This is a genomic window from Thermostichus sp. MS-CIW-38 (genome assembly GCF_054058415.1).
The window spans coordinates 1-41,060 of record NZ_JBSSAH010000027.1; the positions used below are offsets into that span (position 1 = coordinate 1).

Below are 41,060 nucleotides of genomic sequence, written 5' to 3' on the forward strand. Positions count from 1 at the left end.
GCCTGAAATTCCGAAACTTAGCTGTCCTCTGGGGCCGCTAGGGATTGGGATAAAGCCCGCACCCTGCGCGTAGCGCGGGTGTCGGGTAGTTTACTGGGGATCTTCCTTGCCAGGATAAAAGTCGGGATCCATCACCTGCTCAAATGTGTAGGGACACTGGGCAGGCAGATCTGCTTCAGACAATGGTGTTTCTCTCACCACCAACAGGATCCCGTCCTGGTGAGCCTCTTGCAGGGCTGCCGAAAGATCGGGCTTGAGGCTGGGACTGTCTCTGAGCAATCGCTGGATCTGGCGGCGTTGTTCGGTAATCGTTGCCCGCCAACTTTTGCCTCGCAGGTGGGGTTGCAATTGCCACTTCAGCAAATGCCCTACCAGGATCCCCAGCCGGTGCAGCAATTCCCGGCGTTCTTGCCTGCCCAAAGCCTCGATTTCCTCCACCAAGTTGGCGATATCCAGTTGATCCCACTGCCCCGATTTCAGCAGTGCGGCTTGCTTTTGCGTCCAGGCATAGAAGTCGTACTCGTAAAGTTGCATGCTTCATTGCCTAACTGGGCACTGGCCAAGGAGATCTTACTGACCCCGAACTACCCCTTTTTACCTTGAGCTCATTGATTTCCCGGACTAGGCCAAGCCCGGGAATGCTTGCGGAAAGCGGGTTTTGCCGGTTGGTTGGGGAAAGCGGGCGATGAGACTCGAACTCACGACATCCAGCTTGGGAAGCTAGCGTTCTACCACTGAACTACGCCCGCGTAAATCAATCTCAAGTTTAGCAAGCTGAAACCCTTGCTGAATCTAACCTATCACGTTCCCGACCCCTTGAGTAGGTGGGGAGTCGGGGGGCATATTTTGCCCGCAATTTGACCAGCAGGGAATGACGTCGAGAGACAAAGCTATCGTGCATGCTGGGGCAGGGCGAGAGTGGGTTAATCATCTTTCACATGGGATCCCTGGTACAACTGAGGCAGTATTCTGTCTGCGGCCTATGTCCAGCATCCTCCTGCTCTCCGGTAGTCCCAGCACTCCTTCTCGCTCAGAAGCCGTTTTACATCACGCTGCCGGGATCCTGTCCGATCTGGGATTGACCACTCAGTTTGTTTCGGTGCGGGATTTGCCCCCAGAGGATCTGGCACTGGCCAAGTTCGATAGCCCTCAACTCAAGGCAATTCAGCAAAAGGTGGCCCAAGCTACCGGGATCGTCATCTTTGCTCCCGTTTACAAAGCCTCCTATCCAGGTGTGTTGAAGGCACTGCTGGATTTGCTGGATCAAGACGCCTTTACCGGTAAAGTGATTCTCCCCATTGCCACCGGGGGAACCCTGGCCCATCTGCTGTCCATCGACTTTGCGATGAAACCTGTGCTGGCGGTGATGGGGGCAACCCACATCCTGAGAGGGGTTTATATCCTGAGTTCTCAAATTCAGTTCGACGCTGCCGGAACACTACAGCTAGAGGCCGACATCGAGGAACGTCTGCGAGCAGGGCTGCAGGCACTTGCGCAGGCGGTGAAATAGAAGAAATCAGAATTTTGCGGAGACTGGCCGAATATGGGATTGGTGCCCTGGGCCCGGAACCGGTTGCGGCAATCTATTCCGAAAAGTGCATAGGTGATTGCCCAGTCAGGCCCGAGAAGCCGCGGAAGAGCCGACGGCAAGGGATCCCTTTTGCGGGTATGGCCGGATTAAATTTCTATAAATCCCCCAAAAAACCTGCAAAACCGTAAGTTATGATACAGACATAGGATAAATCGTTCACCTCTGCAGTTGGCTCACCAGTGGCCTGGAGCTGTGCAGAGACGGAAGTAGGGGTCTTCCCGAAGGAACGCGCCTCAACTGAATCGCGCCACTCTTTCCGTGGCGTAGGGCCCAACGACAACAAACTCAACCCTTCGTTGATGGAGGCGATATATGAAACTCTCTTTCCGTGGCAACACCTTTGACTACGTTCCCGCGCATACTCAGCTCAGCGATGAGGAGTTGCAGGCTCAGTATCGCGGTCAAACCTTCTGTGTGCACCACACCAGCAAGAAAGCGATGCCTCACCCTCATCAGCCCCTGACCTACCGGGGCGTAAGCTACTGAGGTGAATACTGTTTGCCCTTGTAGGTGAGGTGGGGATCCACTGGAGATCTCCATAAGGGCTGGATAAAGACCGGGCGGCCCCGTTTGGGGTCGTTTTTTGAGGCAAAGCAACACCCCCAGAAGGAGCAGCACCCGTTCCACCTGAGAAGCAAGTAGATGGGTCTGGGCCTGCCGAGTTGAGTTTGAACGAGTTGAGTTTGAAATGGGAGCGATGCCGAGACAGGGTGCGCTAAGATGCGGTTCCAAGCGATAATGGCCTTAGCAACTTGCCCTACAGGGATCCGCTGCGATGGAAGCGTTTTTCGAGTTTCTCTGGTCGGCTTCGGCCATCTTGCTGGTGATCTTGGTGCTGCTGCACAGCCCTAAGGGGGATGGGTTGGCGGGCATTGGCGGGCAGGCCCAGCTGTTCTCCAGCTCCAAGAGTGCTGAGCAAAACCTCAACCGCATCACCTGGACGGTAGCGACCCTTTTCCTCTCCATCAGCGTGGTGTTGGGGGCGGGCTGGCTCTCGGCAGCCACAGGGCCATAGGGATCCCTTTCCGTGTTGGCGATTTACCTGCATGGATTCGGCTCTGGGCCGCAGTCGGCCAAGGCAACTTTCTTTCGGCAGCGGCTGCAGCAGGTGGGGATCCCTGTTCAGGTGCCTGATCTGAACCAGGACAATTTTGCCCAGCTCACCCTGACCCGCCAGATCCAGCAGGTTTCCAGCCAGCTTGCCGAGATGAACTACCCCCCTGTCACCCTCATCGGCTCTAGCTTGGGGGGCCTGGTGGCTGCTTGGGTTGCCGAACGACAACCTTGCGTGCAGCGCTTGGTGCTTTTGGCGCCGGCTTTTGGCTTTTTAGGCCATTGGCTGCCGCGGCTGGGGGCAGAGGCGGTGGAGACTTGGCAGCGAACCGGACAGCTCATGGTGTTTCACTACGGAGAAGGCCGCCCTCTCCCTTTGGAGTACGGCTTTGTCGCCGATGCCCAGCGCTACCCGGATGGGGGGTTACGACGGCCTGTGCCCACCCTAATTGTGCACGGGATCCAAGACGACACCATCCCCATTCAAGCCAGTCGAGACTATGTGGCCCGTCGCCCCTGGGCCCAACTGGTGGCGGTGGAGAGCGACCACGCCCTGACCGATGTGTTGGATCCCATTTGGCAGATCACCAGCCGCTTCTGCGGGTGGGGGATGGAGACGGGGCAGTAGGGTTGTTAAGAGGATCCCTGTCCCGTGGTTGCCCATTCGCGAAAGCGTCGCGTAGCGATAATGTCTATGCAATCCAAAGTGCTGTGCCTACAACAGGGGAAGGCTGACGTGACTGCCGGCTTGCTCTTCGATATGGACGGGGTGATTGTGGATTCGGAACCAATCCATGCCCGCGCCGGGGCCATTGCCCTGCAACGCTGCCACCTATCCCTGGATTTGGCCCCCATCTCCCTGCAGTTCAAGGGGCGCACCGACCGCGACATGTTCGAGTACCTTGTCCAACACCAGACGGACACCCCACCTGCAGAACGGCCCCTGCTGGTGCAGCGCTTGATCGAGGAAAAGGCCAAGGCTTTTGGCGAGCTGCTGGCAGAGGTACCCCTGGTGCCGGGGGTGCTGGAGTTTTTGGCGGCCAGCCGCCAGCGCTTTTCTGCCCTGGCCGTCACCACTTCGGCCATCCGCCGGGATCAAGCGCAGATTTTCCAGCGCTTCGACCTGCACCGCTGGTTTGACGCGGTGATTACCGCCGAAGACATTCAGCGGGCCAAGCCCGACCCAGAGCCTTACCTGAAAACGGCTGCCGCTGTGGGGTTGGATCCGGCGTTGTGTTGGGTGATTGAAGATTCTACCCATGGGATCCGCGCCGCTAAGGGGGCTGGCTGTTTTGCGGTGGGCCTCACGACGGCTTTCACCGCCGAGGAACTGCGCCACGCCGGGGCAGATGTGGTGGTGGACAGCTTTGCGGAGTTGGCCGCACTCCTGTTCGCGAGAGCGTCGCGTAGCGATAACCTGCCTGTGTAGGGAGCCCAGCCCATTCGCGAGAGCGTCGCGTAGCGATATGCCAGCACCCACTTTTTTGCGGCAGGCCCTGGATCGCTATCCGTTTGCTTCGCGGCGACGGGTGGTGATGGGCAGACAGGGATCCGTGGCCACCAGCCAACCTTTGGCGGCAATGGCGGGCATGGAGATGTTCTGGGCGGGCGGCAATGCTGTGGATGCAGCCGTGGCAATGGCGGTGGCTTTGACGGTGGTGGAGCCAACCTCCAATGGCATTGGCGGCGATGCCTTTGCTCTGGTGTGGGAGGGGGGGGAGGAGGGTCAGCTGTACGGGTTGAATGCTTCCGGTCGCAGCCCAGCCGCCCTGACGCCGGAGCGGTACCGGGACTATGGGCGGATCCCCCCCTACGATTGGTTAGCGGTGACGGTGCCGGGGGCAGTTTCCGCTTGGCAGACCTTGCACCGGCGCTGGGGAAAGCTGCCGTTCGAGCGTCTGTTTGTGCCTGCCCTTCGTCTGGCGCAAGAGGGATTTCCGGTCTCTCCCCGGGTGGCCCAACTGTGGCAGGCGGCGGAGTCCATCTATTTGCCCCTGCCAGATCCCCGCCACGAGGCCTTCAAGGCCGTTTTCTTTCCCCAAGGGCGTGCCCCACGGGCTGGAGAGCGCTGGAGCAGCCCCCTGCATGCTCAAACCCTAGAAGAGATTGCCCGTAGCGGTGGGGAGAGTTTTTACCGGGGGGAGCTGGCGGAGAAGTTGCTGGCTTTCTCGGAGGCCACGGGCGGCTTCCTGTCCCCCGCTGACTTGGCCCAGCACCGGGCCGATTGGGTGGAACCCATCCATACAGATTACCGCGGCTACACCGTCTGGGAGATCCCCCCCAACGGGCAGGGCATTGCCGCTTTGATGGCGCTCAACCTTTTGGAGGGTTTTGAGCTGGGTCGGATCTCCTACGATGCCGGCGAGCGCTATCACCTGCAGATTGAAGCAATGAAGCTGGCCTTTGCCGATGTGAGCCGACAGGTGGCGGATCCGGAGTATGTGCGGGTCAGTCCTGCCCAGATGCTGGATAAGGCTTATGCACAGCGGCGGCGGCAGTTGATCGGGAGGGAGGCGATCCCCCTGGCCCAGCCAGGGCTGCCGGAGGGGGGAACGGTTTACCTGGCTGCAGCTGATGGTGAGTTGATGGTGTCTTTGATTCAGTCGAATTTCGATGGCTTCGGCAGTGGTCTGCTGGTTCCGGGCACGGGCATTGCTCTCCACAACCGCGGCACGGGTTTCACCCTGGAGCCCGGCCATCCCAACCAGGTGGGCCCCCGCAAGCGCCCCTACCACACGATCATCCCCGCTTTTCTATCCAGAGAAGGGATCCCCCTCGGCCCTTTTGGTGTCATGGGGGGGGCAATGCAGCCCCAAGGCCATGTGCAGGTGGTGGTGAATTTGGTGGATTACGGCCTGAACCCCCAGGCGGCTCTGGATGCGCCCCGCTGGCGAGTGCTGTGGGATCAGGGGATCCCGCAGGTGGCGCTGGAGAGCACGGTGCCGCCCCAGGTGGTGCGCGAACTCTCCGCCCGCGGCCATGCAGTGCAGGTGGTGGAGGCAGAAGAGGATTACGGCCTTTTTGGCCGGGGACAGATCCTCTTGCGGGATGGGGATCACTTCATTGCAGCTTCCGAACCTCGTGCCGATGGCCTAGCCCTGGCGTGGTAGAAGGCTCAACTCATCACCATGCCGCCATCGATGGCGAAAACCTGTCCTGTGATGTAGGCCGCCGCCGGATCTGCCGCCAAAAAACGCACCAGCCCTGCCACTTCTGCCGGGGATCCCAGTCGCCCCAGGGGGATCTGCGCCAAAATCGGGCCAGGATCCAGTTTTTCGGTCATTTGGGTGGTGATGAACCCCGGTGCCACGGCGTTGACGGTGATGTTGCGGCTGGCCAGCTCGCGAGCTGCTGTCTTGGTGAGGCCCACCACCCCTGCTTTGGCGGCGCTGTAGTTGGCCTGGCCGGCATTGCCCACCAAGCCCACCACCGAGGTGATGTTGATGATGCGCCCCTGGCGCTGCTTCACCATGATCTTGGCAGCTGTCTTCAGGCAGAGAAAGACCCCCGTCAGGTTGAGATCCAGCACCGCCTGCCAATCTTCTGGCTTCATGCGCAGCAGCAGGGTGTCGCGGGCCATGCCGGCATTGTTCACCAGCACATCCACCCGACCCCACCGCTCCATCACCTGGGCAAACAGGCTCTCCACCGCCTCTGGGCAAGACACATCGGCGGCCACAGGGATCCCTTCTCCCCCCAGGGCCGCGATCTCCTCCACCAGGGACTCGGCTTCGGCAGCGGAGCGGGCGTAGTTGATCGCCACTTTTGCTCCAATGGCCCCCAGGTGCAGGGCAATCGCCCGGCCAATGCCCCGGCTGGCTCCGGTGACCACAGCCACCCGGTCTTGGAGGGAAGGCAAAGGGAGAAGCTCAGACATAAGCGGCAGGTTCCTCGTGATTCGGACAGCCGCAACAGTATAGGATGCTTTAGAGCCCTCTGGTTGCCACTGGCTTCCCTGCGATCGCTTGCGCTGCGTCCCTCATAACCGCCGTTCGCGCTACTTGGATGGAGTCCTTCGGCATAGGCAGGAGGGATCCCACGGCTCTGTGCAGTCACCCTGCCCGCAAGATGTGTTGACGGACGGATTCCCAGACCAACGGGCGAGCAGAGCCGGACTATGATCAAAGGCTAGGCCGCAGCAGAGCATGCCTCTAACCCCCAAAACCCTGAACTTTGCTGAATTTACTGAGCTTTAGGCGGTTTGGCAAAAGTCATTGAGAGGGATATAGTAGACCAAGTTTCCCCCTGATCCTTGAGTCCACCGCAACGGTTGCCGGGAAGTGAAGGGGGAAAGCGCTCGGGGGGTATTCCTCAGGGCTTTGCGGGATACCGCCTTCCTGCTCAGAGATAGGCAGGATGCGATCGCTTCTTTCCTGAACTATGTTCAGGAGAGTTCAGCGTGAATGCATCAGGAACTGTCCATGCAAGTGGAGTTTCGCGAGTGCGATCCGGGAAATCTGTGGATCTGGTTTGAGTTTGCCGAGCCGCCGGTCGAAGCTGAGCTGGAGTACCTCAACGAGGTGCTGGAGTCATGGTACGTGCTGGGCAAACTGGGGGGATTTAACGCCGAGCGCCTGGTGGCCCAAGAGGCAGAGGCGGATCTGAGCTATCTGGAGTATCCCAACGAATCGGATCCCTTGCCTTCCCTGATGCACAACATGGGATCCCTGGAAGAGAAGGACAACTGGGCCCGCTGCTGGTTTGATCTGGGCACCGCCGATGCGATGGCGCTGGATGTGTTGATCAACGCCCTGCGCACCCTCAGCCTGGAATACATCGGCCTCAGCCGCGTGATTATCGGCGGGCAAAATGAGGATTGGCCAACGGCGGATCCGGAGGAGATGGATGACATGGATGACTACGATCTAAACGGCTATGTGCGGGATCACAGGGAGGAGGAAGGAGGGCTGGAATAGCGGGATCCCTGCCTACTCCAAGTAGCCCAGCTCTTGCATCTGCCGCACCAAGTCGGCATCGCTTTCCACATTCACCTTGCGAGGAGCCGTGCTAGGCCGCCGGGACTCTGCCCAGCTCACCCACGTTCTCAGCCCCTGCTGCAGGCGAGCCAGCCAAGCCTGGGGGGAAAGGGATCCCCAGCCGGCTTCCCCCGCCGACCCGTCGTGACAGCGTTGCGGGTCCACATCAGGCAGAGAGGACACGGGATCCCCGTCGCCGACCCAGAGCAGATCCCGCAGCTCCGCCGGATCCTGCTCCAAGTTGTAGAGGCTGGGACGATCCCCCGTTTGGATGAGCTTGGTCATCCCCTCATAGAGGGCACGGCGGATGTCGTAACAGGCACGCGCCCGCAGCAGGCTGTCGTTACGGCTTTCCATAGCCCGAATGAGGAGGTGGGGCGGGAAGGCTTCGCTGAGCACTGTTCCCTGCTCGGGATCTTCCCCTGCCAAGGTGCGGGCCAAGCTGAGGCGGGCGACCTCGCGGCGGAGCTTGAGGCTGACACAGGGGGCACCGTTGGGGGAAAGGTTGGGGCTAAAGCCGGCAGCTTCCAGGAGGGTATGGAAGAGGCGGCGGGTGGAAACGGGGGTGGCAATGCGTTTTCCTGCCGGGAAGTGGCCGGGATAGCGCAGGATGAGGGGCACGCGGATCAGCTCTTCGTAGACCACAAAGGCGTGGCCGACGAAGTCGTGTTCCCCCAGCCCTTCACCGTGATCGGCGACGATGGCCACCAGCGTGTTCTGCTCCAGGCCGGTGTGGCGCAGGGTGTCGAAGACGGATCCCAGTAGGTGATCTTGGTAGGCCACCTCTGCATCGTAGATATCCCGCAGCACCTGAGCTTGCAGCGGGGAGAGGGGTTCCGGCAGGGGCGCCATCCAGCGGTAGGGCTGGGCGTTGTATTGGCGCAAAAAGTCGCGGGCCTCGCGGTTGCTTTTGAAATAGGGGGCGTATTTCTGCACAAAGGGCTCCGGCGGCCAGTAGGGCAGATGGGGCTCCATCAGGTTGACAAAGCAAAAGAAGGGCCGTGCTCCGGGATCCGACCGGCGGCGGGCCATCTGCTGCAGGTAGCGGTTGAGGTCGGCAATCGAGGCGGCGGTGTTGCCCTTGAAGTTCACCAAGCGGGTCCAGAGGGAGGCAAACCAGGGGTGCAGCGCCAGTTGGAAGAGGGTGTCGGAGCGGGCAAAGGCATTTTGCACCGGGTAGGAGAGCCGCCGCCAAAATTGGGTGTAGGCGGCCAGCCAGCGGTTTAGGGGGGCAGGCAAGGGGTTGCCCTCGGGGGGGCGGGTGGGCAGAGCGCCGCCGTAGTTGTAAAAGGTTTCAAAGCCGCGCCGCAAGCCGTTTTTCAGGATCCCTACCAGGGGGTTGTTGCAAAAGCCCACGGTGGTATAGCCACTCAGCTGCAACAGCTCTGCCAGGGTGGGCAGGGCGGGGCTCAGCTCCAGATCTGCTTGGACAGTCTGGTGGGTGCTGGGGTATTCCCCCGTAAACAGGGAAGCGTGGGAGGGAATGGTCCATTGGGCGGGGGCAATGGCCCGCTCGAAGAGGGTGGATTCGGCGGCCAGCCGATCCAGGTTGGGGCTGGTGGGCACTTGGCGGGCACGCTCCGCTTCCGACCAGTAGCAGGAGAGACGATCTGCCCGCTGGGTATCCAGCACGATCAGCAGGATGTTGGGGCGTTCTGCAGCAGCGCCAGCCCTTGCAGGGGAATGTCCTGTTTGCGCCACTCGGACGGAGTCCTCAAAGCTCACCACAACTCACCCGATACTTTTCCTTAAAGGTATCCCTATCCTGCCATGCTCTCGGCCAGCTTTCTGCTTCCCCCACCGCCTCCTCAGGGCAAAGTGAGCTGGGTTTGGCTGTTGCCCTGGATCCGAGCAGTGTTGGCCTGCCAATCCAGGATCCCTTGGTTGCCTCTGACAGTCAAAGCCTGGCCGGGCTGGCGGTAGCGCACGTTGCCCTGGGCCTGCAGCTGGGTGGAGCCGATGCGCCAGCGGATCTCCTGGGCCTGCAGCTCTTGACCGGTTTGCTCGGCTTTGGCTTGCCCGTTGCCCAATATGCGCAACTTGGTTAGAGGCAGGGGAGCCCGCAACTGCTCGCCCCTGAGGCGCAAAGCTTGTAAGGGAGCGTAAACCTCTACAGACCCTACTGCCTGCACTTCCCCGACGCCAAATTGCCACAGAAAACGGCTGGCAGCCAGCTCCAGATCCGGATCCCGGTACTCTGCCCGCACCGGCTGAGTGGGATCCCAGTTCTCCAACTGCATCTGGGCTTGGCCAAAATCAACGAGCAGCCGATCCCCCCACAGGGATCCCTGGCCCTCCAACAGCTCCACTTTCACCTGGCCCTCGGCTTGGAGGCGGCGCTGTTCCGGCAGCCATTCCACCCGTTGGGCCTGCAGACGCAGATTATCCCGCTCTGATTCCACCTCGACTTGACCCGTCAATTCCAGCCGTCGTTCGCCGGGGTACGCGGATCCTCGCTCGGCGCGGGTGCGGATGGCGCGGTTGTCTTCGTCGAAGAATTCCCCCTGAACCGCCTGCAAATGGGCGGATCCCAACTGCACAGGAGCGGCACCATTTTCTGGGGGGGACTCATATTCGGCCAGGCGAGCCTGTAAGCGCCAGAGAATGGCACCATCCGGTCTGGCCTGGGTGAGGGTGATGTCTTCGTAGATTAACTGGGGAGTGGGAATGGGATCCGCAGGTGTGGGATCCCTGTCTGGGGATGGCTCCAGCGCTCCGCAGGCAAGGCTCAACAGGGCCAAAGCTGCCAGGGAGCTGAGGATGGACAAAGACCTGGACTGCATGGATCTTCTTCCTTGTGGGCGCTCTCCCCTACCCTAGCTTTCTTAGGACTCCGTCCCGCTGGCGCGATCAGCCGTATCCTTCCGCTGCGCTGAGCCGGATCCCGCTCTCGGCAAACCCGTGGCATTATCAGGGCAAAGTGTTTTTGGGGGCAAGCGTGACCCAACTGTTGCAACTTTTCATCTACGGCCTTGTCTTGGGCAGCATCTACGCCCTGGGAGCAATTGGGGTGTCGCTGACCTTTGGCATTTTGCGCTTTGCCAACTTTGCCCATGGGGATCTGATGACGCTGGGGGCCTACTTCGGCCTGACGTTGGTCGGGCTGGGTTGGCCGATTGGGGTGAGCCTGATCCCGGCAGCCTTGGCCACGGTACTTTGTGCAGTTGGGATCGACCAACTCATTTATCGCCGCCTGCGCCGGGAGGCACCAGTGATCTTGCTCATTTCTTCTTTTGGCACCGCCCTGATTCTGCGCAGCCTGGTGCAGATCATCTGGGGGCCCAACAATCAGGTGTACCGCAGCGGGATCCAGTTGCCGTGGCGGCTTGGAGAGCTGCGCATCAAGCCCGATTGGGCAGTGATCCTGGTGGGAACAGCCCTGTTGGTGGTGGCCCTGCATCTTTTCTTACAACGCACGCGGGTGGGCAAAGCGATGCGGGCCATGGCCGACAATTTTGAGCTGGCCAAGATTACCGGCATTGATACAGAGCGGATCGTCCTCTGGACTTGGGCCATCGGCGCAGCTTTGGCCTGTGCAGCAGGTGTGTTCCTGGGTATGGATACCCGGCTGCACCCCACCATGGGCTGGCGGCTATTGTTGCCCATTTTTGCAGCGGCCATTCTCGGCGGCATCGGTCGCCCTTACGGGGCCATTGCCGGAGGAGTGGTGATCGGCCTGGCGGAAGAATTCTCGACCTTGGTGATCAACCCGGCCTATAAAACCGGGGTGGCCTTCGCCATATTGGTATTGCTGCTGATCTTCCGACCCACAGGATTACTGGGATCCCCGGGTGGGGGGGATGTCTGATGTTGAGCTACGGCATTTTCTTTTTGATTTTGGTGGGGATCTACGGCGTGCTGGTGCTGGGCCTCAATATCCAGTGGGGCTACGCCGGCATGTTCAACATCGGGGTGGGGGCTTTTTTTGCCGTGGGAGCCTATGCCAGCGCCATTGTCACCACACCCCCAAGCGCCGAGCATTTGGGCGGCTTCAATCTGCCCTTTTGGGTGGGTTTTGCCATAGCTGTGGCTGTCGCCGGGGCGATTGCCTTTTTGATCGGGTTGATTACCCTGAAGCTGCGTTCCGACTACTTGGCCATCGCCACCATCGGCATTGCTGAGATCATCAGCCAAATCCTGAGAAATGAGGGCTGGCTGACCAATGGCGTACGGGGAATTACCCGCATTCCACGACCCTTTCGCGGCTGGATCCCAGGTCAGGATACCCTTCTCTACTTGGGCTTGGTGCTGTTGATCTTGGCGGTGGTCTATTGGGCTGCGGAGCGGGCCTATCGCTCCCCCTGGGGGCGGGTGCTGCGGGCCATTCGCGAGGATGAACCGGCAACCCTGGCTGCCGGCAAAGATGTGCTCCAGTTTCGCCTGCAAGCGTTTGTGCTGGGATCCATGCTCATGGGGTTGGCGGGGGCCCTCTACGCCCATTTTGTCAATTTCATCAGCCCAGAAGCCTTTCAACCGGAGTTTGCCACCTTCATCGTTTGGGTGATGTTGATCGCAGGGGGCAGTGGCAACAATCGCGGCGCCTTGCTGGGAGCGCTGGTGATTTGGGGGGTGTGGTCGGGCAGCGAGTGGCTCACCAACCGTTTGCCGCCCCAGTGGGCCACCCGGGCTGGCCCTTTGCGCATTTTGTTGATCGGGATCCTGCTCCAGGTCATTCTTCTGACGCGCTCTCAAGGATTGTTGCCTGAACGTCCGCCCAAGCCCGTCTTGGGCACTTCTCCTTCGCCTAAGCAGAACCCCGCAGGATAGGATTGGGTCGGCTCCAGCTGTTGTTGACGTGTTTGAGATAACCCAGCCCTCTGTCGTCATGACTCCGCGTCCCAAGGAAACTGACCCTTCCTGGCCACCCTGCAACCCCGACACGACGGGCTGCCCCCCTGATGCCGGACAACCAGGGATCCGGACTACACCCATCCAAGAGGGCTATGCTCTGCCGGAGCAGTATTTCAACCGGGAGCTGAGCTGGATTGAATTCAATGCCCGGGTTTTGCACGAGGCCCTGGATGAGCGCACACCTCTGCTGGAGCGGCTGAAGTTTCTGGCCATCTTTGAGAGCAACCTGGACGAATTTTTCATGGTGCGGGTGGCGGTGATCCGTCGTCAGTTGGAAACGGGCGTGTTGGTGCTAACCCCGGATGGCCTTACACCGCAGCAGCAGTTGCAGCAGATCTCGAGCCACCTGCGCCCCCTGATTCGCAAATTGCACACTTGCTTCCGGCAGGAACTGGTGCCCAAGCTGGCGGAACAGGGCATTCACATCCGCGATTTTTCCGAGCTGGCCGAGTCGGAACGGCAGGAGCTGCGGGACTACTTTGAGAGGCGTTTGTTTCCAGTGCTCACCCCCTTGGCAGTGGATCCAGGCCATCCTTTTCCCTACATCTCCAACCTCAGCCTCAGCTTGGCGGTGGTGGTGCGGGATCCAGAGACTGGCAAGGAGCATTTTGCTCGCGTGAAGGTGCCCAATACCTTGCCCCGCTTTGTGCCGCTGCGGGATGGGGTGAGCTTTGTGCCGCTGGATCAGGTGATTGCCCACCATCTGGAAGCGCTGTTTGTCGGCATGCAGGTGCTGGAGTACTACCCCTTCCGCATCACCCGGGATGCCGATCTGGAAATCCAAGAGGACGAGGCCGACGATCTGCTGGCTGCCATTCAAGAAGAGCTGCGCAAGCGCCGCTTCGGCTCAGTGGTGCGCATGGAGATTGCCAGCCAAACTCCGGCAGCCATCCGACAACGGCTCAGCGAAGAGATGCGCCTCAACAGTGACTCGGTGTACGAAGTGGATGGCCTCTTGAGTATGGGGGGGGTGATGGCGTTTCTCAGCCTGAATCGGCCCGATTTGAAGGATCCCCCTTGGGGGCCGGTCACCCCGCCCCGCCTGCGCACTGCCTCGGTCAGCGATGAGCCGGTGGATATCTTTGCCGTCATCCGGGAAGGGGATCTGTTGGTGCATCACCCCTACGATTCCTTCGCCGCCAGCGTGGAGCGGTTTCTGGAGGAGGCCGCCAACGATCCGCAGGTGCTCACCATTAAGCAAACCCTCTACCGCACCTCCGGCGACTCGACGGTGGTGAAATCCCTCATTCAGGCCGCCGAAAACGGCAAGCAGGTGGCCGCTCTGGTGGAGCTCAAAGCCCGTTTCGACGAAGAAAACAACATCCTCTGGGCCAAAAAGCTGGAGAAAGCCGGGGTCCACGTGGCCTACGGCCTGCCGGGGCTGAAAATCCACTGCAAACTGGCTTTGGTGGTGCGGGAAGAGGAGGGATCCCTGCGCCGCTACGTCCACATCGGTACCGGCAACTACAACCCCAAAACCGCCCGCATTTACACTGACCTGGGCCTGTTCACCTGCAACGAGACCCTCTGCAACGACGTTACAGAGTTGTTTAACCTGCTGACGGGCTACTCGCGGCAACGGCAATTCCGCAAGCTCTTGGTGGCCCCCAGAACCCTACGCCAAGGCATGGAAGCCCTGATCCGCCGCGAGATGCGCCATGCCCAAGCGGGGGGCCAGGGGCGTATCATCGTCAAGATCAACTCTCTCACCGACCCGGAAATGATCCGGCTGCTCTACGAGGCCAGCCAAGCCGGGGTGGAGATCGACCTCATTGTGCGCGGCATGTGCTGCCTCAAGCCCGGGATCCCCGGCCTAAGCGAACGCATCCGCGTGATCAGCATCATCGGGCGCTTCCTGGAGCACTCCCGCATCTTCTACTTCTACAATGGCGGCCAGGAAGAATACTTCATTGGCAGCGCCGACTACATGACCCGCAACCTGGATCGACGGGTTGAGGTGGTTACCCCTGTGGAGGATCCCGCGTTGCAGCGGGAGCTCAAGGCGATCTTGGACATCTGCCTGACGGACAACCGGCAAGCCTGGGAGTTGCGCCCTGATGGCACCTACGTGCAGCGGCAACCCAAGCCAGGAGAGCCTGTGCGCTCCACCCACCAACGCCTGATGGAGCGGGCCGCCAGCCGCATTTAGCAGGATGACTCTCACTGGTGACATACTCCCATCACTGACCCTACAGGTACAGCGTGGGCTTCGCGCTTCATCGGGGAGCTACTGCAAGAACCCTCCACGCGCAGACACGGGATGTCCCACCGCGTAGCTGTACCAGATTCCGGCAACGCCGTTTTGTACAGCCATGTTGATTATGGCACAGGATATATACGCCTTTCATCCCGACCCTCCTGCTGTTGCAGAGAGTGCGGGGCTTCCCGGCGGTTTAGCTAACCTCTCTCTCAGAGGGAGAGAGGAGCAGCCTCGCCGCTATCGGGAATGGCCACCAAAGCTCAGGATCCGGTGGTCTTGGCGGCCTCGGCCTCTTCCTCGCCCAGCGCAATTACCCGTTCCGTGGCCTGCAACGAAGACTGCAAGCTCTCCAACTTTTCCCGGCTGGAGCGGTTCAGCCACGACTCGATTGCGTTCACCAAGAGCTGATCCACAGAGAACCAGCCCCCCCCATTCACCGCAAAGGCCAGGAAGATCGCTGCGTAGATGGCGGATAGCTCCAAGTAGGGAACGCTGAAGCCGGCCACCTTAATGTGATGGAACATGGCCACTGCCATCGTGGCGAACAAACCCAACGCTGCCCCGCGGGTCAACAAGCCCAGCGCCACCATGGGGGCTGCAATCAGCTCGGTATAGGCGGCTACATAAGCAAAAAAGATCGGGAAGGGCAACCCGATCACTTCTACATAAGCCGTCGCAAACCCTTCGATATCTGCCAGTTTGTCAAGGCCGTTGTGAATCATGAATAGCCCTGCCACCACCCGCAAAACGGTCCACGCCACCTGAGACCAGCGCGGAGTTACGCTGTCGTGACGCAAAGCTGAGGCGAGTAGCACGGGAAACTGCTGAGAGGGTGCCATAGGATAAAACCTGCGATGCAAAGATGAGCAAAGATTCTAACTTATTGTAACGATTCTAAATTTCTGTAACAAGGGTGGGACTCAGATCCCCAGTGGTCAAGGGATCCCATGCAAAAACAAGGCCTCCGGCCCGCTTTCGCGACCGGTCGGGTGGGTTTCCGGCGAGCTTTCACCGCAGGCGATTGCGCCACACTATCTCTGCTCTTGGCCTGGGACTTTTCCGGCCTTGCTGAGACCTGTCAACCTCTGTAAATGGATCCCTCATAATGGGTTCATTTGCTGCCTGTGTCGATATGATTGCCGAATCTGTCCTCGCCTCTGATGTCAGCTCCGCCAAAGCTCAAGCCGGGAGAGAGGAGGGATCCCCGCCTGCCATTCGTTTGCGGAGGGTCAGCCGCAACTTTTCCGGGATCCAAGCGGTGGACGGGGTGGATTTGGAGGTGCAGCAGGGGGAGTTTTTTACGTTGTTGGGGCCGTCGGGTTCGGGCAAAACCACCTGTTTGCGGATGATCGCGGGCTTTGAGCGTCCGGATGAGGGTCAGATCGAATTGAACGGCCAGAATGTTTTGGGTCTGCCGCCCTACCGACGGCCTGTGAACACGGTGTTTCAGGACTATGCTCTCTTCCCCCACATGACGGTGGCGGAGAACGTTGGCTACAGCTTGATGATCCGCGGCATACCGCCGAAGGAGCGCCAAAAGCGAGTGCAAGAGGCGCTGGAGCTGGTACAACTGCCCGATCTGGGATCCCGTAAACCCAGCCAACTTTCAGGGGGGCAACGGCAACGGGTGGCCTTGGCGCGGGCTTTGGTTGGCCGACCGCAGGTGCTCTTGCTGGATGAACCTTTGGGGGCGCTGGATTTGAAGTTGCGCCAACAGATGCAGTTTGAACTCAAGGCCCTACAACACCGCCTTGGTCTCACCTTTTTGTACGTCACCCACGACCAAGAAGAGGCCCTGACCATGAGCGATCGTATTGCCGTGTTCAATCGCGGGCGCATCGAACAGGTGGGATCCCCGGCAGAGCTCTACGAGCGACCTGCCACCCGGTTTGTAGCCGGTTTTATCGGCCAAACCAACTTGATCGAGGGATCCCTGGCGGAACGATGCGTGGGAGAAGCGGCCCTGTTTGCTTTGCGCCCGGAGCACATTCGGATTGACTTATCTGAAGAAGGGATCCCCGATGGCCACTGCCGCTTGCGGGGACGGATTTGCGACACTGCTTATCTAGGGGCTTTCATTCGCTATCAGGTATGGGTGTCGGGCTGTGAGGTGAAACTTTTGGCTGTGCAACCCAACCCCGGCCTGAATTTGCAGCAGTTGCCGGAAGGGACGGAGGTGACTTTAAGTTGGGATCCCAGCCGGATGCACCGCATCCCCGAATAGGGCTCTCAATCCCGATCTCCTCTGGAGCTTGTCTATCCGGCGTCGGCGCTATCTTGCAGGCAGTTGACACTCCCGCCGACTGAAGTCGAGGGATTCTTACGTAGCCCAGAAACGGGCTCGCAACGGCGTTGTCAAAGGGAGAAAAACGGGCCATGATGCGCATTTCCATCCAGCCGGGGAGCGGGATCCCTGGCTCCGTACAGCTTTTTAATTTGCTCTGCTTTGCCATCGCCTGCGGGCAATTTCCTCCCGGCTACCGCCTGCCCAGCACCCGTCAATTGGCTATGCAAACGGGCCTGCACCGCAATACCATCCACAAGGTTTACCGCCAATTGGAGGCTATGGGCCTGGTGGAAACCCGCGCTGGATCTGGCATTTACGTGAGCCGCTCCGCCCGCCAGGTGGTTAACTACTCTCGCGGCCTGGGGGAAAACCTGGATCGATCCCGACAGGTCCTGGAGCAGGTGCGCCAGGGCATCGACCAGCTGCTGCAGCAGGGGTTTTCTTTGGAGCAGGTGCGGGATCTGCTGCTAGCGGAGATCGATTGGCGATTGCGCTGCAGTGCCCAAGTGCTGGTGTGTGTGCCCAACCGGGATTTGGGTACAGGACAACTGATGGCCCAGCAAATCCAGCAGACTTTGGGCATCCGGGTCCAGTTGGTGCCCCTGGAGGAGCTGGCCACCGTTCTGGATCAGATCCATTCCGGCACTGTGGTGACGCTGCACTATTTTCTCAGCGCCGTCGAGGCCATTGCCCAACCCCGGGGGGCCCGTGTTCTGACAGTGGAGGTGTCCGACTACGCCCGCGAAATTGCCCTGATCCGCCAATTGCCTTCCTACGCCTGTCTGGGGCTGGTGAGCATCAGCACTGCCCTGCTGGAGGTTGCCGAGGCGATCGTCCACAGTTTGCGGGGAGACCTGCTGGTGCTGACGGCAGTGATCTCGGATACGGAACGGGTGGGATCCCTAATCCGCCGCGCCCATACGCTGATTTGCGATGAGGCCAGCTACCCCACCCTGCGGGTCTTGGTGCGCCAAGCCCGAGCCGATCTAATCCGCACACCCAACCTAGTCTGCGCCACCCCCCACATCGGAGAAGCAGCCATGGCCGAGCTGCGACGGGAACTGGGTGGGATCCCTGGAGCCGGAGGGGATAGAGAGGCGGGCGGCAGCGGTTTGCAGAGTAAAGAAACGCATTAAGCCTTGTTGCAGGTGAGCCATTTTGCGGATGACAGGCTGCCCAAGATCGTGCTTAAGTGAAAATACGGTAAAAGCTCTCTCATTTTGATTCATCGCTGATCAGTCTTTACACGCATGGTGATCCTCGACTACGCCTCCGCCAATCACGACTATGTGGCGGTTACACGGGAAGGTTTCTGGGAGGCCATCCGCTTCCAAGACCATTTTTACGTCTTCAACCGGGGCTTTTCTCAGCTGCAAGAGGCCATCGCCAGTTGCCGCTACGACATGGATCACGGATCCCTGATCAGCCTGGTGGTGGTGCGCCCTCAGGGCTATGAAGTGTGGTCGCAGGTGGGATCCGACATTCCCGTCTTGCCGAAGCAACTGTTGAGCCCGACAGCCAGGGACTCCCTCCTACCGGCGCGCCAGTGCTCCGCACCCCTGTCACCAGCGCGGAAGCGTCGCATAGCAATGACGGCTCCATCGGGGCCCGAACGTCCTTTCTGGTCTTTCTGGGGCTGGGGATCCAAGGCTTATGTGGTGGATGGCGAGCCGGCTGCACCCCAGTCTTTGTTCCACCATAGCCCTCGGCCCTACAACGCGCTACAGGCTTGAGCCGGAATCGGTTGCGCCAGCGTCGTGCAGCAACAGTTTCAGGGAACAGGACGGCTCCACATGCAAATTGAGATCCGGCTCTTCCACCAGCAGGGGCACGCGCTCGGCCACTTCCAGGCCAAATCCTTTCAAGCCGCTGATGTGGCGAGAGGTGTTGCTGATCAGGCGCATTTTGCGCACCCCTACATCCCGTAGGATCTGGGCGCCGATGCCGTAATCGCGCAAGTCCATCGCCACCGGTGGCGCGGTTTCAGAAAGTCCCAGATCTTGCCGGGCGTAGGACTTGATTTGCTCGATGAGACTCAGCTCCTGCTCTTGCCGGCGCAGGTACACCAGTACCCCCTTGCCTTGGTGGCCGATCATCTTCAGGGCCGCTGTCAATTGGCGGCGACAATCGCAGCGCAGGGATCCCAGCGCATCCCCTAGGGGACACTCCACATGGACGCGCACCAGGACGGGCTCAGCGGCAAATTGGGTCGGATCCCCTTTCACCAGGGCCAGGTGCTCGACTTGGTTGAGGCTATCGCGGTAGCCGTAAACCCGAAACTGGCCAAACTCCGTTGGCAGGGTGGCGGCAGCCTCTCGGTGAACCAGTTGTTCGGTGCGCAAGCGGTACTCGATGAGGTGGGCGATGGTGATGATCTTCAAATCGTGCTGACGGGCATATTCGATCAACTGGGGCAGGCGGGCCATGGAGCCATCCGGGTTTTGGATCTCGCAAATCACCCCTGCCGGATACAGCCCGGCCAACATCGCCAGATCCACCGCTGCTTCCGTATGGCCAGCCCGTTTGAGTACTCCGCCCTCCCGTGCCCGCAGCGGAAAGACATGCCCAGGCCGGCGCAGATCTTCCGGTCGCGTGTGCGGGTGAATGGCCGCCTGAATGGTGCGAGAGCGATCGGCAGCGGAAATGCCGGTGGAAACTCCAGCCTCTGGCCCAGCATCAATGCTGACGGTGAAGGCAGTTTGGTTGCTGTCGGTGTTCTGCCCCACCATCAGCGGGATCTTCAGCTCATCGAGGCGGGATCCCTGCATGGCCAGGCAGATAAGGCCCCGCCCGTAGGTGGCCATGAAGTTGATAGCTTGGGGCGTGGCAAACTGGGCAGCACAGACCAGATCCCCTTCGTTTTCTCGGTTTTCGTCATCGACCACGATGACCATGCGACCACACTTGAGGTCTTCGAGGGCTTCGGGGATGGAGTGGAAGATCGTTTCTGTCTCGGCCTGCGGGATGGCGCTCATGGAAAAGGGGACGCAAAAAGGGAAAACCTGGCACAGCCGGCTCTGGGCACCGGATCTGCCGGATCTATGCTAGAGCAAACCGGGCAACAGCTAGGGATCCCAAGACAGGGTCAGTACTTGGGAATCGAGGGATCGTAAGCCTCTGCCCAGGCGAGGATCCCCCCGCGCAGGTTTTTTCCTTGGATCCCAGCAGCTTGTAGGATCTTCAGGGCTTTGGCCGAGCGTGCCCCACTCTTGCAGTGGACGATCAGCTCTGAGCCGTTAAGGAGGCGACGCACCTGCTCCACCCCGTCGCCGTTTTCAATTTGGGGCAGGGGGATCAGGTGAGCACCAGGGATCCGGCCTATCTCCCACTCATTTGGGTTGCGCACATCGACCAACACAAAGTCTTGGTGAGCATCCATCCGCGCTTTCAGCTCGGCCACAGTGATCTCGGGGATCTCTGTCTGGCCAGCTTGTTCTGTGGCTTGGGCTGGCGGGATCCCGCAGAACTGCTCATAGTCGATAAGCTGGGTGATGGGAGGAGTGGCGGGGTTCTTGCGCAGCTTCAGCTCCCGGAAGCTCATGTTCAGGGCATCGTAAAGCAGCAGCCGCCCACTTAGGGTTGTGCCCACGCCCAGCAGGATCTTCACGGTTTCGGTAGCTTGAATAACACCGATGATGCCGGGGAGGATCCCCAACACTCCCCCTTCGGCGCAGGAGGGCACCAGTCCTGGTGGGGGCGGCTCGGGGTAGAGATCCCGGTAGTTGGGCCCATCTTCGTAGTTGAAGACCGTCGCTTGTCCCTCGAAGCGGAAGATCGAGCCGTAGACATTGGGCTTGCCCGTCAACACACAGGCATCGTTCACCAGGTAACGGGTGGGGAAGTTATCGGTGCCATCCACAATCACGTCATAGTTGGCAAACAGCTCCAGTGCGTTGTGGGCCTTCAGGGCGGTGTTGTAAACATCCACTTGACAGTGGGGGTTGATCTCCAGGATGCGGTTCTTGGCCGATTCCACCTTCGGCTTGCCCACCCAGGAGGTGCCGTGGATCACCTGCCGCTGCAGGTTGGACACATCCACCACATCAAAATCGACAATGCCGATCCGCCCCACGCCGGCTGCCGCCAAGTACAGCAACAGGGGCGAGCCAAGGCCGCCTGTGCCGATGCACAGCACTTTGCCCGCTTTCAGCCGCTTCTGTCCTTCTAGGCCCACCTCGGGCAGGATCAAATGTCGAGAAAACCGCTCCATCTCTTCGCGGGAGAGGCTAACTTGGCTGGTATCCAGGTTCAACATGCTCACAACCCTCCAGCAATAGCGGGAACGATGCTGATGACGGCTTGTTCTCCCACGGGGGTGTTGTTGCCTTGGGGCAACGTGCGCACATCCTCGTCGTTGAGGTAGACATTGACAAAATTGCGCAGCTTCCCATCCTCGGTGTAGAGGTGGCGCTTCAGCTCGCCATAGCGGGCGATGAGGTTGCCCATCACTTCGCCAACATTGCTGCCCTCGATCTCGACAGCTTCCAGGTTGTCGGTGTAGGGGCGCAGGGGAGAGGGGATCAGAACTTTGGTTGCCATGGGAGTTCGGGGAGAGATCTTGGATATCTACTGGAGACTTTTGAGGATCCAGAGGATCTGGGCTGACCTATCCGTTTGTCGATCTTGTTGGGGCTGTCTACTGACTTTGAGGATTCAGCTATGTTACAGACAAGGTTCAGCACTAGACTACCGCTTTTTCCGGTGGCGCCCATCCCAGCTTTCAAGGATCCCAACTGAACTTAGCCGTGAACTTCAGCCTCAAACAGCGGCAAAGCCCAAACGACTCTAGCTTGCCAAAGCCGGGAGCGGGGGGATGCGAATGTCTTCCAGCATCTGCATCGGCTCCCGTTGGGGCTGCTCCTGCTCATCCAAAACCCAGCTCACCACCTCTTCTGCCTTGCCCTCGCGCACACTGACGATCACACAGGAAAAGCCCCAAGGAAAAGCATGCTGCCGATCAAACTCGGAGGGAATGGCCGCATGGTTGGGATGGGAATGATAGGTGCCCAGGATCCCCAGCCCTTTGCGCACCGCGTGGTCGTTGGCCCGCTTGAAATCCGCCGGATCGATCAAAAAGCGGCGGCGGCTGGATTCCCCGTCTGCCAGAGGGTTTTCCGCTTGATCCCAGGTGTTGGTCACCGACCAAAGCTCGTGGATGATCTTGTCGGATCCCCGGATTTCCCCAATTAAAATGCCGCAGCTCTCGTGGGGAAAGGCTTGTTCGCCGTGCTGGCGGATGCTGTGAAGGTGGTCTGCCGAGAGGTAGAGGGCCATGAATCTCGCCTTTGCCGATGGAGTTACCGTTCTTTTATTCTGGCACAAGTTGGCCGGGGATCCCTCAACTTAGCTACAGCGGATGCCATTGGGGCGCAACGGGCAGGCCGTTCCGCAGAGGCCGCCGCTGCTGAAAATGTTCGGCCACCAGTGTGGCGCGGTCAGACCCGTCCATCGAGTGAACCCAGAGGTGGCTCTGGCTTTGAAGGGGCGACAGGAGCATAGTGGGGGCAACCCTGGCACGGCCCTTGCGGATGGACGGCACAGCGCAACCAGGCCGAGTGGGCACTGAAAACACAAGAGGGATCCCCCAGGGGTGGGCCAAATTCGCCGGCCCGTTGACGGCGCAGCAGCACCACTTGCCGTCGCCAATCTTGCAAAAATCGGCTGTAGGCGCGTTCCCGCCAGCGACGCTTGGCCGCATTTTCGAGGACGTGGGCGGTGAGGTTATCCAACATGGAACGATACCCAGGGAAGAGGCCAACAGGCTGGGAGTTGCGTTGGATGGCTGAGAACCTCAGGATGGCACACACTGGCGAGAAGAACCCAAGAATTGCAAACTCTCCTTGAGTTCAGTTTAAGTTTGTGGAGTTTCTTCCGATGGCTCTGGCTGCTGGTGGCGGGCCTGGGCCCGTTGCAGGGCTTCTCGCACCACAGCAAAGCCCGTTCCCCCGGCGCTGAGCCGCGTGGCCACCACCTGGCGGGGCTCAATGGCCGTCAAAATGTCCGCCTCAAAGGCCGGGTGGAAGGTTTTCCAGCGCTCCAAGGGCAGATCCCGCAGCAGGATCCCCTCTGCCAAACAAATGCGCACAATCTGCCCCACCAAATCATGGGCTGTGCGAAAGGGGATCCCTTTGCGCACCAAGTAGTCGGCCACATCGGTGGCGTTGGAGAAATCTTCCTGCACAGCAGCCGCCATGCGCTCAGGTTGAAATTGGATCCCTTCCCGCAGCAGAAGGGTCATCGCCTCTAGGCAGGCTTTCAGGGTATCGACCGTGTCGAATAGTCCCTCTTTGTCTTCTTGGAGATCTTTGTTGTAGGCCAGCGGCAGCCCCTTCAAGGTGACCAACAAAGCCTGGAGATGGCCAAACACCCGCCCCGCCTTGCCGCGCACCAACTCCGGCACATCGGGATTTTTCTTCTGGGGCATGAGGCTGGAGCCGGTGGCACAGGCATCGGTGAGGGTGACAAAGCCGAACTCCTGGGAAGCCCAGAGGATCATCTCTTCCGAGAGGCGGCTGAGATGCACCAAAATCAAGCTGGCGGCAGCGTGGAACTCCACCAGGTAGTCCCGGTCGCTGACGGCATCCAAGCTGTTGGCGCTGATCCGCTCAAATCCCAGCAGATGGGCGGTGAGCTGCCGATCGATGGGCAGAGAAGTGCCGGCCAAAGCCCCGGATCCGAGGGGGCAGACATTCACCTCTTCCCGCACCCGCCCCAGCCGTTGCCAGTCTCGCCAGAACATTTCTTCATAGGCCAAGAGGTGGTGGGCCAAGCTAATCGGCTGAGCCCGTTGCAGATGGGTGTAGCCGGGCAGAATTGTCTCCAGATGCCGCTCGGCCAAGTCCAACAAAACTCCGCGCAGCTCCCAGAGGGCTTGACGAAGGTGATCGATCTGATCTCGCAGATAGAGACGCAGATCGGTGGCCACTTGGTCATTGCGGGAGCGCCCGGTATGCAGTTTTTTTCCCACTTCCCCCACCAAAGCCACCAAACGACGCTCGACGGCGTAGTGGACATCCTCTGCCTCTGGATCGGGCCGGAAGGTGCCGGCAGCCGCTTCCTGTTGGATCTGCTCCAATCCCCACCGGATCTGGTCGGCCTCTTGCTGGGTCAGGATGCCACAAGCGGCCAACATCTGCACATGAGCCAGGGATCCGGCCACATCGTAGGGCAGCAGGCGGATGTCGAAGCCGATGCTGGCGTTGAAGCGGGCGATGGCAGGGTGCAGGGATCCCTCGAAGCGTTGGCTCCAGGGGCGAGGGGTGGAAGTTACCGTCGGCTCAGACATCGGCTGGGAACTGGGAGAATGGGAAGAAAGACCCCGCTGCAGAAGAAAAAGCACAAAAACCAAATACCGACGGCCAAAACCCCGCCGGCTCAGGCCAACTGGATCCAGCTAGAGCAATGGCGACAAGGCTCTAGTGGGAGCTGGTGATGCTCTTGAGCATGTAGCCCGCCACGATCCCTATCAAAAGCGCCCAAATTTGGCCCGATTCCACAAAGCCATTCCAACCCTTGCGGATATCGCCCAGCACATCCTGTCGGAACACCTGCCCGACAATCATTTCCGTCTGGAAAGCCGCGGGAGCCGGCAAGTAAACCGAGGCGGTTTCAGACCCAGAAGGAGAGAAGTTCATGGTTGTACCTCAGGTGTAGATAACACAGTGCAGCCAACCTGGTAGCTCCACCAGCTAGAGCGTACCGCTCTGAAAGACCTACGAAACGCCAACAAACACTTCCACTCGCACCGGCGGCGCGGAGTGCTCAGCGTCTGCCGCGCTTCTGCTTTCTTCCTGCCTTAACGAACTATGGCTGGCAGCAGAGATCACCCCCACTGCCCCGCCAGAGGGATCTCCACAGGCGTGACTTCCCCGCAAGCTGCAGGTAGCCGCTCCTTGCTCTCTGAGAGAGCCACACAGACTAAAGCTGGAGCAGGCTTTAGCCCATGCAGAACGCATGCCAGAACTAACCAACTAGCCTAGTAGTCCGGCAAAACCACGTCAACCAACCCACCGTTGCTGCCCAGCCCAGTAGCGTTGAGTAGCTTGCTTGAGCTATTGTGAGCGTTGCGGCCTGCTGTCATTAACCCTGAGTTTGAACTTTTTTAGCTAGGCTGGCTCGGAGTCGGGCAACACCTTCAACACCACCAGCGTTGTGTCGTCCACGGGCTCAGGCCGCAGGGAAATCTCGTCCTGCAACAGGAGCTCTGGATCCTCGGGCAGCCATAGGGGAAGAGGGTGGGATCCCCGGCGGCCTCGGAAGGCATCCATCTGCTCAAACAAGCTCTCCAAGATGTCTTCGGGGGAGTCGTAGCGACGGGCAGCGTACTGGATGGCGTCCATCAGCCCAGAGGTTTCCAAGCGCTCGCCGCGGGTGTTGGCTGTCTCCGTGTAGCCATCGGTGTAGTACACCACCACATCCCCGGGTTGCAGTTGCACGCAGCTTTCCGAGTAGTGGCTGTTTTCTTCCAAGCCGATCAGCGCCCCCTCTGTGTCCAGGGGTTGAATTTCTCGGGTGCGGGCCTGCCACCACAGGGTGGGGTTGTGGGCCGCGTTGCTGAAGCAGAGGCGATGGGAGCGGGGATCGTACTCCGAATAAAACAGGCTGATGAAGCGATTGGAGTTTTCCAGGTCACTGTACATGGCCCGGTTCAGATGTTGCAGAACACGGGCCGGCGAATGGCGGTTGAGGGCCTCCGCCCGCACCATGGCGCGGGTCATGGTCATCAACAGGCCGGCGGGCACCCCTTTGCCCATCACATCCCCAATGACGATGGCCAAGCGAAAGCCTGCCGTTTCTTCAGATGAGTCGGATGTTTCCAGGCGTTCGCCGGGAATCTTGATGAAGTCATAGTAGTCGCCCCCCACTTTGCTGGCCACCCGGCAACGGGCTGCCAAGCGAATCCCCTTGACTTGAGGGCACTCCCGAGGTAGCAGTTGGGTCTGGATGTAAGAGCCAATCTCCATTTCTTTTTCCAGGGCCATCTTGCGGCGCAAGGCTGCCGTCAAGCGGTCATTTTCGATGGCCACCCCTGCCTGATCGGCGACCAAGCGCAACAGTTGTTGGCGACGTTCATCCCAGTGGTAGCCAGGCTGACGGCTGAAGACGTACAAGCGACCCTGGACAGAGTTGCGAATCAGCAGCGGCGTGCCGAAAAGGCGTACATCCGGCCCCAAGCTCTGGCGGAACCGTTCGTCCAAGAGGTGTTCAAGGGCAGGGATCTTAACAGACAGGGATCCCTCCGTTTTGAGAATGGGCTCTTGAGCCGAGAGGGTCTGGGTAATTTGCTCCATCTCAGCCCGAATCTGCTCGCGGTGATTGAGATCAGAGCAATGCAGTTGATCCAACTGGATGGTGCCGTTGGGATTGAACAAAACCAGGGCTCCGCCTTCGGCATCGGTCAGTTGGCTGGCCACAAAAGCCGTCAGCTCCAGGATCTGGTTCAAGTTGTTAAAAGAGCGCAGAGCAAAAGCCAGCCACGCCAGCAGATACTGCATCCGATGGTGTTCTCTCTCCAGTTCTGCCACCCGATCCGGCATTGCAGGGGCAGGCACAATGGCCGGCTTGACCTCCGGCAGCTCTCTATCATCGGACGCAACGGCACCTGAAGAGGTGGGATCCTCATCCTGGCCGGTCTGAGCTGAGCGCAAGTCCCCCGAATTGTCCGTGGGCGACAGCGACGGAGCATTGGGGGGGAGGGGATTTTTGCCCGAATCCTGGGCCAGCAAGGACTCTGACCACAAAGAATCTGACAGCCCGGCAGGGGGCTGCCCTAAAACGGCCTTTTGGGGGCTGTGATCATCCATCGGGAAGACTGGCGTTAATCCCTTGGAAACGTAACGAAACAGCTTAGCAAAAATATCACAAGCTTCATCACACTCATCCCTCACACCCAGCGATGCTGACGGGATCCCTGGCACAGCTCTCGGTAGAGCTGTTCCACCTGGCTGAGGTTGTGGCTGAGGGTATAGCGCTCCAGCACCCGCTGGCGGGCCTTCATCCCCAGCAGTTGGGTAAACTCCCGTTGATCCCGCAGCAAAGGCAACAGCGTTTGCAGCTCCGCCGTCACCCGTGTCGGATCCAGCGGGATCCCGGCTCCATCGGCCAAAACCTCGCCATCAGCGCCGACATCGGTGGCCACTGCTGCCAGCCCACAGGCCATCGCCTCCAACAGGGACAAAGAGAGCCCCTCGATTAAAGAGGGCAAAATAAACACATCGGCTCCTCGCAAGATCTCGATGCGTTGCTGCTCGTCGGCAATATAGCCCAGCCAGTGGATCCCATGTTGAAGGGTGTAGAAGGGCTTGAGGGTGTTGAGCAGCGGCCCATCCCCCACGATCAGCAGACCACACTTCTCCCCCATTTGGGCGTGTTTCCAAGCCTTGAGCAGGGCCTCCAGGTTTTTCTCCGGCGAAACCCGCCCCTGATAGACGAAGATCCGCTCCAGTCCCAACCGCTGTTTGAGGGTGGAGGGCCCAGGCGCGTACTTGTCCACATCCACACCATTGGGAATGACCACCACCTGCTGGGGGCTCACCCCCAGTTTGACCAAGATCTCCCGTTGCGTTTCCGAGAAGACGATGGTGCGGTGATAGTTGGCCAAACACGGGGCGTAGAGCTGGTAGGCCAAGTATTGGGTGCGAGAGGCGATGTTGCGCCGCCGCCGGTCGAAGGCCGGGTGGAAGGTGGCCACCAGCGGCTGGTTGAGCTCAGCACAGATCTCCGGCAGCACAAAGTCGATGGGAGAAATGGTCAAGGAGGCATGTACCAGATCCGGCTGCAATTCCTTGAGGGCCTGGGTGAGCAACCGCTTGGCGTTGGGGGCCGGGATCGTGTAAATCTGCGACTTGTACAGACAGGGGAGGGAAACGTCTCGACGATCCAGCTCCGCCCTCCAGCCTTCACCTCCAGGATCCAGAGCGGGCGATTGGCCGTCGTTGGTGAAGTGAAAAAAGCTAACCTGATGTCCCCGATCCAAAAGGCCGTTGGTCACCTCGCGGCTATAGGTGACGTTGCCACAGAAAGGTGTTTTTTTGCCTATCCAGGCGATGTGCATGGGCGGATCCCCGCGGAGCTGAAACGCTTAGCTGCAAAGGGAGTCTCGATTCTTAAACCTCTACAAGAGTAGCAGAGTTAGCTCCTGCCTTGGCCCGTCCCCTCGGAAGAGGATATCCAACCTCGCGCTGCGGCAGGATTTAGGGGGCCTCTCTGCCCAATAGGCTCCAGGTGTACAGCCCCGCCAGCCCCGCCAGAACAGACAGGGCCACAAACATCCAGGGAAGGCCAAGGCGGGCTTCTGCCAATCCCGTAAACACCAGCGGCAAACTGAGGGCAATGTTGGCGGCGTTGTTCTGGAGCCCAAAGATCTTGCCCCGCAGATGGTCAGGCGTTTCCTCTTGGATCAAGGTTTGCATCGGCACCGCCACCAGAGCCCCGCCACAGCCCAACAGGGCAATCCAGCCCAAGCTGGGCAGCAACCAGTGGGTCGTCCAGGAGAGGGCTGCCAGAGCCCCACAGAGCAGCAGGGATCCCAGCCCAATCCAGGCGCGGCGGCTCACCCGTCGGCCCGTATGGCCCACCCAAAAGGCGCCGATCCCCATGCCCAGGCCGGCAGCGGCCAACAACACTCCGAACTGATCTGGCTTCAGCTCTGCCATCACTTCGGCCATGCGCACCGCCAACACTGCCAGCGCCGCAAACAGCGAGTAGAGCACCACCACCTGCACCAAGGCAGCTCGGATCAGGGGCATCTGGCTGACATATTGCAGGCCCAAGCGGAGATCTTCCCAGAGGTGGGGGACTTCCCAACGCCGGGGCTCTAGCTTCTCGCGGGGTTGCAGCAGCAATAGCAGGGATCCCGCCAAGAGGTAGGCTCCCCCCACCAACAGCTCCGGCCCCACTTCCCAGCCCGGCAACCAATGGCGTACCCAACGATCTGCCAGGGTTAACAGCGGCTCCCCCACAGCAAACCCGACGATCAGCGAAGCCATCATCGTGGTGGTGTACAGGGAGTTGGCCGCCAGCAGCTCTCGCTTCGGCAGGATCAGGGGCAAAGTCGCCTGCTCGGCAGGAGCAAAAAACTGGGTCAGAACCGAGACGGCAAAGCTCACCAGCAACAGCCCCGCAAACCCCAAGGGGATCCCCGGCCAAAGGTCGCGCCCGGCACTGAGCCAGAGCAGCGGCGGCAACAGCAGCACCAGGATCCCGCGCCCCAGGTTGGAGAGCACCAACACCCCTTTTTTCAGCCAGCGATCCACAAATACCCCTGCCAGGCTGCCCAATAGCATCGCCGGCAGCGTAAAAGCCAGCATGATGGCCGAGACCCAACCGCTGATGGAAGCCCCTTCCGGCTGAAATTCGCGGGCAACCAACCCAATCAGCAGCACCAACAACACCTTGTCCGCCAACTGGGAACACGCCTGCCCCATCCACAGCAGCAGGAAATTGCGCCGGCGCAGCACGGTTACAAAGTTGCTCAGGCCCGGCTCAGCCAGACCTTGATCTTCCTCTTCCTTTTGCCCTTTTTCGGGATCCTCAGGAGGTGGCTCCGGCAGGGGATCCCCAGGAGAACACTCCGGCGAGCTGAGGGCGGGGCTTGCTGTCGGCTCAGGCAAGAGAGCTTCTGACTTCAGACCCCAAGTTGGCGTTGACGCAGGTGGGGGATTCTGGAGAGGGGAACTGGGGTGGCAGATCCCTGCCCCTCCCTCCGGCCAGCCCCATCGTTGCTCCAAAGTCATCATGCTCCCCAGGTGACCTGCCCATTTCCCCGACGTCGGCCCCACAACAGAATGGGATCCCGTCAGCAAACAAAAGTGGAAATGGGGTGCCCCGATCTTATCTTGGCCCGCCTTCCAATCCACCAACCCAAATCTTGGGAATCGGCAGGCCTAGCTTCCTGCGGCAGACAAGGAGCGCAAGGGATCCGGGATCGACTCGCTGGGAGCCACAAAGCTGCCCTTCTCTACAAAGGTTAAGCGCAGGCTCAGCCAACGAATAAAATCCGCGTTGGTGGATACCACTGCCCCCAGGGGCTCCTTCAACTTGTCCCGCAGGGGCTTTAACTCTGGAGCTTCCATGAAGGCCGGCTGGGGCACCCAGAAGAAATCGACAGGGCAATGGCGCTCCTCGCAGTATCGACGACGCTCCTCCAGCACCTCTTCCAGAGGCTCAGAACGTAAGAAAGACAGGCTGGCAACGACAAAATGATAGGTAGTCGGTTCGGCAGCAGACATAAGATTGCTGTGGAACTGTGTTGAGAATAAAGGCTAGAGCCGGGCGTCCACCGCTCCTTGCAGATCCTCTCCCTCAGAGAGAGGCAGATTTGAGCAGATGCGGAGCCGGATCGCGGGAGCTACACAGCGGCTGACAGTCTTCCAACTGCCGGAGAACGGGTAGCCGCGCCATGACTTCCTCAGGGGGCATGGAATGTTCTGAAGCCTGCTTGAGGGTAGGTAGAGCCTGAGCTGCCCATTCCCGAGCCCAGGAAGCGGACTCAGGAGTTTCCTTCTCCTCCAACAGCTCTTGGCAAAGGGCAGTTGAGCGTTCCAAGTCACCACTGCCCTGATATGCCATGATCAGAGCTACACGAGCCAAAACGCATTCTTCCGGATCTGCCCTCGAGCCATTGCGCTCGCTCAGGCGGCGGGACAAACTCTCTTGTCTCTCTTGGATGGAACAGCAGTAGCAGAAGGACTCGAGAAGGTTGATCGCCTCCAGGTAGCGCTCCTGCTTGAGAGCAGTAATGCCGGCGCGGAGGGATCCATGGGGGTGGGACATGAGCCTAAGTACAAGAAAAAGATCTTAGACGGACTTGCACCCAAGGGTTATCCAGTTAGTGGCCCGTCTTCTCATCCAAGGTTTCGTGTCTAAAACTACTATACACCCTCTGGACAAGTGACCGCCGATTTACTCTTCCTCTTAAGCTTGTGGAAGGGGCGCTCAACCTTTACGGGCTAGGGTGTAGGTGCTGACATAGTGAGTTTCTCGGCGCAGCACCGCACAGCCTGCCTGTTGCAGGCGCACCCCCAGATCGTCGTGGATGTAGTCGCGGTAGTAGGGTTCGTGGAAGGTTTGCATAAAGGCTTCCATCGTCTCCTTCAGCTCTGGCGAATCCAGCAGTTGCACCGAGTCGCAGATGACCACCACGCCCCCTGGCTTCACCACCCGACTCATCTCGTTGATGACATTTTGTCTGGCCGGGCCAGGCAGCTCATGAAAGAGAAAAACGCTGATAACGGCATCGAAGGTGGCGTCGGCATAGGGCATGGCCTCGGCGTTGGCGCGGATAAGCTGGGGCAGCTCCCCCGGCAGCTCCTGCAACAGTCGGTTGGCCTTGCGCAGATAGGCGGGGGAAAGATCCAGGCCATACAAAGCTGCTTTGGGCAGGGATCCCCGCAGCAAGCGCAGCATCCGCCCCGTGCCACAGGCTACATCGAGGATGTGGGGGCTGACCAAGGTGGGATCCAAGGCATCTTTGAGCAGGCGAATCACCCGACGGCGCATCGCGTCCGCTGTGCCCCCAAACAGCAGCTCCACCTGCAGGTCATAAAGCTCAGCCGAGCTGTCGCTCAGATAGCCGTTGGTTTGGTAATGGAAATTTTGCAGGTAGTATTTCGGATAGCCCTCGGTGGAGATGTCTTGAGAAAACTCTTGGTAACGCTTGCTGTGAACCCGCCGAGTAATTTGCGGCAAATCCAACCACACCTGTGGGTAATAGCGGGCAAAGTCCAGCCAGGGGTTGTCGAACAGGAGCGCGTGCGGGTAGTACCCTGCCTCAGCATCTTGCCAGTCCGCTTGCAGGAGTTGTTCGTAACGGGCCCGCAACACCTGTAGCGTGTCAGCGCTCACCCGCACCTTGGCCCGCGGCGGCGGGGTCCTCCCGGAGGAGAAGCTTTGCAGATCCCTGAGCACGGAGAGCATCAGATCTGAAGCTTGGGTGGAGAGCGCTTTGTGGGCAAAGCCGAAGATGTTTTTGCCCCACTGAAAAGCGCGGTAGGCAGCTTCTCCGACTGGAGATGGGATCGGCAGCGACAGCTCAGGACTTAGTTGTAGGCTCATAACCCTGCAAGGTGCGAATGAAGAATGAAGGCTTAACGTTTGTTTACACTTAATTATAGCAAGGCGGCCGCGCCGAGCTGGCAGCCACTGGGATCAGGGGAAACCTGGCGGAAGGGGATTCGTAGGCACGCTCCATCTGGCCGAACAGGAGAGTACTCTAGTGGTGTCCTAGAAAAATTTCCCCGCTCGCCTCATGGGCTGGAGGAAAGGGCCGATCAGGTCGAGTCAATGGGAAGAGGGAGCGCCTCAGCATGACAACCAAGACGGTGTTGGTCATTGACGATAGCATCATGATTCGCAAGATGGTGGCCAGCATCTTGGCCGATCAGTTCCAAGTGGTGGAGGCCAAAGACGGGTTGACAGGGCTGGAAGCGGCCAAAAAACATCACCCCGACCTGATCCTGCTGGATTTTGTCATGCCCAAGATGGATGGCTATGACACGTTGCAGGCTATTCGCCGCGAAGACAGTTTGAAAAATACCCCCATCATCATGATGTCGGGGATGAAGGAGCAGGTGACGGCCCGCATCCCTGAGCCTTTTGTCGATTTCGACTTTATCGAAAAACCGTTTGAGGCGGAGGCTCTCCTTGCACAAATTCAAAAGGCTCTGCAAGTGGCCCCCGTAGCTGCCCCGGAGGCTGGAGGGGAAACCAACACCCAATTGCTCTTGAACAAGCTCACTGCTATCGAGACGCTGCTGATTCAAGGCACGGAAAACCTGATCCAGCGGGAGGTGGTGACGCGGCTTTCCAGCCTCAGCCAGCGTCTAGACCGTCAGGAATCCCACAGCGCTAACCTGGAAGAACAAATCCGTAAGCTCGCCGGCGAAGTGGAACGGCATAGCCAAGGCTTGGCCTTGATCGTCAAGGAGCTGCGGCACATCCGTAAGTTGTTGGGGGGATCCTGATGTCTGAGAGGGTTTTTGAGCGAGCTTATCGACACCTAGATGCGGTGACGGCTCTATTTGTAGCCGTGCTGCTGATTTCCAACATCGCCTCGACCAAGATCGTTCTTCTGGGGCCCTTTACCTTTGACGGGGGCACCATTCTCTTCCCCCTCAGCTATATCTTTGGCGACATCCTCACGGAGGTCTATGGCTATGCCCGCTCGCGACGGGTGATCTGGCTGGGATTTCTCTCGGCGGCCCTCATGTCGGTAACGTTCATGATCGTGGGATCCCTGCCGGCCGCCCCCGACTGGCCCTATCAAGAAGCCTACGACCAGATTCTGGGCCTGACGCCCCGCCTTGTGCTGGCCAGCTTAATCGCCTATTGGGGAGGCAGCTTTGCCAACGCCTATGTACTGGCCCGCATGAAGGTGTGGACGCGGGGACGGTGGCTGTGGACACGCACCATCGGCTCTACCCTGGTGGGCCAAGCGGTGGATACTGGACTGTTTGTCACCTTGGCCTTCTGGGGGGTGTTCCCCGGCCTGGGCAGCTTAATACTCTCCAACTATGTGTTCAAGTGTGCCGTTGAGGCGGCGTTCACGCCCCTGACCTATGCCATTACCGGCTGGCTAAAGCAGCAAGAACAAGAAGACTACTTCGATGTGGCAACCGACTTTAACCCCTTCCGCCTCCAGCCTGTGTCTAGATGAATCCATCAGCCGCCTCAACGGATCTGGCCTTGGGAGGGATCCTATTTTGGTATAGTCAGAGCGTCATCCTATTTATCCTGCTGCCATCCGGTGTTACCGGGAGCTTTTATCCAAGACAAGACTTTTGTGAGGGATCCGAAAGATGATGCTCGTTTTCCAAATTGCTTTGTTGGTGTTGGTGCTTTACAGCTTGCTCTTGGTGGTGGCGGTGCCGGTGCTCTACAGCTCAGCCAGTGACTGGAGCCGGGCCAAGAATGTGATTTTGGTGGGATCCCTGCTCTGGGTGCTGATGGTGATCGGGGTGGGGGTGCTGAGTTTCCTCAAGTGAAGAAGCAGTAGAAGGGCAGGGGCATCTTGCCGTTACAATCGGCGCTGTGGGGGGCTGCACTGTGGGTATGGTGGCCCAAAGTTCTTGTTGAGATCTCTGCCAGAACTGCGTACTTGCGCACCCCGGTGAGCCCTAGGCTCTCTCGGTAGAGAGGATCCCATCCTCTACAATGGACGGCGAGATGGCGGTCTTGCCACTGGTTAGGTTGGCTGCAGGTTGCGTTGGCAAGCTTTGAGGGTGCTGAGGTGTTTCAACCAGCGGAGGTTTGGGTGTTGAGAGCAGTGATGAGAGCAGGGAAATGTTCGCAGGAACTTGGCCTTGCTCGGCGAGGAATGAGGCTGGCCTTGGCGGGCCTGTTGATGGGGAGCCTGGGATCCCTGGTGATGCCCCATTCTGCAGAGGCGCAGTCGGGTTTGGTGATCACCGGCAGTGAAGGGGTACCTGTCCTCAGCTATCGGCTCGATTTTGGCGGGGTTCGCAGTCGTTTGGATCGCTATCGCCTGACCATTCCCCCCCAGAATGTGGCGGTGGCAGAAGTGCAGATCAACGGGGACAGGAATTTCGATGGCCGCATCGATCCGGAAAGTGTCCGCCTGGAGGTAGAAGGCCGGCCTGTAGAGCTGGATCAAGTGTACTGGAACGAGGAGTTTCGCTCTCTAGAGGTGGTGGCCCGTCAACCCATTGCTGCCGGTCAGGAGATCCGTCTGGTGCTCTCCAATGTGCGCAACCCCTCGTCTGCCGGCATCTATCGGGTGGAGGCGCGGGTACGGGGGACGGAGCCTAACCCGCTCTTCCGCAATGTGGGCAACTGGCTGATTACCATTGAAGACCCAGAGCGGATTGGCTTCTGATCTATTGACCCGATGATCTGACCTACTGTTGATCTTTGCGGCGATCCTATAGGCACAGCCCTTTTGCGGGTCTGGGACAGCGACACCCAAGTTCCCGGCCAGTTGGGGTGGGATCCCTCTGCAAGTGTTTGTTCGCCGTGGTATGGGCTGCTGGAAAAAGCCGGAGTTCTGAGTTTTTCTAAGAATGGGGATTGTGCAAATCCGGCAAGTTTGGGTGGGGGAGTGTTTACCTTGTTGCTTGCTGACACCTGGTATCCCAATTGGTGGCAAGCTCTGATTTTGGGCATGGTGCAGGGGATCACCGAATTTCTGCCCATTAGCAGCACGGCTCATCTGCGGGTGTTTCCGGCTTTGGTGGGATGGCCGGATGCGGGCGCTTCTTTTACGGCGGTGATCCAGTTGGGCAGTTTGGGGGCGGTGCTGATCTACTTTGCCTCTGACCTGCGCCAGTTGCTCCTCGGCTCCTGGAAAGCCTGGCGAGAACGAGATTTTCAGCAGGAGCCTTGGCGGCTGTCGGTCGGGATCTTGGTGGGAACAGTGCCAATTGTGGTTGCCGGCTGGGCCATCAAGGCCATTTGGGGATCCCCGCCCCGCCAGTTGTGGGTGATCGCCACTGCAGCCATTGGCTTGGCTTTGTTGTTGGGCTGGGCAGAGCAAACGGGCAAACGCCAACGAGACCTTCACAGCTTGGGCATTGGGGATGGGATCTGGGTGGGGCTGGCCCAAGCTTTGTCCCTGATCCCTGGGGTGTCGCGCTCCGGCTCGACGCTGACGGCAGGGCTGTTTCTCCATTTGCAGCGCTCGGCTGCCGCCCGTTACTCCTTCTTGCTGGGGATCCCGGCATTATTTTTGGCGGGGGTTGTGGAGTTTATCTCCGAGTTCGAGGCAGAGGCCCTGCTGCCGCAGGGGTTGGGCACTCTTTCTGCTTTTGTCTTTTCCTATCTCTCTATCGATTGGCTGATTCAGTTTTTGCAGCGCAGCAGCACTTGGCTGTTCATCTTTTATCGGATTGGCTTTGGCTTGTTTATTATCTTGGGTTTAGCGCTGGGGTTTCTAAGGCCCTAATCAAGCTCAGTCAACTACAATCCACGGGGATCCCTGAGGTGGTCACTCCTTTCTGGCTGCTTTTCCCACTGAGAAGATTGGCAAAATGGGATCCCTGCCTGAGGAGGTGGAGGCTCAGATTCGGTCTTTATCGGTGGAGCGCTTGGAAGAGCTGGGTCTAGCCTTGCTGGAGTTCCAGTCGTTGATTGACCTCACCACCTGGCTTGATGGATTCAGCCATTAAAGGTTCTCCCCTTCAAAAAAGGGCTCCGTATCATACGCTGACGAATCTAAAGATTGAGCCCGTGTGTTGCAGCGCACTTGCACTTTGTTGAAGCAGATGTTAGTTTCTGCTTGAGCATCAGGCTGCAAATCCAGTCTTGCTCTTGTCGGGTGATGAACGGTAGATCCTCCTGAGAGAGTTCCTTCTAGGGATCCCTGCCCTAATTTTGTGTTGCTTGTAGCTCCAATAGAAGGATTGCCGGATCCCTGTGGGGGTCACTTGTGCCACTTGAACTGCTAGAACCAAGGCGATTATGAACGGCCTCAGGATACTGCTTATGTTGATGCTCTCTTCTGTGTTGGTGTTGCTGTGTGGGTGCAGTGGCGGGGGAGGTTCTACCCCCAGTGCAGAAGAAGAGCCCAATCCTGATCCCACTACTGGATTTGTGCCAGAAAATCCGGGTGAGGATCCCTCTCCAGATATGATCCCGGTCGATGAACTGGATCGGTTATTCCCCAATTTGCCACCGGATCCTGGAGAAGAAGGGAAGCAAACTTTGGAGGGGATTGATGCCGATGGAGATGGCGTGCGTGATGATGTGCAGCGCTGGATTTACCGCCGGTATCCCAATGATGAGCTGAAGCGGAAGGCCATGCTGCGATACGCCAAAGCTTTACAGGCAAGCATCGTGAATGTTGACAGGGATAGTCGAGACCAGGTGCGTGCAAGAGTGCTTGATGGTTTCCGAGCAATTCGATGTGCGCGGTTAGCATTTGGCGGGGCAAATGAATTCGACCTGATTGATGAAGTTGCTGAAGCAAGAAGGGAAGTGCAATTTCAAATGCTTAACACCCAGGAAAGAGTTATTGCAGATTTAACTGTTGATGCCAAGTTCTCTGGACAAGTCGTTGGCGCAGAAGAATGGACATGTACTGACCCAATTCGCTAGATTAGTGAGGATAAATGGATGTTCGGTCGAAATACTGTTCGTCTTGTTGTTTTATTGTGCTGTTGCCTGTCTGTACTGATTCTCAAGTCTTGCTCATTACCAAACAGACCAAATATTCACTCAGTTATTTCTCCCAATTTCAGCTTCAATACCGCTGCACTTGTCCTCAAGTCTAAAATTTACTATATTAACGGACTGGCAACTGAAATACGTGACGCTGAGGATAATCGTGATAGAATCATTGCTGCCATTGGAGGAAATGAAGAGAATGTATTGATCCGACTCAAAGACAATATTGGGTTCGAGCAAGACATCGCAAACTATCGGCTTGCTTACAGCATGGCTTTGGGAGGAATAACTGCGTCTGGAAATGTAACTCAAGCAGCAGACAACCCAACCTTTCAAATCGTTGCATCCATTGCACTCAAGATTCGGGAAGCACTGCCAGAACTGTCAGACCCTCAAGCGTGGCAATATGCTCGTGTTCTTCTAAAAGCCCCAAATGCAAATGATATTCTAAGGCCACTATTGCAAAGGTTTAATGTCCAAGAAACTCTAATTAATCTTCTTGGTCAAACAATGCAGAAAAAAATGAATGGCCAGGCTATTCAGAGTGGTTCCGCAGAATCGGTGCATTTGAAGATGGGGTGATGCTGCTGAAAGGCACTCGGAGCTTTGATGCAGGGGTTGGAACCCGGAATGTGGGGGTTTTGAACAAAGTGAATGCCCAGGGCCAAGTCTCGACGTTTGTGGATGATCTCCCATTTGGGGCCTTCGGAAGAGGAACTGCAGAATACCTATCCAACCTCGTTCAGGTGGGCAATAGCGTCGTTTTCACCCGGTATAGCTTCCCGGTGATTATGGCTCGGCAAAGTTGGGATTGGCTGCGTTCCTGTTGTGGTCAGGAGTTGCTGCAGGTGGATGCCACAGGGCAAACCACTCAGGTGATGGATTTGAGTGCTTTTTTCCCGCCTGGGTTTTCGCTTATCTCGGATAACTCCGCAACCAAGCTCGTCGGGCAGGAGTATTATTTTCTGGCCAATAACCAAGGGAATCCGAGTATTCTCAAGGCCAATCCCAGTCAGGGGCTAGCGGTAGTGGTGGATGGGCGGGTGATACGAGAACAAAATGGTGGAGATTCTGTACCCATCCGGGATATTGACCTACAAGGAGCCAACTTAGTGGCTTTGTTGGGGCAGAGTCGTCTTTTGGAAGATGCAGAAGGGTCTTGGCGCAGTGGGTTGGCACGGGTGTCCCCTCAGGGATCCCTGAGTCCGATTTTCCGGATCCCGCAGGATTTTAGCTTGCAGCCGGAGAAGATAGTGGTGGAGGATGCGGGCTTTGGTTTGGTGGCCTGTCCAAGGCTTTCGAGTAACCAGCCAGAATTCTATTCCTGTGCCCTTTACCGGGTGACCCCTAGTGGAGGGTAGGAGCAAGCAGGAAGGCTTGGGCTATGACTTAGAGTATTTATTCACCCGCCTGCGACACGGTATGAACAACTTCCTCCTGTTGAAGAGCTTGCAGCGCCTGGGGCAAATGCTCCGCCAGCCGTGCCGGATCCACTCCCGTTAGGCCGCGTTCTTGCGCCAGATGGACAGCCGCCTGAGCATGCCACCACACCCCCGCACAGGCGCAACTGAGCAGGGCGGGAGCGTCCAAAGGTTGACCGGCTTGAGCTCTTCTTCGCGCCACTAGGCCCCCGATCAAACCGGTCAAGACATCGCCGCTGCCACCGCGGGCCAAAGCCGGTGTGCTTTCCGGGTTCACCCAGCATTCCCCAGTGGGAGAGGCGATCACCGTCCGCGCCCCTTTCAAAACCACCACTGCTCCACTCTGGGCTGCCGCCCTTTGGGCTGCCTCGATGCGATCCCCAAGCGGGATCCCCGGAAAAAGCCGCCGAAATTCCCCCAGGTGGGGGGTGAGGATGGCCTGGATCCCGTTTTCTGGCAGGCGCTCTACCCCCATCTCCGCCAGAGCATTGAGGCCATCGGCATCGATAACCCAGGGGATCCCGGCCCAATCCCGCAGCAGGAGTTCCAGCAGCGGTAAGCGGGTTTCTCCCAAGCCCGGCCCCACGGCCACCGCCTGAAAGGGTTTCTCGGCAACCGGCGGCAGAGAAGGGATCCCTTCCCAGGCATGAACCAAAACCTCTGGCAAGGCGCTGTGGATCAGTCCTTTCAACTCCGCCGGCGCCGCCATCGTCACCATACCCACCCCGCTGGCGCGGGATCCCAGCCCCGCCAACACCGCTGCTCCAGCATAGGCTGCCGAGCCTGCCACCAACAACAGGGATCCCTGGCGGTATTTGTGGGTATCCAAAGGGGGATCCGCGGGAAAGTGCTGCCAAGGCCGCAGCAACAACCGGGGAACCTCCACCTCTGGGTAGGCCCAAGGGGGGATCCCAAAATCAACGCGATGTAACCGTCCTACCCAAGGCAGAGCTGCTTCCTGCCACAGCCCCCGTTTCCAAAGGCCAAGGGTATAGGTATGGCTGGCGCGAATGCAGCAGCCCCAGACTTCCCCGGTTTGGTCGTTGAGGCCAGACGGCAAATCCAGGCTAAGGATGGGGATCCCACTGCCATTGGCCCACCCCACCGCCCCCGCCCAAGGCTCCCCCAAAGGCCGGTTCAGACCGATCCCAAACAGGGCATCAATTAACAAATCGCAATCGGCCAGCTCTTCAAGACTCTCCACAAACTCTGCCCCCAGCGCCTTGAGATAGCGGGCGTGGTCTGCCGTCAGGGGTTTGAGATCCGGCTTGCCCAGCCACACCTTCACCGACTTTTGGGCCAGCCATAGCTCCCGCCCAACCACCAACCCATCGCCACCGTTGTGCCCTGTCCCACAGAGGATCCCAATGCGATGGGCTTGCGGAAAATCCTTCTGCAACTGAGCAACAACGGCCAGCCCCACCTTCTCCATCAGAGCGGCAACGGGCATGCCGGCAGAGAAGATCTGCCCCTCAAGGCGCTGCATCTGTGCGGAACTGACCAGGCTGATGGCCGGATCGAACTGGCAACGAGAACCCATATCGCTACGCAACGCTGTTGCAACCGGCGGCATTGCTGAGGGGAGATGGCTCATGGCTAAGTTGCGCTAATCGAGCTTAGCTCTATCACATTCCCATCCGGATCCCGGACGAACACTGCCGCTCGCCCGGAAGCGCTCGGTTGCACCTCATACCCTTCCTGCCGCAGGCGAGCCTTCACCGCTTCCAAGTCATCTACCCCCAGCGCCACATGGGGATTACGCCCCCACTTTGAGGATCCCGTTCCGCTTCGCTGCCGTGGATCCATCAGCTCCTCGGCCACGATTAAATGAATTTGGGAGGAACCTACTTGATACCAAGCGCCGGGAAAGTTAAACGCAAACCGTTCCACCTTGGGGATCCCAAGCACCGTTCCGTAAAAATGTTCGGCTCTGGCCAGATCGCTCACCCAAAGGGCGGTGTGCAGGTGATGATAGGTTGGCTTTTGGGGGGCAGTCATTGTCTTGTTGGGAAATCTTGACCGTGGGGTTTTGCAAGGCCGACGCGAACATCAATATTTTCTCCGAACGGCAAGCCAAACCCGTAAGCTAAGGTGGAGCTAGCGCACCCGCGACAACCGTATCTTTGTTTTCGCATAGGGGTTGACCTATGGGATCCCGCACCAAGTTTTTCGGCACGGTCTTGGCCATGTTGGCCGTGAACAGCATCTACATGCAGTTGCAGCAGCTTTCTCTGCAGTTGGAAGAAAGGGATCCCGCCCCCTCTGAGCAGTCTTCTCCAGAGCCTCAAAGCAGCCAGGACTCCGTCCTGCTTCCGCGAGCGGAACGGCTGGATCCCTGGCACCGTGTTGCCCAAGTTTTGCAGGGTCTGTGGCCCGGCGATGCGAGCTTGAAAGGACTCCGTTCCGCCAACGCGAACGGGATCCTGTCGCCAGAGTCCACGTCCCCCCTGGAGCCTTGAGTGCCAAGCTGAGAGCATGACTCTAGTCAATAATAAGCTCAACTATACTGAAAATAATGTATAATATGTTCAGTACGGATTACTACCAGTTGATCTTTCTGTTT

43 protein-coding genes, 1 tRNA gene and 1 riboswitch are annotated in these 41,060 nt (G+C 58.9%); of the genes, 23 read left to right on the forward strand and 21 right to left on the reverse strand.

What is annotated here, in order from left to right; all coding sequences use genetic code 11:
* Positions 1-90 precede the first annotated feature (90 nt).
* On the reverse strand, positions 91-534 hold the full coding sequence (locus tag ACVWXZ_RS09840) for a DUF29 domain-containing protein (protein WP_011433679.1): 444 nt from the start codon (positions 532-534) through the stop codon (positions 91-93).
* 143 nt (positions 535-677) lie between these two features.
* A tRNA-Gly gene (locus tag ACVWXZ_RS09845) sits at positions 678-749 on the reverse strand.
* 233 nt (positions 750-982) lie between these two features.
* Here ACVWXZ_RS09845 and ssuE point away from each other — a divergent pair.
* The 6 genes from ssuE to ACVWXZ_RS09875 all read left to right on the forward strand — a co-directional run bounded on the left by ssuE (position 983) and on the right by ACVWXZ_RS09875 (position 5,754).
* Positions 983-1,510, forward strand: a complete 528-nt coding sequence (ssuE, locus tag ACVWXZ_RS09850) for an NADPH-dependent FMN reductase (RefSeq protein WP_457403623.1) — start codon at positions 983-985, stop codon at positions 1,508-1,510.
* Positions 1,511-1,742: 232 nt separating this feature from the next.
* Positions 1,743-1,824, forward strand: a riboswitch (Glutamine riboswitch).
* Between the two features lie 79 nt (positions 1,825-1,903).
* Positions 1,904-2,077, forward strand: a complete 174-nt coding sequence (locus tag ACVWXZ_RS09855; protein WP_083757650.1) for a DUF4278 domain-containing protein — start codon at positions 1,904-1,906, stop codon at positions 2,075-2,077.
* A 289-nt stretch (positions 2,078-2,366) separates the two neighbouring features.
* Positions 2,367-2,606, forward strand: a complete 240-nt coding sequence (gene secG / locus ACVWXZ_RS09860; protein ID WP_011433676.1) for a preprotein translocase subunit SecG — start codon at positions 2,367-2,369, stop codon at positions 2,604-2,606.
* Positions 2,607-2,618: 12 nt separating this feature from the next.
* Positions 2,619-3,272 (forward strand): YqiA/YcfP family alpha/beta fold hydrolase, encoded by a 654-nt coding sequence (locus tag ACVWXZ_RS09865; protein WP_414343667.1) that lies wholly within the window; start codon positions 2,619-2,621, stop codon positions 3,270-3,272.
* A gap of 66 nt (positions 3,273-3,338) precedes the next feature.
* Complete coding sequence (locus tag ACVWXZ_RS09870) at positions 3,339-4,073, forward strand: HAD family hydrolase (protein ID WP_414343669.1); 735 nt, start codon at positions 3,339-3,341, stop codon at positions 4,071-4,073.
* A gap of 37 nt (positions 4,074-4,110) precedes the next feature.
* Complete coding sequence (locus ACVWXZ_RS09875) at positions 4,111-5,754, forward strand: gamma-glutamyltransferase family protein (RefSeq protein ID WP_457403621.1); 1,644 nt, start codon at positions 4,111-4,113, stop codon at positions 5,752-5,754.
* A 5-nt stretch (positions 5,755-5,759) separates the two neighbouring features.
* Here ACVWXZ_RS09875 and fabG read toward each other — a convergent pair whose 3' ends face one another.
* Entirely contained in the window at positions 5,760-6,521 is a 762-nt protein-coding gene (gene fabG, locus ACVWXZ_RS09880) for a 3-oxoacyl-[acyl-carrier-protein] reductase (protein WP_457403619.1), read from the reverse strand.
* A 544-nt stretch (positions 6,522-7,065) separates the two neighbouring features.
* On the opposite strand from fabG, the gene ACVWXZ_RS09885 reads away from it, so the two are divergent.
* Complete coding sequence (locus tag ACVWXZ_RS09885; RefSeq protein WP_457384829.1) at positions 7,066-7,560, forward strand: DUF3531 family protein; 495 nt, start codon at positions 7,066-7,068, stop codon at positions 7,558-7,560.
* Positions 7,561-7,572: 12 nt separating this feature from the next.
* On the opposite strand, the gene ACVWXZ_RS09890 is transcribed toward ACVWXZ_RS09885, so the two are convergent.
* Entirely contained in the window at positions 7,573-9,345 is a 1,773-nt protein-coding gene (locus ACVWXZ_RS09890) for a sulfatase (RefSeq protein ID WP_457482460.1), read from the reverse strand.
* Positions 9,346-9,428: 83 nt separating this feature from the next.
* Positions 9,429-10,403 carry an LPS export ABC transporter periplasmic protein LptC gene (gene lptC, locus ACVWXZ_RS09895; protein ID WP_457482461.1) on the reverse strand — a complete coding sequence of 325 codons (975 nt, stop codon included), beginning with the start codon at positions 10,401-10,403 and terminating at the stop codon, positions 9,429-9,431.
* Between the two features lie 155 nt (positions 10,404-10,558).
* On the opposite strand from lptC, the gene ACVWXZ_RS09900 reads away from it, so the two are divergent.
* Genes ACVWXZ_RS09900 through ppk1 form a run of 3 tightly spaced genes read left to right on the forward strand, consistent with a single transcriptional unit; the run spans position 10,559 to position 14,620 of the window.
* Entirely contained in the window at positions 10,559-11,428 is an 870-nt protein-coding gene (locus ACVWXZ_RS09900) for a branched-chain amino acid ABC transporter permease (protein ID WP_457439573.1), read from the forward strand.
* The gene (locus tag ACVWXZ_RS09905) at positions 11,428-12,387 is read left to right on the forward strand and encodes a branched-chain amino acid ABC transporter permease (RefSeq protein WP_457387603.1); all 960 of its coding nucleotides are present in this window, start codon (positions 11,428-11,430) and stop codon (positions 12,385-12,387) included. Before ACVWXZ_RS09900 ends, ACVWXZ_RS09905 begins: the two co-directional genes overlap by 1 nt.
* A gap of 58 nt (positions 12,388-12,445) precedes the next feature.
* The gene (gene ppk1, locus ACVWXZ_RS09910) at positions 12,446-14,620 is read left to right on the forward strand and encodes a polyphosphate kinase 1 (RefSeq protein ID WP_457439571.1); all 2,175 of its coding nucleotides are present in this window, start codon (positions 12,446-12,448) and stop codon (positions 14,618-14,620) included.
* A gap of 311 nt (positions 14,621-14,931) precedes the next feature.
* Here ppk1 and ACVWXZ_RS09915 read toward each other — a convergent pair whose 3' ends face one another.
* Positions 14,932-15,486: a DoxX family protein gene (locus ACVWXZ_RS09915; RefSeq protein WP_414418374.1), complete on the reverse strand. Its 555-nt coding sequence runs from the start codon at positions 15,484-15,486 to the stop codon at positions 14,932-14,934.
* Between the two features lie 290 nt (positions 15,487-15,776).
* Between ACVWXZ_RS09915 and ACVWXZ_RS09920 the strand changes: the two genes are divergently transcribed.
* The 3 genes from ACVWXZ_RS09920 (at position 15,777) to ACVWXZ_RS09930 (ending at position 18,691) form a co-directional block, all read left to right on the forward strand.
* Positions 15,777-16,895: an ABC transporter ATP-binding protein gene (locus ACVWXZ_RS09920; RefSeq protein WP_457482462.1), complete on the forward strand. Its 1,119-nt coding sequence runs from the start codon at positions 15,777-15,779 to the stop codon at positions 16,893-16,895.
* Positions 16,896-17,050: 155 nt separating this feature from the next.
* Complete coding sequence (locus tag ACVWXZ_RS09925) at positions 17,051-18,094, forward strand: GntR family transcriptional regulator (protein WP_457482467.1); 1,044 nt, start codon at positions 17,051-17,053, stop codon at positions 18,092-18,094.
* A gap of 114 nt (positions 18,095-18,208) precedes the next feature.
* The gene (locus ACVWXZ_RS09930) at positions 18,209-18,691 is read left to right on the forward strand and encodes a hypothetical protein (protein ID WP_457482463.1); all 483 of its coding nucleotides are present in this window, start codon (positions 18,209-18,211) and stop codon (positions 18,689-18,691) included.
* On the opposite strand, the gene ribB is transcribed toward ACVWXZ_RS09930, so the two are convergent.
* The 13 genes from ribB to ACVWXZ_RS09995 form a co-directional block, all read right to left on the reverse strand.
* Positions 18,680-19,933, reverse strand: coding sequence for a 3,4-dihydroxy-2-butanone-4-phosphate synthase (ribB, locus tag ACVWXZ_RS09935; protein ID WP_457387606.1), 1,254 nt, complete (start codon positions 19,931-19,933; stop codon positions 18,680-18,682). The two genes, ACVWXZ_RS09930 and ribB, sit on opposite strands and share 12 nt — an antisense overlap.
* A gap of 110 nt (positions 19,934-20,043) precedes the next feature.
* A complete protein-coding gene (gene moeB / locus ACVWXZ_RS09940) occupies positions 20,044-21,213 on the reverse strand; it encodes a molybdopterin-synthase adenylyltransferase MoeB (RefSeq protein ID WP_011433659.1) in 1,170 nt (389 codons plus the stop codon).
* Positions 21,214-21,215: 2 nt separating this feature from the next.
* On the reverse strand, positions 21,216-21,497 hold the full coding sequence (locus tag ACVWXZ_RS09945) for a MoaD/ThiS family protein (protein ID WP_011433658.1): 282 nt from the start codon (positions 21,495-21,497) through the stop codon (positions 21,216-21,218).
* A gap of 246 nt (positions 21,498-21,743) precedes the next feature.
* Positions 21,744-22,232: a M67 family metallopeptidase gene (locus ACVWXZ_RS09950; RefSeq protein ID WP_011433657.1), complete on the reverse strand. Its 489-nt coding sequence runs from the start codon at positions 22,230-22,232 to the stop codon at positions 21,744-21,746.
* Between the two features lie 161 nt (positions 22,233-22,393).
* Positions 22,394-22,690: a DUF6464 family protein gene (locus ACVWXZ_RS09955; protein ID WP_457403611.1), complete on the reverse strand. Its 297-nt coding sequence runs from the start codon at positions 22,688-22,690 to the stop codon at positions 22,394-22,396.
* A 119-nt stretch (positions 22,691-22,809) separates the two neighbouring features.
* On the reverse strand, positions 22,810-24,243 hold the full coding sequence (gene argH, locus ACVWXZ_RS09960; protein ID WP_414349809.1) for an argininosuccinate lyase: 1,434 nt from the start codon (positions 24,241-24,243) through the stop codon (positions 22,810-22,812).
* 130 nt (positions 24,244-24,373) lie between these two features.
* Positions 24,374-24,592 (reverse strand): hypothetical protein, encoded by a 219-nt coding sequence (locus ACVWXZ_RS09965; RefSeq protein ID WP_414329334.1) that lies wholly within the window; start codon positions 24,590-24,592, stop codon positions 24,374-24,376.
* Between the two features lie 471 nt (positions 24,593-25,063).
* Positions 25,064-26,761 (reverse strand): PP2C family protein-serine/threonine phosphatase, encoded by a 1,698-nt coding sequence (locus ACVWXZ_RS09970; protein ID WP_238376753.1) that lies wholly within the window; start codon positions 26,759-26,761, stop codon positions 25,064-25,066.
* 80 nt (positions 26,762-26,841) lie between these two features.
* Positions 26,842-28,011, reverse strand: coding sequence for a glycosyltransferase family 4 protein (locus ACVWXZ_RS09975; protein WP_457393415.1), 1,170 nt, complete (start codon positions 28,009-28,011; stop codon positions 26,842-26,844).
* A gap of 139 nt (positions 28,012-28,150) precedes the next feature.
* On the reverse strand, positions 28,151-29,695 hold the full coding sequence (locus ACVWXZ_RS09980; protein WP_457403610.1) for an MFS transporter: 1,545 nt from the start codon (positions 29,693-29,695) through the stop codon (positions 28,151-28,153).
* A gap of 147 nt (positions 29,696-29,842) precedes the next feature.
* A complete protein-coding gene (locus ACVWXZ_RS09985; RefSeq protein ID WP_414329330.1) occupies positions 29,843-30,187 on the reverse strand; it encodes an MgPME-cyclase complex family protein in 345 nt (114 codons plus the stop codon).
* Positions 30,188-30,260: 73 nt separating this feature from the next.
* Positions 30,261-30,731 carry a hypothetical protein gene (locus ACVWXZ_RS09990; RefSeq protein ID WP_414342436.1) on the reverse strand — a complete coding sequence of 157 codons (471 nt, stop codon included), beginning with the start codon at positions 30,729-30,731 and terminating at the stop codon, positions 30,261-30,263.
* 162 nt (positions 30,732-30,893) lie between these two features.
* Positions 30,894-32,012, reverse strand: a complete 1,119-nt coding sequence (locus tag ACVWXZ_RS09995; RefSeq protein WP_414349803.1) for a class I SAM-dependent methyltransferase — start codon at positions 32,010-32,012, stop codon at positions 30,894-30,896.
* 251 nt (positions 32,013-32,263) lie between these two features.
* Between ACVWXZ_RS09995 and ACVWXZ_RS10000 the strand changes: the two genes are divergently transcribed.
* The 9 genes from ACVWXZ_RS10000 (at position 32,264) to ACVWXZ_RS10040 (ending at position 38,437) form a co-directional block, all read left to right on the forward strand.
* A complete protein-coding gene (locus tag ACVWXZ_RS10000) occupies positions 32,264-32,920 on the forward strand; it encodes a response regulator (protein ID WP_457384811.1) in 657 nt (218 codons plus the stop codon).
* Entirely contained in the window at positions 32,920-33,612 is a 693-nt protein-coding gene (locus tag ACVWXZ_RS10005; RefSeq protein ID WP_414329328.1) for a queuosine precursor transporter, read from the forward strand. Before ACVWXZ_RS10000 ends, ACVWXZ_RS10005 begins: the two co-directional genes overlap by 1 nt.
* 142 nt (positions 33,613-33,754) lie before the next feature.
* Complete coding sequence (gene psbZ, locus ACVWXZ_RS10010; protein ID WP_011433643.1) at positions 33,755-33,940, forward strand: photosystem II reaction center protein PsbZ; 186 nt, start codon at positions 33,755-33,757, stop codon at positions 33,938-33,940.
* A 332-nt stretch (positions 33,941-34,272) separates the two neighbouring features.
* The gene (locus ACVWXZ_RS10015; protein ID WP_414374581.1) at positions 34,273-34,791 is read left to right on the forward strand and encodes a DUF2808 domain-containing protein; all 519 of its coding nucleotides are present in this window, start codon (positions 34,273-34,275) and stop codon (positions 34,789-34,791) included.
* 222 nt (positions 34,792-35,013) lie between these two features.
* On the forward strand, positions 35,014-35,856 hold the full coding sequence (locus ACVWXZ_RS10020) for an undecaprenyl-diphosphate phosphatase (protein ID WP_457441685.1): 843 nt from the start codon (positions 35,014-35,016) through the stop codon (positions 35,854-35,856).
* A gap of 85 nt (positions 35,857-35,941) precedes the next feature.
* The gene (locus tag ACVWXZ_RS10025) at positions 35,942-36,079 is read left to right on the forward strand and encodes a DUF4351 domain-containing protein (RefSeq protein WP_414374584.1); all 138 of its coding nucleotides are present in this window, start codon (positions 35,942-35,944) and stop codon (positions 36,077-36,079) included.
* Positions 36,080-36,395: 316 nt separating this feature from the next.
* Positions 36,396-37,007, forward strand: a complete 612-nt coding sequence (locus ACVWXZ_RS10030; protein WP_457403607.1) for a hypothetical protein — start codon at positions 36,396-36,398, stop codon at positions 37,005-37,007.
* Positions 37,008-37,025: 18 nt separating this feature from the next.
* Positions 37,026-37,658: a hypothetical protein gene (locus tag ACVWXZ_RS10035; RefSeq protein ID WP_041436643.1), complete on the forward strand. Its 633-nt coding sequence runs from the start codon at positions 37,026-37,028 to the stop codon at positions 37,656-37,658.
* 59 nt (positions 37,659-37,717) lie between these two features.
* Complete coding sequence (locus ACVWXZ_RS10040; RefSeq protein WP_457482464.1) at positions 37,718-38,437, forward strand: hypothetical protein; 720 nt, start codon at positions 37,718-37,720, stop codon at positions 38,435-38,437.
* 37 nt (positions 38,438-38,474) lie between these two features.
* Here the strand turns inward: ACVWXZ_RS10040 and ACVWXZ_RS10045 are convergent, their stop codons facing one another.
* Both ACVWXZ_RS10045 and ACVWXZ_RS10050 read right to left on the reverse strand, forming a co-directional pair.
* Positions 38,475-40,037, reverse strand: a complete 1,563-nt coding sequence (locus ACVWXZ_RS10045) for an NAD(P)H-hydrate dehydratase (protein ID WP_457482465.1) — start codon at positions 40,035-40,037, stop codon at positions 38,475-38,477.
* A gap of 56 nt (positions 40,038-40,093) precedes the next feature.
* A complete protein-coding gene (locus ACVWXZ_RS10050) occupies positions 40,094-40,495 on the reverse strand; it encodes a VOC family protein (RefSeq protein WP_457443730.1) in 402 nt (133 codons plus the stop codon).
* Between the two features lie 149 nt (positions 40,496-40,644).
* On the opposite strand from ACVWXZ_RS10050, the gene ACVWXZ_RS10055 reads away from it, so the two are divergent.
* Complete coding sequence (locus ACVWXZ_RS10055) at positions 40,645-40,956, forward strand: hypothetical protein (RefSeq protein ID WP_457482466.1); 312 nt, start codon at positions 40,645-40,647, stop codon at positions 40,954-40,956.
* The last annotated feature ends 104 nt before the right edge of the window (positions 40,957-41,060 follow it).

Bases quoted from the DNA above. Each gene is read 5' to 3' on its own strand.
- ACVWXZ_RS09840 (WP_011433679.1), bottom strand. From the start codon at position 534: ATGCAACTTTACGAGTACGACTTCTATGCCTGGACGCAAAAGCAAGCC.
- ssuE (WP_457403623.1), top strand. From the start codon at position 983: ATGTCCAGCATCCTCCTGCTCTCCGGTAGTCCCAGCACTCCTTCTCGC.
- ACVWXZ_RS09855 (WP_083757650.1), top strand. From the start codon at position 1,904: ATGAAACTCTCTTTCCGTGGCAACACCTTTGACTACGTTCCCGCGCAT.
- secG (WP_011433676.1), top strand. From the start codon at position 2,367: ATGGAAGCGTTTTTCGAGTTTCTCTGGTCGGCTTCGGCCATCTTGCTG.
- ACVWXZ_RS09870 (WP_414343669.1), top strand. From the start codon at position 3,339: ATGCAATCCAAAGTGCTGTGCCTACAACAGGGGAAGGCTGACGTGACT.
- ACVWXZ_RS09875 (WP_457403621.1), top strand. From the start codon at position 4,111: ATGCCAGCACCCACTTTTTTGCGGCAGGCCCTGGATCGCTATCCGTTT.
- fabG (WP_457403619.1), bottom strand. From the start codon at position 6,521: ATGTCTGAGCTTCTCCCTTTGCCTTCCCTCCAAGACCGGGTGGCTGTG.
- ACVWXZ_RS09885 (WP_457384829.1), top strand. From the start codon at position 7,066: ATGCAAGTGGAGTTTCGCGAGTGCGATCCGGGAAATCTGTGGATCTGG.
- lptC (WP_457482461.1), bottom strand. From the start codon at position 10,403: ATGCAGTCCAGGTCTTTGTCCATCCTCAGCTCCCTGGCAGCTTTGGCC.
- ACVWXZ_RS09905 (WP_457387603.1), top strand. From the start codon at position 11,428: ATGTTGAGCTACGGCATTTTCTTTTTGATTTTGGTGGGGATCTACGGC.
- ppk1 (WP_457439571.1), top strand. From the start codon at position 12,446: ATGACTCCGCGTCCCAAGGAAACTGACCCTTCCTGGCCACCCTGCAAC.
- ACVWXZ_RS09920 (WP_457482462.1), top strand. From the start codon at position 15,777: ATGGGTTCATTTGCTGCCTGTGTCGATATGATTGCCGAATCTGTCCTC.
- ACVWXZ_RS09925 (WP_457482467.1), top strand. From the start codon at position 17,051: ATGCGCATTTCCATCCAGCCGGGGAGCGGGATCCCTGGCTCCGTACAG.
- ACVWXZ_RS09930 (WP_457482463.1), top strand. From the start codon at position 18,209: ATGGTGATCCTCGACTACGCCTCCGCCAATCACGACTATGTGGCGGTT.
- ribB (WP_457387606.1), bottom strand. From the start codon at position 19,933: ATGAGCGCCATCCCGCAGGCCGAGACAGAAACGATCTTCCACTCCATC.
- moeB (WP_011433659.1), bottom strand. From the start codon at position 21,213: ATGTTGAACCTGGATACCAGCCAAGTTAGCCTCTCCCGCGAAGAGATG.
- ACVWXZ_RS09945 (WP_011433658.1), bottom strand. From the start codon at position 21,497: ATGGCAACCAAAGTTCTGATCCCCTCTCCCCTGCGCCCCTACACCGAC.
- ACVWXZ_RS09950 (WP_011433657.1), bottom strand. From the start codon at position 22,232: ATGGCCCTCTACCTCTCGGCAGACCACCTTCACAGCATCCGCCAGCAC.
- ACVWXZ_RS09955 (WP_457403611.1), bottom strand. From the start codon at position 22,690: ATGTTGGATAACCTCACCGCCCACGTCCTCGAAAATGCGGCCAAGCGT.
- argH (WP_414349809.1), bottom strand. From the start codon at position 24,243: ATGTCTGAGCCGACGGTAACTTCCACCCCTCGCCCCTGGAGCCAACGC.
- ACVWXZ_RS09965 (WP_414329334.1), bottom strand. From the start codon at position 24,592: ATGAACTTCTCTCCTTCTGGGTCTGAAACCGCCTCGGTTTACTTGCCG.
- ACVWXZ_RS09970 (WP_238376753.1), bottom strand. From the start codon at position 26,761: ATGGATGATCACAGCCCCCAAAAGGCCGTTTTAGGGCAGCCCCCTGCC.
- ACVWXZ_RS09975 (WP_457393415.1), bottom strand. From the start codon at position 28,011: ATGCACATCGCCTGGATAGGCAAAAAAACACCTTTCTGTGGCAACGTC.
- ACVWXZ_RS09980 (WP_457403610.1), bottom strand. From the start codon at position 29,695: ATGATGACTTTGGAGCAACGATGGGGCTGGCCGGAGGGAGGGGCAGGG.
- ACVWXZ_RS09985 (WP_414329330.1), bottom strand. From the start codon at position 30,187: ATGTCTGCTGCCGAACCGACTACCTATCATTTTGTCGTTGCCAGCCTG.
- ACVWXZ_RS09990 (WP_414342436.1), bottom strand. From the start codon at position 30,731: ATGTCCCACCCCCATGGATCCCTCCGCGCCGGCATTACTGCTCTCAAG.
- ACVWXZ_RS09995 (WP_414349803.1), bottom strand. From the start codon at position 32,012: ATGAGCCTACAACTAAGTCCTGAGCTGTCGCTGCCGATCCCATCTCCA.
- ACVWXZ_RS10000 (WP_457384811.1), top strand. From the start codon at position 32,264: ATGACAACCAAGACGGTGTTGGTCATTGACGATAGCATCATGATTCGC.
- ACVWXZ_RS10005 (WP_414329328.1), top strand. From the start codon at position 32,920: ATGTCTGAGAGGGTTTTTGAGCGAGCTTATCGACACCTAGATGCGGTG.
- psbZ (WP_011433643.1), top strand. From the start codon at position 33,755: ATGATGCTCGTTTTCCAAATTGCTTTGTTGGTGTTGGTGCTTTACAGC.
- ACVWXZ_RS10015 (WP_414374581.1), top strand. From the start codon at position 34,273: ATGAGGCTGGCCTTGGCGGGCCTGTTGATGGGGAGCCTGGGATCCCTG.
- ACVWXZ_RS10025 (WP_414374584.1), top strand. From the start codon at position 35,942: ATGGGATCCCTGCCTGAGGAGGTGGAGGCTCAGATTCGGTCTTTATCG.
- ACVWXZ_RS10030 (WP_457403607.1), top strand. From the start codon at position 36,396: ATGTTGATGCTCTCTTCTGTGTTGGTGTTGCTGTGTGGGTGCAGTGGC.
- ACVWXZ_RS10035 (WP_041436643.1), top strand. From the start codon at position 37,026: ATGTTCGGTCGAAATACTGTTCGTCTTGTTGTTTTATTGTGCTGTTGC.
- ACVWXZ_RS10045 (WP_457482465.1), bottom strand. From the start codon at position 40,037: ATGGGTTCTCGTTGCCAGTTCGATCCGGCCATCAGCCTGGTCAGTTCC.
- ACVWXZ_RS10050 (WP_457443730.1), bottom strand. From the start codon at position 40,495: ATGACTGCCCCCCAAAAGCCAACCTATCATCACCTGCACACCGCCCTT.
- ACVWXZ_RS10055 (WP_457482466.1), top strand. From the start codon at position 40,645: ATGGGATCCCGCACCAAGTTTTTCGGCACGGTCTTGGCCATGTTGGCC.